This window comes from Clostridium sp. Cult3 (assembly GCF_021655115.1).
Taxonomy (GTDB): Bacteria; Bacillota; Clostridia; order Tissierellales; family Tepidimicrobiaceae; genus PPXY01.
On the sequence record NZ_PPXY01000038.1, the window covers coordinates 1 to 57,671 of the forward strand.

Annotated in this window: 55 protein-coding genes and 2 riboswitches (1 of these 57 running past the window's edge); of the genes, 46 read left to right on the forward strand and 9 right to left on the reverse strand. The window is 34.2% G+C overall.

Annotation, left to right across the window (positions count from 1 at the left end; genetic code table 11):
- Window positions 1–338: 338 nt before the first annotated feature.
- Entirely contained in the window at window positions 339–1,355 is a 1,017-nt protein-coding gene (locus C3E88_RS07620) for a pirin family protein (protein WP_236909577.1), read from the forward strand.
- Between the two features lie 225 nt (window positions 1,356–1,580).
- Complete coding sequence (locus C3E88_RS07625) at window positions 1,581–2,363, forward strand: transposase (RefSeq protein ID WP_236909578.1); 783 nt, start codon at window positions 1,581–1,583, stop codon at window positions 2,361–2,363.
- 84 nt (window positions 2,364–2,447) lie between these two features.
- Here the strand turns inward: C3E88_RS07625 and splB are convergent, their stop codons facing one another.
- Entirely contained in the window at window positions 2,448–3,485 is a 1,038-nt protein-coding gene (gene splB, locus C3E88_RS07630) for a spore photoproduct lyase (protein WP_236909631.1), read from the reverse strand.
- Between the two features lie 124 nt (window positions 3,486–3,609).
- On the opposite strand from splB, the gene C3E88_RS07635 reads away from it, so the two are divergent.
- From C3E88_RS07635 to C3E88_RS07655, 5 genes are all read left to right on the forward strand, one after another.
- On the forward strand, window positions 3,610–4,809 hold the full coding sequence (locus C3E88_RS07635) for a hypothetical protein (RefSeq protein ID WP_236909579.1): 1,200 nt from the start codon (window positions 3,610–3,612) through the stop codon (window positions 4,807–4,809).
- A gap of 69 nt (window positions 4,810–4,878) precedes the next feature.
- A complete protein-coding gene (locus C3E88_RS07640) occupies window positions 4,879–6,099 on the forward strand; it encodes a cysteine-rich CWC family protein (protein ID WP_236909580.1) in 1,221 nt (406 codons plus the stop codon).
- Window positions 6,100–6,229: 130 nt separating this feature from the next.
- On the forward strand, window positions 6,230–6,751 hold the full coding sequence (locus tag C3E88_RS07645) for a cysteine hydrolase family protein (protein ID WP_236909581.1): 522 nt from the start codon (window positions 6,230–6,232) through the stop codon (window positions 6,749–6,751).
- Window positions 6,752–6,941: 190 nt separating this feature from the next.
- Window positions 6,942–7,619 carry a peptidylprolyl isomerase gene (locus tag C3E88_RS07650; protein WP_272878499.1) on the forward strand — a complete coding sequence of 226 codons (678 nt, stop codon included), beginning with the start codon at window positions 6,942–6,944 and terminating at the stop codon, window positions 7,617–7,619.
- 17 nt (window positions 7,620–7,636) lie between these two features.
- Window positions 7,637–7,900: a hypothetical protein gene (locus tag C3E88_RS07655; RefSeq protein ID WP_236909582.1), complete on the forward strand. Its 264-nt coding sequence runs from the start codon at window positions 7,637–7,639 to the stop codon at window positions 7,898–7,900.
- Between the two features lie 27 nt (window positions 7,901–7,927).
- Here C3E88_RS07655 and C3E88_RS07660 read toward each other — a convergent pair whose 3' ends face one another.
- The 3 genes from C3E88_RS07660 to C3E88_RS07670 form a co-directional block, all read right to left on the reverse strand.
- Entirely contained in the window at window positions 7,928–9,298 is a 1,371-nt protein-coding gene (locus tag C3E88_RS07660) for a patatin-like phospholipase family protein (protein ID WP_236909583.1), read from the reverse strand.
- A gap of 277 nt (window positions 9,299–9,575) precedes the next feature.
- Window positions 9,576–10,382: an ABC transporter permease gene (locus C3E88_RS07665; RefSeq protein ID WP_236909584.1), complete on the reverse strand. Its 807-nt coding sequence runs from the start codon at window positions 10,380–10,382 to the stop codon at window positions 9,576–9,578.
- Window positions 10,375–11,154, reverse strand: coding sequence for an ABC transporter ATP-binding protein (locus tag C3E88_RS07670; RefSeq protein ID WP_236909585.1), 780 nt, complete (start codon window positions 11,152–11,154; stop codon window positions 10,375–10,377). The genes C3E88_RS07665 and C3E88_RS07670 overlap by 8 nt, the downstream gene beginning before the upstream one ends.
- Window positions 11,155–11,298: 144 nt before the next feature.
- Between C3E88_RS07670 and C3E88_RS07675 the strand changes: the two genes are divergently transcribed.
- Entirely contained in the window at window positions 11,299–11,877 is a 579-nt protein-coding gene (locus tag C3E88_RS07675; RefSeq protein WP_236909586.1) for a thymidine kinase, read from the forward strand.
- Between the two features lie 19 nt (window positions 11,878–11,896).
- A complete protein-coding gene (gene nudC, locus C3E88_RS07680; RefSeq protein WP_236909587.1) occupies window positions 11,897–12,727 on the forward strand; it encodes an NAD(+) diphosphatase in 831 nt (276 codons plus the stop codon).
- Window positions 12,728–12,797: 70 nt separating this feature from the next.
- Here nudC and C3E88_RS07685 read toward each other — a convergent pair whose 3' ends face one another.
- The 4 genes from C3E88_RS07685 to rodA all read right to left on the reverse strand — a co-directional run bounded on the left by C3E88_RS07685 (window position 12,798) and on the right by rodA (window position 15,939).
- Window positions 12,798–13,841 (reverse strand): DUF4097 domain-containing protein, encoded by a 1,044-nt coding sequence (locus tag C3E88_RS07685; protein ID WP_236909588.1) that lies wholly within the window; start codon window positions 13,839–13,841, stop codon window positions 12,798–12,800.
- Between the two features lie 12 nt (window positions 13,842–13,853).
- Window positions 13,854–14,423 (reverse strand): HAAS signaling domain-containing protein, encoded by a 570-nt coding sequence (locus C3E88_RS07690; RefSeq protein WP_236909589.1) that lies wholly within the window; start codon window positions 14,421–14,423, stop codon window positions 13,854–13,856.
- Window positions 14,416–14,736 carry a PadR family transcriptional regulator gene (locus C3E88_RS07695; protein ID WP_236909590.1) on the reverse strand — a complete coding sequence of 107 codons (321 nt, stop codon included), beginning with the start codon at window positions 14,734–14,736 and terminating at the stop codon, window positions 14,416–14,418. Before C3E88_RS07695 ends, C3E88_RS07690 begins: the two co-directional genes overlap by 8 nt.
- 96 nt (window positions 14,737–14,832) lie before the next feature.
- On the reverse strand, window positions 14,833–15,939 hold the full coding sequence (gene rodA / locus C3E88_RS07700) for a rod shape-determining protein RodA (RefSeq protein WP_236909591.1): 1,107 nt from the start codon (window positions 15,937–15,939) through the stop codon (window positions 14,833–14,835).
- A gap of 169 nt (window positions 15,940–16,108) precedes the next feature.
- Between rodA and C3E88_RS07705 the strand changes: the two genes are divergently transcribed.
- The gene (locus tag C3E88_RS07705; protein ID WP_236909592.1) at window positions 16,109–16,936 is read left to right on the forward strand and encodes a deoxyribonuclease IV; all 828 of its coding nucleotides are present in this window, start codon (window positions 16,109–16,111) and stop codon (window positions 16,934–16,936) included.
- A 5-nt stretch (window positions 16,937–16,941) separates the two neighbouring features.
- On the opposite strand, the gene C3E88_RS07710 is transcribed toward C3E88_RS07705, so the two are convergent.
- Window positions 16,942–17,655, reverse strand: coding sequence for a tRNA 2-thiocytidine biosynthesis TtcA family protein (locus C3E88_RS07710; protein WP_236909593.1), 714 nt, complete (start codon window positions 17,653–17,655; stop codon window positions 16,942–16,944).
- A gap of 90 nt (window positions 17,656–17,745) precedes the next feature.
- Between C3E88_RS07710 and queG the strand changes: the two genes are divergently transcribed.
- From queG to C3E88_RS07890, 36 genes are all read left to right on the forward strand, one after another.
- The gene (gene queG / locus C3E88_RS07715) at window positions 17,746–18,876 is read left to right on the forward strand and encodes a tRNA epoxyqueuosine(34) reductase QueG (RefSeq protein WP_236909594.1); all 1,131 of its coding nucleotides are present in this window, start codon (window positions 17,746–17,748) and stop codon (window positions 18,874–18,876) included.
- A gap of 62 nt (window positions 18,877–18,938) precedes the next feature.
- Window positions 18,939–20,126, forward strand: coding sequence for a glycine C-acetyltransferase (locus tag C3E88_RS07720; protein WP_236909595.1), 1,188 nt, complete (start codon window positions 18,939–18,941; stop codon window positions 20,124–20,126).
- 89 nt (window positions 20,127–20,215) lie between these two features.
- Window positions 20,216–20,497, forward strand: a complete 282-nt coding sequence (locus C3E88_RS07725; protein ID WP_236909596.1) for a DUF503 domain-containing protein — start codon at window positions 20,216–20,218, stop codon at window positions 20,495–20,497.
- A gap of 9 nt (window positions 20,498–20,506) precedes the next feature.
- Window positions 20,507–21,172 carry an endonuclease III gene (nth, locus tag C3E88_RS07730; protein WP_236909597.1) on the forward strand — a complete coding sequence of 222 codons (666 nt, stop codon included), beginning with the start codon at window positions 20,507–20,509 and terminating at the stop codon, window positions 21,170–21,172.
- 1 nt (window position 21,173) lies between these two features.
- Window positions 21,174–23,129: a cell division FtsA domain-containing protein gene (locus C3E88_RS07735; RefSeq protein ID WP_236909598.1), complete on the forward strand. Its 1,956-nt coding sequence runs from the start codon at window positions 21,174–21,176 to the stop codon at window positions 23,127–23,129.
- Window positions 23,130–23,199: 70 nt separating this feature from the next.
- A complete protein-coding gene (locus C3E88_RS07740; protein ID WP_236909599.1) occupies window positions 23,200–24,579 on the forward strand; it encodes a VanW family protein in 1,380 nt (459 codons plus the stop codon).
- Between the two features lie 21 nt (window positions 24,580–24,600).
- A complete protein-coding gene (locus C3E88_RS07745; protein WP_236909600.1) occupies window positions 24,601–25,272 on the forward strand; it encodes a DUF2225 domain-containing protein in 672 nt (223 codons plus the stop codon).
- Window positions 25,273–25,279: 7 nt separating this feature from the next.
- The gene (locus tag C3E88_RS07750) at window positions 25,280–25,774 is read left to right on the forward strand and encodes a methylated-DNA--[protein]-cysteine S-methyltransferase (protein ID WP_236909633.1); all 495 of its coding nucleotides are present in this window, start codon (window positions 25,280–25,282) and stop codon (window positions 25,772–25,774) included.
- 42 nt (window positions 25,775–25,816) lie between these two features.
- A riboswitch (cobalamin riboswitch) is annotated at window positions 25,817–25,997 on the forward strand.
- A 100-nt stretch (window positions 25,998–26,097) separates the two neighbouring features.
- Window positions 26,098–27,063, forward strand: coding sequence for an ABC transporter substrate-binding protein (locus tag C3E88_RS07755; RefSeq protein WP_236909601.1), 966 nt, complete (start codon window positions 26,098–26,100; stop codon window positions 27,061–27,063).
- Between the two features lie 13 nt (window positions 27,064–27,076).
- Window positions 27,077–28,126: a FecCD family ABC transporter permease gene (locus C3E88_RS07760; RefSeq protein WP_236909602.1), complete on the forward strand. Its 1,050-nt coding sequence runs from the start codon at window positions 27,077–27,079 to the stop codon at window positions 28,124–28,126.
- A gap of 12 nt (window positions 28,127–28,138) precedes the next feature.
- Window positions 28,139–28,912: an ABC transporter ATP-binding protein gene (locus tag C3E88_RS07765; protein WP_236909603.1), complete on the forward strand. Its 774-nt coding sequence runs from the start codon at window positions 28,139–28,141 to the stop codon at window positions 28,910–28,912.
- A 95-nt stretch (window positions 28,913–29,007) separates the two neighbouring features.
- Complete coding sequence (locus C3E88_RS07770; protein ID WP_236909604.1) at window positions 29,008–29,835, forward strand: Cof-type HAD-IIB family hydrolase; 828 nt, start codon at window positions 29,008–29,010, stop codon at window positions 29,833–29,835.
- 15 nt (window positions 29,836–29,850) lie between these two features.
- The gene (locus tag C3E88_RS07775) at window positions 29,851–30,318 is read left to right on the forward strand and encodes a tRNA (cytidine(34)-2'-O)-methyltransferase (RefSeq protein WP_236909605.1); all 468 of its coding nucleotides are present in this window, start codon (window positions 29,851–29,853) and stop codon (window positions 30,316–30,318) included.
- A gap of 110 nt (window positions 30,319–30,428) precedes the next feature.
- On the forward strand, window positions 30,429–32,039 hold the full coding sequence (locus C3E88_RS07780; RefSeq protein WP_236909606.1) for a Na/Pi cotransporter family protein: 1,611 nt from the start codon (window positions 30,429–30,431) through the stop codon (window positions 32,037–32,039).
- Window positions 32,040–32,152: 113 nt separating this feature from the next.
- A riboswitch (glycine riboswitch) is annotated at window positions 32,153–32,254 on the forward strand.
- A gap of 468 nt (window positions 32,255–32,722) precedes the next feature.
- The gene (gene trxB / locus C3E88_RS07785; protein ID WP_236909607.1) at window positions 32,723–33,667 is read left to right on the forward strand and encodes a thioredoxin-disulfide reductase; all 945 of its coding nucleotides are present in this window, start codon (window positions 32,723–32,725) and stop codon (window positions 33,665–33,667) included.
- 23 nt (window positions 33,668–33,690) lie between these two features.
- The gene (gene trxA / locus C3E88_RS07790) at window positions 33,691–34,008 is read left to right on the forward strand and encodes a thioredoxin TrxA (protein WP_236909608.1); all 318 of its coding nucleotides are present in this window, start codon (window positions 33,691–33,693) and stop codon (window positions 34,006–34,008) included.
- A 68-nt stretch (window positions 34,009–34,076) separates the two neighbouring features.
- Window positions 34,077–35,363, forward strand: coding sequence for a glycine/sarcosine/betaine reductase component B subunit (locus C3E88_RS07795; RefSeq protein WP_236909609.1), 1,287 nt, complete (start codon window positions 34,077–34,079; stop codon window positions 35,361–35,363).
- A gap of 40 nt (window positions 35,364–35,403) precedes the next feature.
- Window positions 35,404–35,883 (forward strand): glycine/sarcosine/betaine reductase complex selenoprotein A, encoded by a 480-nt coding sequence (gene grdA / locus C3E88_RS07800; protein WP_236909610.1) that lies wholly within the window; start codon window positions 35,404–35,406, stop codon window positions 35,881–35,883.
- 32 nt (window positions 35,884–35,915) lie between these two features.
- The gene (gene grdB, locus C3E88_RS07805) at window positions 35,916–37,226 is read left to right on the forward strand and encodes a glycine reductase complex selenoprotein B (protein ID WP_236909611.1); all 1,311 of its coding nucleotides are present in this window, start codon (window positions 35,916–35,918) and stop codon (window positions 37,224–37,226) included.
- 87 nt (window positions 37,227–37,313) lie between these two features.
- A complete protein-coding gene (grdC, locus tag C3E88_RS07810; RefSeq protein WP_236909612.1) occupies window positions 37,314–38,858 on the forward strand; it encodes a glycine/sarcosine/betaine reductase complex component C subunit beta in 1,545 nt (514 codons plus the stop codon).
- A gap of 10 nt (window positions 38,859–38,868) precedes the next feature.
- The gene (gene grdD, locus C3E88_RS07815; protein ID WP_236909613.1) at window positions 38,869–40,050 is read left to right on the forward strand and encodes a glycine/sarcosine/betaine reductase complex component C subunit alpha; all 1,182 of its coding nucleotides are present in this window, start codon (window positions 38,869–38,871) and stop codon (window positions 40,048–40,050) included.
- A 197-nt stretch (window positions 40,051–40,247) separates the two neighbouring features.
- Window positions 40,248–41,333, forward strand: coding sequence for a BMP family lipoprotein (locus C3E88_RS07820; RefSeq protein ID WP_236909614.1), 1,086 nt, complete (start codon window positions 40,248–40,250; stop codon window positions 41,331–41,333).
- 97 nt (window positions 41,334–41,430) lie between these two features.
- Complete coding sequence (locus C3E88_RS07825) at window positions 41,431–42,939, forward strand: ABC transporter ATP-binding protein (protein WP_236909634.1); 1,509 nt, start codon at window positions 41,431–41,433, stop codon at window positions 42,937–42,939.
- Complete coding sequence (locus C3E88_RS07830; RefSeq protein WP_236909615.1) at window positions 42,926–44,038, forward strand: ABC transporter permease; 1,113 nt, start codon at window positions 42,926–42,928, stop codon at window positions 44,036–44,038. Before C3E88_RS07825 ends, C3E88_RS07830 begins: the two co-directional genes overlap by 14 nt.
- A gap of 28 nt (window positions 44,039–44,066) precedes the next feature.
- A complete protein-coding gene (locus tag C3E88_RS07835) occupies window positions 44,067–44,960 on the forward strand; it encodes an ABC transporter permease (protein WP_236909635.1) in 894 nt (297 codons plus the stop codon).
- Window positions 44,961–45,104: 144 nt separating this feature from the next.
- Entirely contained in the window at window positions 45,105–46,481 is a 1,377-nt protein-coding gene (gene rpoN / locus C3E88_RS07840; protein WP_236909616.1) for an RNA polymerase factor sigma-54, read from the forward strand.
- A gap of 268 nt (window positions 46,482–46,749) precedes the next feature.
- Window positions 46,750–47,784, forward strand: coding sequence for a sugar-binding transcriptional regulator (locus tag C3E88_RS07845; RefSeq protein ID WP_236909617.1), 1,035 nt, complete (start codon window positions 46,750–46,752; stop codon window positions 47,782–47,784).
- A gap of 38 nt (window positions 47,785–47,822) precedes the next feature.
- Window positions 47,823–48,827 (forward strand): type I glyceraldehyde-3-phosphate dehydrogenase, encoded by a 1,005-nt coding sequence (gene gap, locus C3E88_RS07850; protein WP_236909618.1) that lies wholly within the window; start codon window positions 47,823–47,825, stop codon window positions 48,825–48,827.
- A 97-nt stretch (window positions 48,828–48,924) separates the two neighbouring features.
- A complete protein-coding gene (locus C3E88_RS07855; RefSeq protein WP_236909619.1) occupies window positions 48,925–50,118 on the forward strand; it encodes a phosphoglycerate kinase in 1,194 nt (397 codons plus the stop codon).
- Between the two features lie 12 nt (window positions 50,119–50,130).
- The gene (tpiA, locus tag C3E88_RS07860; protein WP_236909620.1) at window positions 50,131–50,877 is read left to right on the forward strand and encodes a triose-phosphate isomerase; all 747 of its coding nucleotides are present in this window, start codon (window positions 50,131–50,133) and stop codon (window positions 50,875–50,877) included.
- A gap of 15 nt (window positions 50,878–50,892) precedes the next feature.
- Window positions 50,893–52,422, forward strand: a complete 1,530-nt coding sequence (gene gpmI, locus C3E88_RS07865) for a 2,3-bisphosphoglycerate-independent phosphoglycerate mutase (protein WP_442870640.1) — start codon at window positions 50,893–50,895, stop codon at window positions 52,420–52,422.
- A gap of 76 nt (window positions 52,423–52,498) precedes the next feature.
- Window positions 52,499–53,791, forward strand: coding sequence for a phosphopyruvate hydratase (gene eno, locus C3E88_RS07870; RefSeq protein WP_236909622.1), 1,293 nt, complete (start codon window positions 52,499–52,501; stop codon window positions 53,789–53,791).
- Window positions 53,792–53,929: 138 nt separating this feature from the next.
- Entirely contained in the window at window positions 53,930–54,157 is a 228-nt protein-coding gene (gene secG / locus C3E88_RS07875; RefSeq protein ID WP_236909623.1) for a preprotein translocase subunit SecG, read from the forward strand.
- 20 nt (window positions 54,158–54,177) lie between these two features.
- Complete coding sequence (locus C3E88_RS07880) at window positions 54,178–56,190, forward strand: sodium-translocating pyrophosphatase (RefSeq protein ID WP_236909624.1); 2,013 nt, start codon at window positions 54,178–54,180, stop codon at window positions 56,188–56,190.
- A gap of 181 nt (window positions 56,191–56,371) precedes the next feature.
- Window positions 56,372–57,139: an alpha/beta fold hydrolase gene (locus C3E88_RS07885; RefSeq protein WP_236909625.1), complete on the forward strand. Its 768-nt coding sequence runs from the start codon at window positions 56,372–56,374 to the stop codon at window positions 57,137–57,139.
- 43 nt (window positions 57,140–57,182) lie between these two features.
- Window positions 57,183–57,671: the beginning of a UDP-N-acetylmuramoyl-tripeptide--D-alanyl-D-alanine ligase gene (locus tag C3E88_RS07890; protein ID WP_236909626.1), read on the forward strand. It continues 1,158 nt past the right edge of the window; 489 of the gene's 1,647 nt are visible here — the first part of the coding sequence; the start codon lies at window positions 57,183–57,185; the stop codon falls past the right edge of the window.

Genomic DNA, 57,671 nt, shown 5'->3' on the forward strand with positions numbered 1-57,671 from the left:
ATAACATGGCTTGGGGCACTTCTTGGAGGGATAATGGGTATACTCATGCCTTTCTTAACCATGCTTTCAGCAAGTTGATAGGGTATGTAAATTAGTATATCCTTGACATCAACTATATCTAATAAAGGAAAAAATACTTGATAAATGTCATGGGACTAATGATAGATAAAGAGCAGATCAAGACAAACGGACATTTGTTAGATACAAAGATAGATATACTTGTGAAATATCAAAATACAATCTAGACAATAGTTTAATATTATTCTTCTAATAGGGTATAAGGATATTGATAGTGGGTAACAAATTAGTTATTAAATAAAATTAGGAGGAATAATATAGTGACAAATCCAATAGTAAAAATAGAAAAATTAGATTTTATGTTTGAAACGGAGAATCCTTTCCTATTCTGTGCCCATCACAAAGATGCTTATCCAAAGGGAAATGATGAATTAGGGCCACCTGCTTCAGCTTTATTAGGGAGAAATATTGGTAATGATTTTGAAATAAAAGACGGATGGAGAATGTACCATGGCAAAAAAGTGCCTGGTTTTCCAGCTCATCCCCATAGAGGGTTTGAAACTGTAACTATTGTTTTAGAAGGTTTCGTAGATCATTCTGATTCCCATGGAGCTTATGGAAGATATGGAAATGGAGATGTACAATGGATGACTGCTGGAAGTGGCTTACAGCACTCTGAAATGTTTCCATTAGTATATAAGGATAAGGACAATCCATTACATTTGTTTCAGGTTTGGTTAAACCTCCCTAAAAAGGATAAATTCACAAAACCCTATTATAAAATGCTATGGGCAGAGGATATACCAGTTATAGAGGAGATTGATTCAAATGGTAAAAAGGCTAATATAAGGCTTATTGCAGGAAAGTATAAAGAGGTTGAAAGTTTAGATCCAGCACCTGCATCTTGGGCAAATGATGATAAAAACAATGTAAATATTTGGTTGATAAAAATGGAACCAGAAGCAGTATTTAATATACCAGCAGTGTCTAGTACTATTACTAGAAATTTATATTATTATGAAGGAGATAATATTGAAATCGGTAATACTACTATAGATTTTAATAATAGAATAAAGTTACAAGGGGACCAAGATGTAAGCATAAAAAATGGAAATGAGGAAAGCAATTTTCTTCTTCTAGAAGGAGAACCTATTGATGAACCAGTTGTAGCCCGTGGACCTTTTGTTATGAATACTATGGAAGAAATTAGAGAAGCTTATATGGATTTTCAGGAAACTGGTTTTGGTGGCTGGCCTTGGGAACGTACAGACCCAGTACATTCCAATGAAGAAACAAGATTTGCCAAATATTCTGATGGAACTTATGAAAAAAGATAAATGCACCAGGGACAGTTCCCTTCGCAGTCCAATTTTTTCCAAGCTGTTATGACTAATTATTTTATTAATATAGGATAGTTTTCTATGTAAAGGAAATTATCCTATATTATTTTTATTATTTTCGTATATTTCTGAAAATTTATTGACTATTAATAAGATATATAATATTTTATTAATAGGAATATGAGAACGAATTTAACAAAAATAAATACAGGAAGTGATAATATGGCTAGAGTAGCTAGACTTGTTAGTGATTCAGGATATTATCATGTAATGGCCAGGGGTAATAATAAGGAAATGATATTTAAAAATACTTCAGAGAAGCAGTATTATTTAGATGAATTAAAACTAGCAATAGAAGAAGGAAGTCTTATATTATTATCTTATTGTATAATGGATAATCACATCCATCTCTTAATTAATTCCGATATTGATTCAATGGCAGATGCATTTAGAAGAATTCATTTGAAATTTGCTTTAAGATATAATAAAAAATATAATCAGGTAGGCCATGTATTTCAAGGCAGATATAAAAGCGAAGTGATAAATACAGATCAATATTTACTTAGTGCTATAAGATATATACATGATAATCCTGTAAAAGCTGAAATAGTATTGAAGGCTGAAAATTACAAATGGAGTAGTTATAGGGATTATCTAAATGGTGGGAATAGTTTAGTTGATTCTAATGAAAAAGAAATGATAATGAACATGTTTGGAGGATCCATTGATCAATTTCAACGATTTCATTTAAAAGATGATATGCTGGAGTTTTTAGAGATTAAAGAGGATTTAGAAAGGGAACGAGAAATTAAGGCTAAAAAAATTTTAAAAGCCTATTGCGATAAATATAAAGTAAAAGATATAAAACAATTATGTAATAATCAGGATGCTATAGATGAGATAGTTATTGATTTATTGCAATTAAGTAAGTTATCCCATAGGAGAGTAGCTGATTTATTAGGTATAAATAGAGGAATTGTTCATAATATTGCCAAAAAAATATGATTAATTGGAAATATATGTACTGCACCAAGAACTGTCCCCGGTGCATGTACTGCACCAAGAACTGTCCCCGGTGCATTTATGCATTTATATAAAATATTCAATCTTTGCTCCTGGAAAATATTCTTCTGTTTTATTTAGAAAAAATTCCCTTAACTCATTTATTTCTTCTGGACTATAAATATATTTACCATAACCAAATTGTCCATATTTAAATTTCCTATCCTCTTCATTCATAGGAAGTTTGCTATTAGGGAAAACATTAAGTATATTGGATTTAGCCCTAAGAGTATAACGATGGGATATAAACTCAAAAGTTAAATCTTTAGGAGACCAATTTGCGGGCATGTTTTCATATAAATATTTGTCTAATAAAGCAAAAAGCTCTAAATATTCTTCTTCCCAGTTTTCAAATCTAAATATTGGAGCAATAATAAAACCTATGGGATACCCTGCCTTTAACATTTTCGATGCTGCTATTACCCTGTCTAAAAGCTGAGGCGTTTTATGTTCAAAGTCTCTAATTGCCTTTTGGCAATTTAGACTAAATCTAAATCGGGTATGACTATTATGTTCTATATTTAAAAGGCTATCTATATTTGTAAATTTAGTTACAAATCGAAATCGTCCTAAAGGCTCCTTACCAAAGAATTCTATAGTTCTTTTAAGATTTCCAGTATACTTTTCCACAGGAACAGGATCTGATGTGGCAGCACCTTCAAATACAGTTATTTCTGGTGCTCTAGTTTCAATTATATTTTTTGTTATATCTAATATTTCTTCAATATTAACATATATTCTTAAGTAAGGTTTTGGTCCTAAAGTTGTAGATAAATAGCAGTACTCACACATACCAGGACAAGAAGTAGCTAGGGGAAGTTGATAATGGGCAGAAGGTTTACAAGTTTGAAAAGTCTTACCTCTTCTAACTCCAATGACTAAGGTCTCCTTTGCTTCCCTATAGGCTTCTGTAGGAGTATCTCCAGCTATACCAACAACTCTATTATGAGAAGTGGTAGGTTTTACTGGTATATTTGATTTTTTAAAGTAATCTACCAAATTTTTACCAATAGGATAGTCTAAAGCATCAGGTTCATAGAACACCTGCTTAGGAATGAAATCCATCAATATTATCTACCTCCAAAAATAAATTTCCTGGAAAACATAATACTAATCTAATATAGTAAATATATTTGTATATATTAAAATATCCAAATAAATATGTTAAAATACTACTAGATGGTGGGATATGGAACATATTTATGAAATACTAGGAAAGGGTGGGGTTTTTATTTTGAATCCATTGAATTATGGTGACATATATAAATATCTAGAGGAAAATCACATCATGATGGATTTGGAAGAAATAGATGACTTTAAAGATCTTTCTATTATGGATGACGATTTAGAAGGGAGACAAATATTTTTAGTTGGTGAGAATCATGGAGTCTTGGCTAATGAGCAATTGAGGATGAAGTATTTAAAATACTTCAAACTCAAGACGAATTTTAAATACTATCTTTGGGAGCTGCCTTTCAGTGTTGCATTTTTTTTAAATAGATATTTGGAGACCGGAGATGAAAAAATACTTAGGGAAATCTATGAACCATTAAAGGGTACTTTTGCATGGAATAGGGAAGGTTTTAATCACTGGAAGGAGTTATACCAATTTAATACAAAATTACCCACTACAAGAAAAATAAAGATAATAGGTATAGATATAGAACATCAAATTGAAAACGCCTTTAAATATATGCTTTATGTTCTTCCTGAAATTGATGATACCAAGGATATATTAAAAAAAATAAAAAAGCTTAGCAAGGATGCAAAGGGTGAAGAAATAATAGAATTTTGTAAAGAGTTAAAAGGGGATATGGAAAAGAGGGATGGGTTTTACAAAAAACATCTTAAGGAAAATTATTATGGATTTGAAATAGTAAATGACAATCTATTATCTAGATATAGGGTTTACCATGGAAACAATTTTAATGCTATTAGGGATAAGCAAATGTATGAAAATTTCATTAGAATTCATAATAGATTACCAACAGGAAAATATTATGGACAATTAGGATTATCCCATGTATTTCAAAGGGGAACTCCTTATGTTAGATGGTTTGGTTCAGCTTTGATATCCAATGAATCCATGTTTCAAGATAAGGTTTTATCAATAGTTTATGTTTACGATAATTGCGAATATTTATATCCAACGGATTTAAGGGATTATCAAGGTGTTATGACTACTTTGGATTTAAAACTAGATATGTTAAAAAAATACGCTAAAGGTGAATGTACTCTTTTCAAGCTAAATGGCAATGATTCTCCATTTGATAAAAAACTACTATGGCCTATTGTACATAAGATACCAGAAGGAGGCGTTACTACAGATTATTTTCAATATATCATATTGATTAGGAATTCCAAAGCTTTGACATCACTGAAGAAATAAAATCGATTAGCCAATGGATAAACTAAATATAACAAAACAACTTGGATTTATTTAGGGGGGAGAATTTTAATGAAAATGTTTTTAAGCGATAATAATTCAGGAGTCCATCCAAGGATTATAGAAGCTGTAAATAACTGTAATTTTGAACATGAGTCTTCTTATGGTGAGGATAGATATACTAAACGAGCTAAAGAACTATTTAGAGAAGTATTTCAAAAAGATGTGGATGTCTATTTTGTAACCAATGGTACTGCCGCTAATGTAGTTGGTTTAAGTGGTATTTTGAACCCCTTTGAAGCTGTTATATGCGCTGATACCGCTCATATCAATGTAGATGAATGTGGAGCATTAGAAAGATTTGGGGGAAATAAGATACTATGTGTGCCCAATAGAAGGGGGAAGTTGGAAATTCATGATGTAAAAAAGTACCTTAATTCCATAGAGGATGAGCATCAAGTACAGCCAAAAGTCATATCCATATCCCAGATAACCGAGTTGGGAACAGTCTATTCTCTTGAAGAAATAAAGGAGTTAGCAGACTTTGCCCATGCCAATGATATGTTTTTACATGTAGATGGTGCCAGGATATCCAATGGAGTGGTGGCCCTTGACTCTAGCTTCAAAGAGATGATAACCGACACTGGTGTGGATTTGTTATCCTTTGGAGGTACAAAAAATGGGATGATGATAGGAGAGGCAATTGTTTCTTTTAATAAAGAAATATCTAAGAATTTCAAATATATTAGAAAACAAGGAATGCAATTAATATCTAAAATGCGTTTTGTTTCAGCTCAATTTATACCCTATTTGGAGGAAGAAATTTGGAAGGAAAATGCTATCAACTCCAACAATAAGGCAAGGTTTATAAAAGAGGAATTGGAGAAGTTTTCCCAAGTGGAGATTATCAATGAATCATTAGGCAATATATTGTTCGTTAAAATTCCAAGGAGTTGGAATGAACCCTTGCAGAGAAAATATCCTTTGTATGTAACTGATGAAAGGGAGAATATAATAAGAATAGTGACTTCCTTTGATACTACTGAGGAAGATGTAAGGGATTTTATTGATTATATTGGAGAAATTAGACAAAGTGAAACGTCATTCCATAGAATAATAGCTGAACAGGGCATATGTCCCATCTGTGGCAAGAGGAATAATTGTCAAAGGAATGAGGAAGAATGTTGGTGTTATAATATGGAAATTCCTAAATATATTTTGGAATTGGTCCCTGAGGATAAAAAAGGCAAAGCATGTATATGCAAAGCTTGTATAGAAAAGTATAGTAAATGAGGTCAAGCTATATACAATGGATTATTTAGTTTATCTATATAAGTGAATTAATAGATTATTATATTCAAGTAATTGAATATTTGTCTAATTCTCAAAATTTTAGCCATGATATTTTAAAGGAGGGATTAAGATGAAAGCATTATTGATAATCGATATGCTAGAAGATTTTATTGATGAGGAGGGGAGACTTACCACTGGACCAGCAGGGAAAAAAATAGTGGAATTTATCCAAGAAAAAACCGATGAATTTAGAAAAAAAGGTTATCCCATTATTTATATATGCGATAATCATGAAGAAGATGATAGGGAATTCGATATGTTTCCACCTCATTGTATAGCAGGTACAGAAGGCAGCCAGATTATCCAACAACTTGAGGTGAAAGATGGGGACAAGATTATTAAGAAAAGGAGATATAGTGCCTTTTATGGTACGGATTTAGATCTATATTTGAGAGAAAAAGGAATAGAGGAAATATATCTAGTAGGGGTATGTACCAATATATGTGTATTATATACTGCAGCTGATGCCAGAAATTTAGGATATAAAGTTAATGTATATAGGGATGGGGTAGCATCTTTTGATGAAGAAGCTCATGAATTTGCACTAAAGGAAATGGAAAGTACCTTAGGATGTAATATAATATTAAACTAAGCCCATCCTAAGGAATTGAAAGAAATGTCATTCTGAGCCTAAGGTGAGAAACTTGGTCTCCGTATGACATTTTTTTAAAACCCCTTATAATAATCATCAAAGTATGATAGTCTATATAGTATATCAAATATTGGAAAGGGTAATAGCATTGGGAGGACAAGGTTCAAAGATCATAGGGTCGTTATAGATAATGATAACTATATTCCTATTGACGAGATGTGAAAAAGAAAAAAATACATTGCCCTTGAAAGGAGAAGATAATATGGAATTGGAACAATTACAATTACCTGCAAAGGGAGAAGAGATAGCAGAAATAAAGATTAATTATGGGACTATCAAGGTAAGATTATTTCCAGATATAGCACCAAAGGCAGTGGAAAATTTCAAAACCCACGCAAAAGATGGATATTATGATGGGGTAACCTTTCATAGGGTTATATCAAATTTTATGATTCAAGGAGGAGATCCAGAAGGAACTGGTAGAGGTGGAGAAAGTATTTGGGGAGGACCTTTTGAAGATGAATTTGATATAAATTATCGCAATATTAGAGGTGCATTATCCATGGCTAATGCTGGCCCAAATACCAATGGCAGTCAATTTTTTATAGTTCAAGGGGATCAGGTTGACGAGGATATAATAGGGCAAATGAAAGGTTTAGGAGAAGAAAAAGGCTATCCTATAGCGGTAATTAAAGCCTATGAGGATTTGGGAGGAGCCTTTTGGTTAGATTTCAAACACACCGTATTTGGTCAGGTCTTTGAAGGTATGGATGTAGTAGATGAAATTGCAAGGGTTGAAACAGATCGCAGTGATAAGCCATTAGAACCTGTGATTATTGAAGAAGTTAGGATAGTAGAATTTAATTAATTGATTGGAGGAGAAAGATGAATATGGCAGCGGCTTATGGTTTTATTGGAATACTTTCAGTTATTCTAGGTTTAGCAAAGGAGATAATCACTATATTTTTACTAGTTAAGGGGATACAGGTAGCAAATATATACATCAAAAAGAACAGGGGAGAAAAGGTAGAAAAACCATCACAAGATGAAACAGAGGATTCTTTAGAACATGATAATAATGACAAGATGGAAACCCAATTGCGAGATAAAATAGAGAAACAAGTGGACGATGATAAAAAGAATAAGTAGCATTAGTGGAAGGGTGTATCTATTGTATTAGATATATCCTTCAGTTTTACCCATTAATTGATGCTTAGACAGATTTCCTTTATTCAAATCTAAAATCATGGAAAGATATAAAGATGCAATCATCAAATCTGGTTCGATTATCGTAGTAATTCGCTTAAGTTTGTTCCATTGAGATTTATTTTTTGTATCTTGACTAAAATAAGCTAATAGCAATTTCTTATTGTCTTTGATTTTACTTCGAAGTTTGGTTCTATAACCTTTCATCTGCTTTTCTTCTACTATATATTCTATTTTTTTTACATACTCTTCATATTCTTTACTATTACATATTTCGTAAAATGTAGTGAGTATTTTATAGTTAAAATCCTTTAGTGTATATATATTATTTTTCTCTATTTCAAATATTTCTGCTGTCATCTCAGCCATAGCACTACAGATAGCAGTATTGGTATCCATTTCTATATCCATATGGGATTCAATGATTCTGAAGAATTTATATGTAATAAATCTTTTAATAGCCTTTGGGGTATCCTTTGAAATGCCCAGATTTTTACGAATTTCACTACGTGGGATAGTGCCAATATCCGGTTCTTCGTTATTAGATATATTAGGAACTAGATAATATATTTTGCCCTTTACTATTTTGAATGCCTTCATGGTATCTAAGTAGCCTAGTTGGATATTTCTTTTTGCCTGTTTAGGACTTATCTCCAGAGTTTTACCTAGATCATGCTCGCTTTTAATTTTTATTATGTTTAAATCATCACTACACTTGGATTTTGGCACAAACCCAGATATATCTACAACTATTACATCATCTATTCCCTTCGATTCAATTAAGGATACAGGAACATTGTCGTAAAATCCTCCATCGATGTATTTTTTGTCGTCTATTTCTATGGGTTTGAATACGGGAAAACATGCACTAGCCACTAGGTAGTCTACAAACTGCCCTTTAGGGATTTCATCTTTAAATACTTGAATAGGTTTTAAATCGCTTAGTGAAAAGGTTACAAGTCCAAAATCAATATAAGAATCTCGGATTCTCTCTTCATTAATATACTCATCTAATGTGTCTTTCAAAGGAGTAAGTTCCATTTTTTCTGAGGAAAACATACTTTTAAAAATATTAAATATGTTGAAATGTTTTTCATAAACCTTCTTTTCTTGCCATTGATTTTCATCTACATCTATGATTTGTTCTACCGAAAAGTTAGTCCAAGCCAGTTCACAAAGATCCTCATCTCCTTGAACTAGCATTGCTCCATTTATTGCGCTTATGGAAGTACCAGTTACAGCTGTTATCGGTATGTCTAGGTCTTGTAACGCTTTCCAGACCCCAATTTCATAGCTTCCTTTTGCTCCGCCACCAGACAACACCAATCCATAGCCTTTCATCTTTCTCATCTCCTAAAATGATTGGATCTATCTATATAATACAATATATTTAGAATTTTTTCAAAATATTCAATATGATAGATGAAAAAAAGGTGAATTTTCATGGAATTTGAACAAAGGAAAATGTTATACAATAATCGAATAAGCACACAAACTATTAACTATAATAAAGATTGAAGTAATTTAAGAAACTGGTGACGGACTAACATATTGTATATTTATATACCCTGTAGGTTTGACCTACAGGGTATTGATATCATTTAGTGATGGCAAATTATTAGTCTTGCCATTTCATAAATTTATCTTCAAGTATAGCAATTCCTTTATACATAAGAGCTGAGATTAAAGCCAATATGAACACGCTCATCATCACTAGATCCAATCTAAACACTTGGCCACCATATACGATTAAATAGCCAATTCCTGCTTTGGATACTAAAAATTCACCTACAATTACTCCTACCCAGGATAAACCTATATTGACCTTTAATGTACTTATCATAGTCGGAATGGAGTAAGGAATAACTACCTTTTTAAGAATTTGAAACTTTGTTGCACCGAAGGTTTGTAGAAGCCTTATTTTATCATCATCCACGGATATAAAGCTGACAAACATGTTCATTATAGTAATAACGATGGATACGGTAATAGCTGTAACAATTATACCAGAGTAGCCTGCTCCTACCCATATTATTATAATTGGTGCTAATGCTGTTTTGGGTAGACTATTCAATACCACTAAATAGGGATCCAGTACCCTTGCCCAAAAATCCGACCACCAAAGGCCTATGGCTATAAGGATTCCCAATAAGGTACCTGCTATAAAGCCAACTATGGTTTCAAAAACAGAAATACCAACATGGTAAAACAGGTCTCCGTTCTTAGCATACTCTAGAAATAACTTCCATATTCCTGATGGATAACTAGTCAAAAAGGTATCTATCCAATTAAACCGTGCTGCTATCTCCCATAATATTAGAACTAATATCAAAATAGTTATTTGGGTTAACAAAATAGTGTATTTTCTTTTTTTAACTTTTTTCAAGTATTCCCTATGTTCCTTAGATATTTGGTTATTAGACATGAACATCCAGCTCCTTCCATATTTTATTAAAATAATATCTAAATTCGGGAGCTTCACGACATTTTAAAGGAGTTCTTATCCCTTCAGGACAGGTTAAATCGATTTCAATAATATCCTTGATGGTAGCAGGTCTATTAGTAAGGATTAGGATCCTATCTGAAAGGGATATGGCCTCAGCAATATCATGGGTAACTAATAGAGCTGTTTTTTTCTCCCTTTTCAAAATTATACCGATTTCATCGGCAATAGCTAGTCTTGTCTGGTAATCCAAAGCTGAAAAGGGTTCATCTAACAGCAGTAGATTTGGTTCAACTATCAATGTTCTTATGAGGGCTGCTCTTTGTCTCATTCCACCAGAAAGCTGTCTAGGATACATGTCCTTGAAATCCCCTAATCCATAGCTATCCAGTAACTTTTCAGCATGTTTGTAGGAATTTTCATCTATTTTTCCTCTCACCTCAAGACCTAATACTACATTTTGAAAAATAGTTCTCCATTCAAAAAGGTGATCCCTTTGAAACATGTATCCTACGTCTTCAGAAGGTTTTTCTACTTTTTTCCCATTAACTAGTACTTCCCCTGAAGTAGGAGTAATTAGACCAGCAATTATTGAAAGTAGAGTGGATTTACCACAACCACTAGGGCCGACAATTCCTACTATTTCACCTTCAAAAACCTTAAAATCTATATTTTCGAGGGCTTTTGTTTCACCTCCTAAAGTGTGATATATCATTCCTATATTTTTAATTTCAACTATTGTTTTTTTATCCATATCAAACTCTCCTTTAAAAGGACATATGATACTTTATAATATTCATTAGAAAATATTATGTGAATAAGGGCCACATATTTGAAAGCAATACTATAAAATAAATGATATAATAATAAAAGTTAATCAAAGAAGGGGGTTATTGCATTGCATCAATACAAAGGAAAATTAATAGTTCACACTGGCTCTATGTTCTCGGGGAAGACCTCCAGCTTGGAGAAGGATGTGAAAAGATTTAATATAGCTAAATATAAGACTGTAGCTTTTAAGCCAGCTGTGGATAGTAGGTATAAAAGAAATGAAATAGTTACCCACGATTTAACTTCCATGAGTGCCATTCTAGTTAATGATATAGATGAAATAATCGAATATGCTGATGAGTTGAAACCAGATGTAATTGCCATAGATGAGGTTCAATTTTTAGGTGGTTCTGTAAATAGGACTATTGAAGGAATAAACGGTTTTTTAGAAAGAGATTTAACCGTTGTAGTAGCGGGGCTGGACATGGATTTTACTGGCAGGCCCTTTGAAGTAGTTAAGGAGTTAATGCCCATAGCAGATTACTTGTACAAACATCATGCTGTATGTGTAAAATGTGGAACAGATGCATGGGTCAGTAATAGAAAATCTAAGGATCAGGAAAGAATTAAGATTGGAGCTTCTGACGAGTACGAGCCTTTATGTAGAAAATGTTTTTTAAAAGAGAAGGGGAATGTGATAGACTAATAAACATGAGGTGATATGTATGGATGATTATATATTATTTGAACCATCGGTTAAGCCATTACATAGGAGAAGTGATAAAGACTATTGGTTTTTGTTTAAAGATAATAAGCTATTAACTATAGAAAGTAAAAATAAAATTCAAATTCCTCGATGGGAGTATATAGAGCATTTGAATATTTCCATATACAATATTCAATATATGGGCGCCTTTTGTGGACATAACTGTTATTGTGGTGAAGTAGCTGATGATATTGGCGAAGAAAATGTTGTTTTTTTAGATTTAAAGACTTTATCTAATACTGTGGATGAAGATACGTATACACTAAGCTCTAAAGCTAATCTATTATTAAACTGGTTAAAGCTAAACCAATATTGTGGCGTATGTGGCTCTAAAATGTATAAGAAAGACAGTCCTTCAGAAAGAGCAATGGTATGCTCTAATTGTGGCAATACTACTTGGCCTAGGACTTCCCCGGCAATTATAGTGGCAGTTGTAAAGGAAGATAAGCTGTTATTAGCTCAAAATAGACAATTTCCAAACCGAATGTATAGCGTTATAGCTGGATTTGTTGAATACGGAGAAACTTTTGAAGAATGTGTAAAAAGGGAAGTGTATGAGGAAGTAGGAATTAAGGTAAAGAATATTAAATACTTTGGTTCTCAGCCTTGGCCCTATCCCAATTCTATGATGATAGGCTTTACAGCGGAATACTTAGATGGAGAGATAGAAGCAGATGGGAAGGAAATAGTCCATGCTGGCTGGTTTTCTAAAGAGGAAATACCAGGAATGTATAATAAATCCATAAGCATAGGTTCAGAGTTAATAGAATGGTTTTTGGGAAATAATTAGGTTATTAGTTTGGTCAACTATAAAACCCCTTCCTCTAGAGGAGGGGGTTTTAGTTGATTGTTCTATGATACTATTTAGAATTAATACTTATATCCCCTGAACTAGTGGTAATATTTATAGAATTTGTACCATTACCAACTTTTCCAGATAGATTGTTCTTTAATTTCCCAGTAATTGTTACTGGAAAATTTGATTCAATTTCTCCAGAGAAGGTATTGGCATCTAAATTAAAGTTAGAATTACTAGGTAATATTACCTTTACATCTCCTGAGCTGGCAGTTATGCCGACATTATTATTAAAGGTTTTATAGTCTAAATGTATATCCCCTGAGCTAGTAGTTATATTTATATCCCCTGTAAAGTTATATATCTCAATATCGCCAGAACTGGCTAAGAAGCTACTATTCTGGGATTTTATATTCTTAAGCTCCTGTTCTCCAGAAGAAGTTTCTATAGATAGATTATCTAAATTCATATCATATACTTGTATATCTCCAGAACTAGCAGTTAAATCTAAATCCATTAGTTCTAGTTTTGAAATCTTTATGTCTCCTGAAGAAGTAATAGTTCTAATATTATATTTAAAGTCCATAGGTACATATATATCAAGTTTTAGATTGGAATTATATACACTATAGGAATTGGAATTACCTTTTTTAGCAACTATATAGAGAGTGTTATTAGATTTATTTGTTTCTAGCTTAGGGATATAGCTAGACTCAACATAGCCATTATAATGGATTTTTACATCTTCTCTTTTTTCAGGTATTATATTTATATCAATAAAAGGAGTTTCTATATCGATATTTTTGATCCCTTTTATATCTTCTAATTTTTCTTCATCTATATCCTTTTTTATTAAGTTTTTAGTATTTTTACCCCATATACCTTTAAATCCTACCTTTACCTGTTCATCTCCATCTACAATATGGATACCTCCAGGGCCTATATTTACTGCTGAATTTCCATCCCTTATATCTATGCCATCAAAGGCAATATTAATTCCTTGTCTATCATAGATATTAAAACCATAGCGATTTAGAGACAAGAGTCCTACCCCAAAAGCAACCAGTGCAACGCCAACCAATATAAGTACTAATTTTTTAGTAGTCATTATTAATACCCCCTATCTTTTAATAATATCTATATTCCATCTTAAGTATTTGATGGTCCCTTGATACAGTAGTTTAGTTAAATAAAAACTACCTATCATGATCAATACCCCTAGAGCAGTCAACCCTATTCCGAAGGATATAGAGGTTATAGGATGCATCCCTACATTTATTCTATATGGCAGAAAGGGTGCTGCTATAGTACCAAAGAAGGATCCGACTCCTCCTATAATAAACCCTACTGAAATAGCGTATAAGGCGAATAACAATCCTACTATTGCGATAAAAGGGCCTAATACGATGACTAGATTAAAAAACCCTAATGCCATAGCTGCTAAAATAGCTTTGAATAGATTTCCAGGCGAAGGGTTATTTTCCGCTGTTGTTATTGTAGCTGATGCTCTGTAGGTTTTAGAGATATTCCTTGGATTTCCTAATTCCTTTGCAATCTCCTCTTCAGTTTTGCCTTTAGACAACCCTATATCAAAATGTTCCTCATAATCATATAGTATATCTTCAATTTCCTCTTCTGAAATTCCCTTTAGTCCATTGCGTAGTTGTTCCATAAATTCAATCCTATTCACTAAAATCACCCCTTATTATCTTATTTACCCCTATGGTGAAATTTTGCCATTCTTCTACTAACTCTTCATAAGCTCTTTCACCTACCTCAGTAATCCTATAGTATTTCCTAGGTGGGCCTTCTTGAGATTCTTGTAAATAGGTAGTAACATATCCTTCCTTTCTAAACCTCCTAAGAAGGGGATAGATTGTTCCTTCTGATATATTGATATATTTAGATATGTGCTCTACTAATTCATATCCATAATAGTCCCTTCTGATAAGTAATGATAAAACGCATAGCTCCAATACTCCTTTTTTAAATTGTATATTCATAGGCATCCCTTCCAATTACATTTGACTATATTATATACTATGCTATCTTTTATTGCAAGGTACTGTTTATAAAAAAATAGCTGCAGTTAAATGCAGCTAAAAATTGAGACCTTCTTTATGAACCCCTACACTTAGCGCCATTCCTATGCATATCAAATTGACTAGTTGGAAAGTTCCTCCGTAACTCATAAAAGGTAAAGGAATACCAGTTATAGGCATAAGGCCGATGGTCATCCCTATATTTTCCCAAATGTGAATTAGAAACATAGCTGCAAATCCAATTACCATTAAGGATCCAAATGTATCCTTGCTATTTCGGGCAATCATTATAAGCCTAAATAGCATGATAAAGTACAATAGAATTAGAATCAATCCACCAATCAATCCAAGTTCTTCACCAACTACAGCAAATATGAAATCTGTTTGTTTCTCTGGTAGATAGTTGTACTGGGTTTGAGTACCTTGAAACAATCCTCTACCGAATACCTTTCCTGATCCTATGGCAATTCTTGATTGCATAGCTTGATAACCCGTTCCAGAGGTGTCCCTTTCAGGATCTAAGAAAGTAAATATTCTATCCCTCTGATAGGGCTTTAGGGAAAACCATAATATAGGTAAAGATATTATACCTATTAAAAAAGCATAGCCTATATATTTCCAATCTATACCTGCGGCAAACAACATGACTACTACGAAGAAAACTACCACTACGGCTGTACCAAAGTCCGGTTGTTTAGCTATTAACAGGATAGGAATTCCAGCTAAAGCGAGTATTTTTAACACGGTTAATGGTTGATTAATTTCATTTTTATTTTTATCAATATATTTTGCTAAAAATATGATAATCCCTACCTTTGCAATTTCGGCAGGCTGAAATACAAAACCTCCAATTTTCAACCAAGAATCCGAGCCCCATTGTTCTGCGCCAATTCCAAATAATGCTACGGCTACTAATAGCCCGACGGATATCACATAAATGGGTATGTAGAATTTGCCTATAAACTGATAATCTAATAGGACAAAAAATACTATGGCTATAACACCCAATATGGTAGAAATAGCTTGTACCTTTACATGGCGATTGGTATCAAAGCTTAAGGTAGCAGATTTAATCATAACTATTCCATATATACATAATAGCAATACCGTTATAAATAGTGCCAAATCGAATCTTTTGAAGGATTTCTTTTTAAGATTAAACATAGTGTGTACTCCTTTATATAGTGTATAGAATAAATTATATCATATTTTCAAATATAAAAAACAGTAAATATAATGAAATAGAAAGAGGTTTCTCATATATTTGTATATAAATGGCTTAATGGATACTAATTATGGTATCATATATATGAATATTAGAAAGGGTGATTAGATGTATATTGGTTGTCACTTAAGTATTGCAAAGGGATATGAGAATGTGGCCAGATCTGCATTGGACATAGGAGCAAATGTATTCCAATTTTTCAGCAGAAATCCCAGGGGTTCATCTTCTAAGGCCTTAGATATGAAGGATGTAGAGAATATGAATAGGATATTAGAAACAAATGATTTTGGACCATTATTAGCTCATGCTCCCTATATTATAAACTTAGCTTCCTATAAACCAAATATATATGGAATGGCAAAGGGAATATTAAAAGAGGATTATGAAAAATTAAACAAGCTATCCATACCTTATTTTACCTTTCATCCAGGGAATCATGTGGGAAAAGGAACGGAATATGGAATTGAAAGGATTACAGGGGCTTTAAATGAGATAATCACAGGTAAAGAAACTACTATGTTACTGCTAGAGACTATGGCAGGTCAGGGTACGGAGCTAGGAAAAACTTTTCAGGAAATGAAGGGGATAATAGATAGGGTAGAGCATAATGAATTGATTGGGATCTGTTTAGATACTTGCCATGTTCATGCAGCTGGCTACGATATTGTAGATGATTTAGATGGGGTATTAGAAGAGTTTGACCAAATAATAGGATTAGATAGGCTAAAGGCTATACATTTAAATGACAATATGATGGATTTTGGCAGCAAAAAAGATAGACATGCAAAAATAGGGGAAGGTACTATTGGGCTAGAAGCAATAAAAAACATAATAAATCATCCTATCCTAAAGGATATTCCATTTTATCTAGAAACCCCTAACGAATTAGAGGGATATAAAAAAGAGATTGAATTATTAAAGGGTTTAAGGTATTAGGGAATTTACCATAAGTTTTTATAATGAGAGCTTTCAATAGCATTTATTGCTTTTTCTTCAAAGTCAGGATACCTTTTTTTAATATCCTCCATTAGCATAGTAATTTCGTTTCTTTTGTTTTTCTTATCATAGGGACAGGGATTACCAATTCCTAAGGGCAGGTTCTCATCTACCACTACCTTTTGAATGATCTCTTCCTTAACATATATTAAGGGTCTAATCAAATGAAGCTGGTGTTTATTATTATAGGAATTAGGTTTAAAAGTATGAAATTGTCCTGTATATATAATGTTTAGCAAAAAGGTATTAACTACATCGGTCATATGATGACCATAGGCTATTTTATTAAAACCTCTTTCTTTTGAAATCCTGGCAATAGTACCACGTTTCATCTTAGCACAGAGATAGCAAGGGTTTTTTCCCTTAAATATACTATCCTTAATATTTATATTTTTATACAGATAGGGGATACTTATGGAATCTAAGTAATCCTCTATTCTTGACATATCTATATTTATACCAATATCTATATGGATTCCTGTTATATTAAAATCTAAATAGGAGTTTTCTTTCAAAAGGTTTAAAACATATATTAAGAATATGCTGTCTTTTCCTCCGGAAAGACCGATTAGTATATTGTCACCATCTTTAATAAGAGCGTATTTTTCAACAGCCTTTCTAATATCATTTAAAAATAATTTATTATACCACTTTTTCACAATATCCCTCCAAAATAATTGATTATTTTATATTATATCAATTATTAGTGGTATAATATATAGGATCGGCTAATAAAAGAGGAGATAGGTATGGATTTAAAAGGATATATAGTTGATAAATCAAAAGAACTAAATATAGATATAATAGGATTTACCGATTGTGAGCCTTTATCAAGTTTAGAGGAGTATCTTATCAGTAGGAAGAACGAAGATAGACAGACGGAATTTGAAGAAGAGGATATAAAAATAAGAATAGATCCTAAACTCATATTTCCTTCCTGTAAAACCATAATATTAATAGGTCTATCCTATAACAATGAATACAATCAGCCTGTTGATTACAAAATAAAGGGGAAATTATCCAAATCTACCTGGGGGTTAGATTATCATTTAGTATTAAAGGATAGAATAGAAAAGCTTATTGAAGAAATAAAGAAAGTTAAAGATTTTAAGTACAAATACTATGTAGACACAGGTCCATTAATAGATAGGGAATTGGCATGGAAAGCTGGTATAGGCTATTATGGCAAAAACTGTTCTATTATCAATGACCGATACGGTTCCTTTATATTTATTGGTTATATATTGACTGACTTGTATATACCTATGGATTTTCAAGTTTTAGAGGGAAAATGTGGAGAATGTGATCTATGTCTTAAAGCTTGCCAAACAGGAGCCTTAGAAGGACCATATAAATTTAATCCTAAAAAGTGTGTATCCTATTTGACTCAGACAAGGGAGAAAATTCCCTACGAATTAAGGGAAAAGATGGGTATCAATATATATGGCTGTGATGCCTGCCAATTAGCTTGTCCTAAGAACAAGGGTATTAAAAAACCTAATCACCAGGAATTCTTACCTAGAATTACTAAAGGTTATATGGATATAGAGGAATTGTTATATATATCCAACAGAGAATTTAAACAGAAATATGGTTCTATGGCAGGAGCCTGGAGGGGTAAAAATATATTGAAGAGGAATGCTATTATTGCTTTAGGTAATATGAGGGACAGGGATAATTTAAAACTACTAATACCTTCATTAAAAGATCCTAGTCCTATGATTAGGGAATATGTTACTTGGTCTATATTAAATATAGATTTTGAATATGGTAGAAAGGTAGTAGAGGAACAAATGAAAAATGAGAAAGAACAATCCCTTAGATTGGAGATAAAAGAGCAAATAAATTATTTTTTAACAAGGATCGACAACAATAATTGAATTTATGTTATACTATAATAGTGAAGCATAGCCTAAATTTTACTATATAGGAGGGAATCACCGTGAGTAATGTTCATGAATTAAATTTTTTAAAGGAAAAGATCGAAGATCTTAAGAAACAAGGTGTGTATAGGAAGTTGCCAGTACTAGAAGGGGCTAACGAAGCAGAAATAATTTTAGATGGAAAAAAGGTTATTAACCTATCATCTAACAATTATCTTGGATTTGCTAATCATCCTAGATTGAAAAAAGGAGCTATAGAAGCCGTTGAAAAATACGGGGCTGGTGCAGGAGCCGTAAGGACCATCATTGGAAACATGTCTATTCACGAAGAACTAGAAGAACTATTGACCGAATTTAAAAGAGAAGAAGCTGTATTTATTTATCAATCAGGATTCAATTGTAATGCTGGAACCATACAAGCTATAACTGAAAAAGGAGATTTAATAATATCCGATGAACTAAATCATGCCTCCATAATTGACGGAACTAGGCTTAGCAAAGCCGATAGAATGATATTTAAGCACTCAGATATCGACCACCTAGAGCAAATACTTAAAGAAAATAGAGATAAATACAAAAATGTATTGATTATCACCGACGGGGTATTTAGTATGGATGGGGATATAGCTAAATTACCTGAAATAGTCGAATTAGCTGAAAAATATGAGGCTATGACGTATGTAGATGATGCTCATGGTTCAGGGGTATTAGGAGAAAGCGGAAGAGGAACAGTAGACCATTTTGGATTACATGGAAGAGTTGATTTTTCCATAGGAACTCTATCTAAAGCTATAGGAGTTGTGGGTGGCTATGTAGCAGGATCTAATACTATGTATGAATGGTTAAACCATAGAGCAAGACCAGTACTATTTAGTACAACGTTACCACCAGCAGCAGCAGGGGCTATAATAGAAGCAATTAAGATGTTGCTAGAATCTACAGAATACACTGATAGGCTATGGGATAATGCAAACTACTTCAAAGAAAAACTAGGTACCTTAGGATTTAATACAGGACATAGTGAAACACCAATTACACCGGTTATAATTGGTGATGAAGCAGAAACTATGGAATTTAGTAGGAAATTACTAGAAAAAGGCGTGTTCGTTTCAGGCATAGTATTTCCAACGGTACCAAGAGGAACTGGAAGGGTTAGATGTATGGTAACTGCTGCTCATACTAAAGAACAACTAGATAGAGCAGTAGAGATATTTGAACAAGTTGGCAAGGAAATGAACATATTATAATTAGAAAGGGGACATTGTCCCCTTTTTTTATTTGATAAAATAAGCTAAAATAGGAGATGTAGGATTAATATATTATTGAGGTGGTTTATATGATAGTGGGAATTTGTACTTTGAAACTAAAATTATATGAGTCCAATTCTTTGAAAGAAAAGAGGCATATAACTAAGAGTATTATCGGTAGGATTCAATCTCGGTTTAATGTATCCATTGCAGAGATTGGATTAAATGATAGTTGGCAGACCTCAATAATTGGATTTAGTTGTGTAACTAATGATACACAACATGCTAATCAAATAATATCTAAGGTATTAAAATTTATTGATGGGGATAGTAGAGTAGAAATAATTGATTATGATATAGAAATTATGTAGGTGATAAAAATGAAAAAAATGTTAACCAAAGTAGAAATAAAAGAGGTAATAAATAGGTTGCTGGATCTATATCCAGATGCTAAGGCTGAGTTAAACTATTCAAATTCTTTTGAACTATTGATAGCTACCATACTCTCAGCCCAGTGTACTGATGTTCAGGTAAATAAGACTACAGAAAAGCTTTTTAAAGAGTATAAGACTCCAGAGGATTATCTAACCTTAACAGAGGAGGAACTAGGGGAGAAAATTAGATCCTGTGGTTTTTACAATACCAAAAGCAAAAACATCCTATCTACCTGTGATTTACTATTGAAAGATTACGAAGGAAAAGTACCTAACACCTTAGAGGAGCTAATGACCTTACCTGGAGTAGGTAGGAAGACTGCCAATGTAGTTTTGAGCAATGCTTTTGGAGTACCGGCTATAGCGGTAGATACCCATGTTTTCAGAGTATCCAATAGAATAGGTTTAGCGGACAGTTCAAATGTACTGGACACGGAAAAGGATTTAATGGATAACATAGATAGGAATATGTGGTCAAAGGCCCACCATCTATTGATTTTTCATGGACGAAGGGTGTGTAAGGCACGAAAGCCTCTTTGTAATAAGTGCCCCTTGACAAATTATTGTTTTTATTTCAAAGAGATAGTTAGTAAGGATGGAGAGGACTGTTAGTATGAAAGAGTTGAATAATACAGCTGATGATTTGATCTTTTCATTAGATATTGGTACCAGAACCATTATTGGCATTGTTGGTAAATATACAGAAGATGAAAAACTTCATATATTGGCTTATTCCTTTAGAGAACATGACAGAAGGAATATGTATGATGGACAGATTCACAACATTGATGGAGTTACTAAAATTGTAAAGGAAATAAAAGAGGAATTAGAGGCAAGGCTGGGTATAGAACTAAGAAAGGTTTCCATAGCTGCAGCTGGTAGATCCTTAAAAACTTGTAAAGTTAGGGTAGATAAAGAAATAGATGGGTCCATGGAAATAAGCAGGAATATTGTTGAAGCTTTAGAGCTTGATGCAGTCCAAAAAGCTCAACAAAGAATAAACGAAGATGAAAATCAAAACAAGCTAAAATACTATAGTATAGATTATAGCGTCATAAACTATTATTTAGATGATAATTTTATGACTAAGTTAGAAGGACATAGAGGAGATAAAATTGGAGTGGATCTATTAGCTACTTTTCTACCACAAATGGTAATTGAAGGTCTATACACCGTTGTATCTAAGGCTGGCCTTGAGGTGGGCAATATTACCTTAGAGCCAATAGCGGCGATAAATGTGGCAATTAAGGAAGAGTTACGATTATTGAACTTGGCACTAGTAGATATTGGGGCAGGAACATCGGACATTGCCATAACGAGGGATGGTAATATTATGGCTTATGCTATGACTTCTACTGCGGGAGATGAAATAACGGAGGCTTTATCCAAAAGGTATTTATTAGATTTTAACGCTAGCGAGGAATTAAAAATAAAACTCAATTCCCAGAAAGACCATCGATTTACAGATGTTGTGGGCATCGAGTACCAGCTTACTACTGAAGAAATCCTTCAAGGCATACACGAAACTGTAAATAAAATTTCCCAAGGAATTGCAGAAAAGATTATAGAATTTAATGGGAAAACCCCTAGTGCAGTGTTTCTAATTGGTGGAAGTAGTCAGTTGCCTGGACTAAGGGAGTCTCTAGCAAAAAACTTAGGTCTTCCTAGGGAAAGGGTGTCCATTAGGGATACTAGTTTTATTGAAAATGTTGAAGGCATAGATGATAATATATGTGGTCCAGATATAGTAACACCCATAGGAATTGCTGTGGAAGGTGTTAATCAAAAGTATAGTAATTTCATGGAGATACAATTTAATGGAGAAGAGATAAGGTTATTCAATACGGACAAGGTTAAAGTGTCAGATATATTAGTATTGACAGGATATAATCCAAGGTATTTAGTTCCAAAGCTTGGAGATGCTTTTGAATATTTTGTAGATGATGAGAAGAAAATTCTTGCCGGGAAAATAGGAGAGCCAGCTAAAATATATGTAAACGGGAAAATAAGCAATTTAAACACATCTTTAAATGATGGAGATATAGTAGAAATAGTTAAAGGGACTAAAGGGGAAAAAATAATTCCATATTTATACGATTGCATATCCAAGGAAAAAATGATATTTATTAATGATGAACCTTTTAACTTGTTGAGGACTATTAAAGTAAATGGGGTAGAAATAGAGGGAAATCCTTTATTAAATGAAGGGGATAGGGTTGAAATAGTAGAAATATGCACATTAATTGAGTTGATAGAATACTTGGGTCAAGATATTCCATTAGATAGGGTACTATTAAATGGCAGAAAGGTAAAAGAGGATATAACACTGAAACCTAGGGACGAGATCTTCATAATATCAAATAAAACCATTAGACTGGTAATAAATGGGGAAGAAAATACTATTACTTATGGTAAAGAGGAATTTATATTTGTAGATCTATTTGATCACATAGATTTCGATTTGACTAAGCCAAAGGGAAATTTAGTTTTAAAGGTAAATGGAAAAGACGCAGAATATATGGCTCCCTTAAAGGATGGAGATGTAGTCCAAATATTCTGGAATAAATAGCATTACTAAAGCTTATGTTACATATTATTTAAATACATATTTTTAAATCTATTAAATTTGGAGGATAGAGATGGAAAAAACAAAGAAAAAGAAACCAATCTTATTAATTATATTAATTAGTTTGTTTGCTATTATTCTAGGATTAGGTGCCTATGGATATTATAAGGTATTGAGTACGGATCAAATCTATGAAGGAGTTAGTATTGATGAGTTTGATTTGAGTTTTATGACTAAGGAAGAAGCTTTGAAATTAATCAAGGAAAAAAGAGAGAGTGAACTAGATGATAAAAACATGGTTTTAAGCTATGAGGATAAGATATACGATATTAACGTAAGACAATTTGATTTCCATTACGCTTACAATGATGCGATAGATAAGGCCTATTCCATAGGGAGAGAGGGCAATATAATAGCAAGGATTAAGGATATTATTGACACGAAAAAAAATGGGGTAAAGATAGATTTGGATTCAAACTATAATAGGCAAAAAGTTCATGAAATTACATCGACCATTGCCCAGGAAATAGATTTGGACATGAAGGATGCCGAGTTTCATTTTAACAATGGTAATATTAATATTACTGATGAAGTCATAGGAAAAAAAGTGGATCAGGATAAGCTCATTCAGTTGATAAATGATAATATATATGATTTACACCCTATTGAAATACCCGTTGAAAAGATACATCCAACTAAGACTAGAGAACTGTTGAGTAGGATCAATGGAGTTATTGGTGAGTATTCTACATCCTTTAAAGGCAGTAGCCAAGAAAGGATTGAAAATATTAGAATATCATCAAAAGCTCTCAGCAAAAAGATTATTATGCCAGGAGAAGTGTTTTCTTTTAATGAATTTACCGGGCCAAGGGAGAAAAAATTTGGATACAAGGAAGCCAATGTAATAATAAAAGGGGAGTTTACTCCTGATGTTGGTGGGGGAGTTTGTCAAACTTCCACTACATTATATAATGCACTTTTGTTGGCAAATGTAACTATCGTAGAAAGATCTCCTCATTCTATCCCTGTAAAATATGTTAACTTTGGTCAAGATGCAGCAGTAGCTTATGGATTTTTAGATTTGAAATTTAAAAATAGTTTCGACTTTCCTCTATTTATTCACTCTAGAATTGTTGGAGATCGGGTTAACATATACGTATATGGCGATAAAAATGCTAAGGATTATAGTGTAAGAATAGAACCTAAGCTTGTAGAAACTATTAAACCGGAGGAAGAGACGGTAGAAGACACTAGTTTGGCCCCGGGAACTAAAGAACTGGTTCAACAGGGAAGAACGGGATATAAGGTCCATACCTATAAGCATATAGTCAAAAATGGGAAGGTTGTAGATACTCAACTTATTACAAAAGACTTTTACAAGCCTAGAAACTTTATCTATAGAATAGGACCTAGTGCCTATGAGGAGGAAGAGTCTGTAGAAATAGACGACTAGGAATTGACAGGAGGTATTTATTTGACAGAGATAGGTGAGTTATATGATAAAGACATTAAATGTCCTACATGTGATAAGCAGTTTAAGACTAAGAAGGTAAGACGCTCTAAATTAAGGCTAACAAAGAGGGATGAAGACTTTCTCTCCTATTATGAGAGACAAAACCCATTAAAATACAATATATATGTATGCCCTAACTGCGGATATGCTGCGTCGGAAAGTAGATTTAGCTCTTTGTCCTATGAAAATAAACAAATAATACTGGAGAAAATCACTTCTAAATGGAATAAGAGGAGCTATGGTCATGAGAGAACCGCAGAAGAAGCAATAGAAACATATAAATTAGCCCTTTACATTGGAGAACTACTGAACTATGGTAAGGTGGAGCTAGGTTTTTTATGCTTAAGTATAGCGTGGTTATATAGGATAGAGGAAGTTCAAGAGGAAGAAGTGAGATTTTTAGGACTAGCTAGGGATTTATTCGAAGAGGGCTATTATAAAGAATCCTTAGTGAATGTAAACATAGATGAACTAAGACTAGGGTATTTAGTTGGGGAACTCAATAGGAGGTTAGGTAATAAAGAAGAGGCCTTGAAATGGTTTAATACTGTACTATCTAATCCAGATTTAAAATATAATCCTATGATAGATAAAATGACTAGGGAACAATGGCGATTAACAAGGGAAGGGTAGTTTGGAAATGGAAATAAAATATTATGATTTTGAAACCTCTATAGGGAATATGTATCTGTTTTTTTCTTCTAAGGGCATAGTATACCTTTCTTTGCCCAAGGAAGAGGAGGAAGATATAGTAAGCCAAGTAAAAAAGTATGGAGTCCTGCAAAGGGTATGCGCTGAGGAATATAAATTTCACAATCAAATAATAGGATACTTAAAAGGTCAATTGAAATATTTTAATTTGGAATTGGATTTGAGAGGTACTGAATTTCAAAGAAAGGTATGGAATGAGCTGTTAAACATTCCTTATGGAGAAACTAGGACTTATAAAGAAATGGCTAAAGAAGTGGGTTCTCCAAGAGGATTTAGAGCTGTGGGTGGAGCGTTGAATAAAAATCCCATACCAATTATAGTCCCATGTCATCGGGTCATCGGATCTAATGGTGAATTGACAGGCTTTGCTGGTGGAGTAAGGCTGAAAAGGAGATTGTTGGAATTGGAAGCTTCTAATGCTTGAAAAAAACCTAATAATTTGATATTATCTCTTTAGCAACAATTAAATAATTCTAAAGATATAGGAGTTCTTTTTAATAGGACAAAGGGAAAGTGGTGTAAATCCACTGCAGCCCCCGCTACTGTAAATGGGTACGAAACCAACGATATACCACTGGGAAACTGGGAAGGTGTTGGGAGTAGGTTGAACCATAAGCCAGGATACCTACCTATATATAAATAAAGCCTCGGAGGGAGGGATGAGTGGATTTGGATTTCCCTATCCTTTTGTGTATAAAAAAGGCATAGGGATTTTTGTATTTTACCATGATAATAGGAGGAGATGTAATGAATAATATAAGAAGGAATAGGATTGCTATAATACTGATAGTGCTAACTTTAGTTATGGTTTTATCCGTAGGTTGTACACCTAAAAATCAGGATGTAGAAAAGCCTGAAGATAATGATATTGAAAATATAGGAACTCTAGTAGAATATCCCTTGGAAATAGAGGATCAATTTGGCAACAAAGTGGTATTTGAAGAAGCACCAGAAAAAATAGTATCTTTAGCTCCAAGTAATACGGAGATACTGTTTAGCTTAGGTCTAGGGGACAATGTAGTAGGGGTAACATCTTTCTGTGACTACCCAGAAGAAGCAGGTACTAAGGAACAAGTGGGAGGTTTTCAAGAAATAAATATAGAAAGAATAATAGAGTTGGAAACGGATATGGTATTTCAATATGGCCCTGGAGATGAAAATATCAATAATAGTTTAAAGGAAGCGGGGATAAAAGTTATATCCTATGAACCGGAGACTATTGATGAGGTCATAGATTTAATAAATACAATAGGCAAGATAACTGGTAAAACTTTAGAAGCCGAAGAGATAACCAAGGATATGATGGATAGAAGAGATGCTATTGTAGAAAAAATTAAGGATGCAGAAAAGGTAAGAGTATTTTATGAAATTTGGCATGATCCACTAACGGCGGCAGGACCAGGTTCTTTTATGGATGAATTGATGGCTTTAGCCGGTGGAGATAATATAGCCAAAGATGCTGATAGTCCTTATCCTCAGTTTGACGTGGAAAAATTAATTGAAATGGATCCGGAAGTATACTTATCTGCTGATGACATGGAGGAGAGAACTCCTGAGTCAATTAAACAAAGACCAGGATATGAAAGTATTACTGCGATTAAAAATGATAAAATCTATCCATTAGAGCCCAATATAGTATCAAGGCCGGGGCCTAGAATAGTGGATGCTCTGGAATTAGTGGCTAAGGCTATTCATCCTGAATTGTTTAAGTAGAGCAGGGATATATATGATAAAAAACAGGGATAGCAACTCCCATAAGACTATAATACTTATACTTACGCTAGCTCTTGTCTTTTCCATAGGACTTTTTGCTACCATTGGAACAGCAGATGTTAGCATATTGGATACTTTTAGAATAATTGGTTCAAAATTGCCCATAATAAACAAATATATAGATCTATCTCAGATATCAGATGCTTACAGGACCATTATCTGGTCAATACGACTACCCAGAGTATTGTTGGGGGTTTTGGTTGGCGCCAGTTTATCTACAGCTGGCGCAGCCTTCCAAGGTATGCTTAGGAACCCAATGGCGGACCCTTATATATTAGGCATATCTTCTGGAGCTGCATTAGGTGCTAGTATATCCATTGTGTTTAATTTAGATGTACAAATATTAGGTTTTTCTACTATAGCCGTATTTGCATTTATAGGGGGCTTAGCAACTGTATTTATTGTTTATAATATTGCTAAGGTGAAACAAAAAGTGCCTATAACTACCCTTCTACTATCAGGAGTCGCAGTGGGACAATTTTTAACTGCAATTATGTCTTTTTTAATGGTCACATATAGTAAAGATATGAACAAGATAATATACTGGACCCTAGGAAGTTTAGCAGGGAAGGGATGGGAGCCGTTGATGAGGATTTCCATACCTATAGTTTTGTCTATAATAGCTATGAATTTTTTTGCCAGGGATTTAAACATAATGTTAACAGGGGAAGAATCTGCCCATAGTCTAGGGGTAGAAGTAGAAAAGACTAAGCTATTACTATTGATCTTAGGTACCTTCATGACCTCTATGGTAGTTTCTATAAGTGGTATAATAGGATTTGTAGGACTTATCATACCTCATATAGTTAGAATAATAGTTGGTCCAGACCATAGAATACTACTACCTGCTTCAGGCTTTATAGGTGGAATATTTATGATATTTGCCGACACTATAGCAAGAACTATTATCTCTCCTATGGAAATACCCGTAGGGATAATAACTGCAATGTTTGGAGGTCCGTTTTTTATATATCTATTACGTAAAAGAAAAAAGTCCATATAGTAGGTGATCAATATGTATGCCTTGGAGATAGAAAATTTAAATTTTGGATATGGAACAAAAAACATACTTAAGAATGTAAGCTTTCAGGTAGAAGAAGGGGAGTTTATTAGTATAATAGGACCAAATGGTTCAGGTAAGTCTACCCTTTTAAAGCTATTGAATAATATTTATGAACCTAAATCTGGCACAATATTAATACAAGGTAGGGAGATTCAAGATTATAAGGGAAAAGAATTGGCTAGAAAGGTGGCTTTAGTGCCTCAAAATACCGTTATAGATTATGAATTTTCTGTAGAAGATGTAGTATTAATGGGAAGATATCCCTATTTAGGAAGATTTGAAAAGGAAGGCCCTGAAGATTATAGCATAGTCGATGAAGCTTTGAAACTAACCAATACCTTCTATTTGAAAAAAAGGAGTATAAATGAGATAAGTGGTGGAGAACGACAAAGAGTTGTTGTTGCAAAGACCTTAGCACAAAAACCAGATATAATATTATTAGATGAGCCTACCAGCCATTTGGATATAAACCATCAAATAGAGATATTAAGGCTTTTAAAAAGATTAAACCGAAAGCATGGCACTACTATTATACTGGTAATACATGATATTAATTTAGCCAATAGATATTCAGACAGAATTTTATTGTTAGACAAAGGGCAAGTATTAGGAATAGGTAAACCGTCTCAGGTGGTAAATAGCTATAATATAGAGAAAGCATATAATTTAAAGGTAGTAGTTGAAAAAAACAAAATTACAGATAGCATTCAGATAACCCCATTGTAAACTTCATTTTACTTCCAAATAAAATGAAGTTTTTTTATTGACTATTTTATTTTTTATGATATGCTATTTTTGTTAAACTCAAGAGGAGGATGTATATGAAATATAGATTAATTGCTATAGATATGGATGGAACTTTGCTAAATAGTGAAAATAAAGTTTCTAGGAGAAACATGGAAACTTTGCACAAAGCTATAGAAGCAGGGGTATATATAGTCCTATCTACAGGTAGAATACTCAGATCTGCTCTTTATTTTTCTAAAGCTATGGATTTGAAAAATCCTATAATTGCATGTAATGGAGCAGTAGTATCATGTGGTGATGAAAGGGATATTATATATGAAAATGCTCTGGAGAGGGCGGCAGCTAAAGAACTGATGGAATTAGCAGAAGAAAATGATATGTATTATCATTTTTATGACATAAATACATTCTATACTCGTATAGTTAATGAAGAGATGGCAAAGTGTTATAAGTCTTACGAAGATAATTCGGAAAAGCAACAGATTAATTTTCAGATATTAGAAGATCCTATGAAGGTATTAGAAAGGGATAATGCTCAAATATATAAATTTGTATTTATAGAAGAGGATAGAAATAAACTTGCACATTTTAGAGATAGATTAAAATCTATAGATGGAATCAATATTTCAAGTTCTTGGTATAATAATGTTGAAGTAATGAATACAGGAGTATCAAAAGGTGAAGGGTTAAAACAACTATGCAAAACATTAGATATAGATAGGACTGAAGTTGTAGCCATTGGGGATAATGAAAATGATATACCCATGTTTCAAATGGCTGGGCTAGCTGTTGCTATGGAAAATGGAGATGAAATAATAAGGGAACACTCCCATGTAATCACTGATACTAATGACCAGGATGGAGTAGCAAAAGCTATAGAAAAATATGTATTAAATCTATAGAAAGAAGGAACACTTATGGGACTGAATATAGTGTTGGTAGAACCAGAGATACCTCAAAATACAGGAAACATTGTTAGAACATGCTCATTAACCAATACAACTCTCCATTTGGTAAAGCCCTTAGGTTTTTCAGTAGAGGATAAATATTTGAAAAGGGCTGGGCTAGACTATTGGCATCTAGTGGAGATCCATTATTATGATAGTTTTGATGAGCTTAAGGAGAAATATTTCCATGAGAATTTTTATTATGCAACTACCAAGGGAAGAAAAATCTATACCGATATTGATTATATAGATGAATGCTTTATTGTATTTGGCAAAGAAACCAAAGGATTATCTGATGAAATACTAAATAAGAGTTGGGAAAAAACTATAAAGATTCCAATGAAAGAAGGTATTAAAAGATCACTAAATTTAGCTAATTCAGTTAATATAATACTATTTGAGGCCTTAAGACAACTAAAATTTCCATACTTAGAATAAATTTTACAAAGATTTAACAATCAAGCCTCGAAAATTATATTAATATAAAGTTAGACTCATACAAAATATATACCCATATAAAACTATAAATATGAATTAGGAGGGTACAAATGGATATAGCATTGCCGGTTTTGGGAGGGCTAGGACTTTTTCTTTATGGAATGAATTTAATGGGTATGGGATTGCAGAAAGCTGCTGGTGAAAAGTTAAAGAGGTTAATAGAGATATTAACTAACAATAGGCTTATGGGAGTAATCGTAGGAGCCCTAGTTACTATGGTAGTACAAAGTAGTAGTGCTACTACGGTTATGGTAATAGGATTTGTAAATGCTGGACTTATGAATTTAACACAAGCTGTTGGAGTAATAATGGGAGCCAATTTAGGGACTACCGTAACAGCTCAGCTTATTGCATTTAATCTTACGGATTTGGCACCATTAGCAGTGGCTATTGGGGTCGGAGCATGGATTGCTACATCTAAGAAGAGAGCTAAAAACTTAGCGGAGATATTCATTGGATTTGGTATACTGTTTATTGGCATGGATATGATGAGCAGTGGATTGAAACCATTGGCAGGTAGTCCAGTATTTAAAAATATCATTATTAGTTTAAACGATCCGTTTTTAGGCATATTGGTTGGTCTAGGCTTAACTACTATTGTACAAAGTAGTAGTGCTTCTATCGGTTTATTGCAAGCCTTGGCTTCTCAAGGACTTATAAGCTTAAATATCGCTTTTCCAATACTGTTTGGGGACAATATTGGTACCACGACTACAGCTCTAATATCTAGTGTAGGTACAAATAAAACAGCAAAAAGAGCAGCAATTATACACTTTTTATTTAACTTAATAGGTACTATTATCTTTATGACTATACTCAGAAGGCCAATAGAGGCAATAGTTTTAAGGGTTTCCCCTGGTGATATACAAAGACAAATTGCCAATGCCCATACATTATTTAATTTAATAAATGTAATAGTTCAATTGCCTTTTGCTGGATTATTAGTTAAGGCAGCAAACAAACTAGTCCCTGGGGATGAAGAAGAAGTCGGTGTTGGAGTAAAATACTTAGATCCAAGAATTATTGAAACTCCATCTATTGCTCTTGGGCAAGTGACTAAAGAGGTATTGAGAATGGGTAAAATAGTAGAGGACAATTTAGCGCTAGCTTCTAAGGCTTTTAAAAACAAGGATGAAAAAATGACCTCAGAAGTATTTTCACAGGAAAAAGTTATAAACAGGCTGGAGAGAGATATAATAGAGTACTTAGTAGAACTATCCAATGCTCCTTTGACAGATGAACAGCATACTCAGGTAAATGTATTGATAAATGTAGTAAATGACATTGAAAGGGTAGGAGATCACTCGGACAATATAGCGGAACTCTCTCAATCAGCCATAGATGAAAGATTATTTTTTAGTGATGAAGCCATAGAAGAGTTTGACAATATATCTGGCAAAAGTCGAGAAGTATTCAAAAAGACCTTAGAAGCTTTGGCAGATATAGATTTTGATAAAGCTAGAGAGGTATTAAAATTAGAAGAGGAAATAGACGATTTAGAACGAGAATATAGAACAAATCATATAGATAGATTAAATAAATTGCTTTGCCAACCAAGTTCCGGGGTAGTCTTTTTAGATCTACTTAGCAATTTGGAGAGGATTTCTGACCATTCCTCTAATATATCTCTTTATGTTTTAGATCAGCTTAAAGAGCAATGATTTTATTAAAAATATAAAATAAATTAATAAAAGGTCTTGTCATAATTAGTTTTATATATTATAATATAGCTGCAATGTGAAAAATATATCAATAAAAATTAATTACATTTCGGATGATAAGTGCGGGAGAGACCATATGTTGGCGCCGAAGGAATAAGTTGTATAGTTTGCCATTATGCAACGATGATCTCAGGCAAAAGGACCGTGCTTAGACGAAACTCTGAAAAGCGAAAGCACCGAAGGAGCAATCCATTTGTATGGGGAAACTCTCAGGTTATTAGAACAGAGTAGAAGGCATTAATATGTTTCTTCTATTCTGTTTTTGTTATGCGCAAATTATGCGCAAAAAGGTGAAGGATATATCAAATATTGGATTTTGGTATATGTGTTTTTAAATTTATATTTATGGGTATTATATTATTGTATGAGGAACTTTAGAAAGTAGAACTTGTAATAACATCAAAACTTTATTATTATTATGGTAGGGTGATTTTACAACAACCATAATAATCTCATCTTAAGAATAGAAGAAAGCATACATAGTCAAAGATGCAACTTATCAATTGAATTATGTTTCAAACCAAATTTATTTATATGTAAGAGAATATTATGGATAAATTTATGGAAAATATAACTTTAAAAGGTTGTCAAAACCATAATCATATCCAAAAGGAGGAAGAACTATGTCAGAAATCTATGATGTTGTCATTATAGGCGAAGGACCTGCAGGATTAGCAGCAGGGCTATATGCATCAAGGGCCAGACTTAAAACTCTAATGATTGAAAAAGAAAAGGCTGGAGGACAAATCGTATCAACAGCTGAAGTGGCTAACTATCCAGGGTCTGTTGAAAATGCTACAGGACCTAGTTTAATAGCTAGGATGGTTGACCAAACAGAGGAGTTTGGAGCAGAAAGAGTGCTAGATACTATTGTAGATGTAGAATTAGAAGGAAAAATCAAAGTACTAAAGGGAGAAAAGGCAGAATATCAAGCTAAAACTGTAATTATAGCTACAGGTGCAAATCCAAGACCAATAGGTTGTCCTGGAGAAAAAGAATTGACAGGTAGGGGAGTATCCTATTGTGCTACATGTGATGCTGCTTTCTTTGAGGACATGGAAGTATATGTAGTAGGTGGAGGAGACACTGCTGTAGAAGAAGGTATGTATTTGACTAAATTTGCAAGAAAGGTTACTATAATTCATAGGAGAGATGAATTAAGAGCTGCAAAATCAATCCAAGAGAAAGCTTTCAAAAACGACAAAATGCATTTCATGTGGGATTCAGTAGTTGAAGAGATAAAAGGTGATGGAATAGTTGAGTCCATGGTAGTTAAAAACGTTAAAACTGGAGAACTAACAGAAGTAGTTGCAGACGAAGATGATGGAACTTTTGGAGTGTTCCCATTCATAGGATTTATTCCAGCTACAGGATTGTTTGAAGGAAAGATGGATTTGGAAAATGGATACATTCCAACAGATGCAGATATGAAGACTAACATTCCAGGAGTATTTGCAGCGGGAGATGTTAGGGTAAAATCCCTAAGACAAGTAGTAACAGCCACGGCTGATGGAGCTATTGCCGCAGTTCAAGCTGAAAAATACATCAATGAAGTATTTGATGTTTAAAATAAATTTTAGGAGGGATAATTATGGTAGAGTTAGATAAGAAAAATTTTGAAGAAGAAGTATTAAATGCAGAAGGTCCTGTGTTGGTGGATTATTGGGGACCAACTTGTGAACCATGCAAGGCATTGATGCCACATGTTCATAAATTAGAAGAAACATATGGTGAAAAAGTTAAATTCTGCTCACTAGATATTACTAAAGCAAGAAGACTAGCAATAAAACAAAAAGTAATGGGATTGCCAGCAATAATCATATACAAAGATGGAGAAGAAGTAGAAAGATTAGCAGAATCTGAAGCTACAGCAGCTGCTGTAGAAGAAATGGTTAAGAAGTATGCATAATTGATTTTAATTCTGGGCTTTGCCCAGAATTAAAATAGATGGTTTCAAGAATAAGGGGAGGTGAATTTATGCGTCTGGAATTAGGCCATGTGCTTATAAAAGATGTTCAATTTGGTGATGAAACTAAAATTGACAATGGGGTGCTTTATGTAAACAAAGAAGAGTTAATAGCTTTGATTAAAGAAGATGAGCACCTTAAAGAAGTAGACGTAGAAATTGCAAAACCTGGTGAAAGTGTAAGGATCACTCCTGTAAAGGATGTTATTGAACCAAGGGTTAAGGTTGAGGGCCCAGGAGGAATTTTCCCAGGAGTATTATCTAAAGTTGATACTGTTGGTACTGGAAAGACCAATGTATTAAAAGGATGTGCAGTAGTTACTACAGGTAAGATTGTAGGGTTTCAGGAAGGTATCATAGATATGACTGGACCTGGAGCAGAATATACTCCATTCTCAAAATTAAACAACATAGTTTTAACATGTGAACCACAAGATGATTTGAAGCAACATAATCATGAAAAAGCTGTTAGGTTTGCAGGATTCAAAGCAGCTGCTTATTTAGCAGAAGCTGCAAAAGAATTAACTCCTGACAATGTGGAAGTGTATGAAACTCCAACATTATTTGAAGGAGCAAAGGAATATCCTGAATTACCAAGGGTAGCTTATGTTCAAATGCTTCAATCTCAAGGTTTACTTCATGATACTTATGTATATGGAGTAGATGCAAAACAAATAGTTCCTACTATAATATATCCAACAGAGATAATGGATGGAGCTATAATAAGTGGTAACTGTGTATCTGCTTGTGATAAGAATACAACTTATCATCATCTAAACAACCCAGTTGTTAAAGATCTATACGCAAAACACGGAAAAGAACTAAATTTCGTAGGAGTTATTATTACTAACGAAAACGTGTATTTAGCAGATAAAGAAAGATCTTCTAACTGGACAGCTAAACTAGCTGAGTATTTAGACTTAGATGGAGTTGTAATATCTCAAGAAGGTTTTGGTAACCCAGATACTGACCTTATAATGAACTGTAAGAAGATTGAGCAAAAAGGTATAAAAACTGTTATAATAACTGACGAATATGCAGGAAGAGACGGTGCCAGCCAATCTTTAGCTGATGCTGATCCACTTGCAGATGCAGTTGTAACAGGTGGAAATGCTAACGAAGTTATTGAATTACCACCAATGGATAAAATAATTGGTCATGTAAACTTCGTAGATATAATAGCTGGAGGATTTGATGGAAGCTTACATGAAGATGGTTCCATTACAGTAGAACTTCAAGCTATTACAGGTGCGACAAATGAATTAGGCTTTAACAAAATGTCCGCTAAAGGATATTAATAATACTATTAAAATATCTAAAAAGAAAGGAAGTGTAGTGATGTCAATATTTGATGCTAACAAGAAAGTTATCATAATTGGCGATAGAGACGGTATTCCAGGACCAGCCATGGAAGAATGTGTTAAGACTACAGACGCTGAAGTAGTATTCTCATCTACTGAGTGTTTTGTCTGAACGGCTGCAGGAGCTATGGACTTAGAAAATCAAAAGAGGGTTAAAGACTTAACAGAAAAATACGGTGCAGAAAACATGATCGTATTAATAGGTGGAGCTGAAGCTGAAGCAGCTGGATTAGCAGCTGAAACAGTTACAGCAGGAGACCCAACTTTTGCAGGTCCATTAGCAGGAGTCCAGTTAGGACTTAGAGTTTATCATGCAGTAGAACCAGAATTCAAAGAATCAGTAGATGCAGGCGTTTATGATGAACAAATAGGTATGATGGAAATGGTTCTAGATGTTGATGAAATCATAGAAGAAGTAAAAGGTATAAGAGAAGAATTTGGTAAATTCAACGATTAATTCCCTAGAAAAAAAGGAGAGGGGGGAATCAAATGGGGAAAATTAAAGTAGTCCATTATATAAATCAGTTCTTTGCAGGAATTGGTGGAGAAGAAAAAGCAGACTACAAACCAGAAATTAGAGAAGAAATTGTCGGTCCAGGTATGGCTTTAAATGCAGGATTTAAAGGTGAAGCAGAAATAGTTGCTACAATTATATGTGGTGACAGTTACTTTAACGAAAATGTAGAAGAAGCAAAGGCTGAAATTCTAAAAATGGTAAAGCAATATAACCCAGATCTATTTGTAGCAGGCCCAGCCTTTAACGCAGGTAGATATGGTGTTGCATGTGGTACAATTGCAGATGCAGTACAATCTGAGTTAGGTATTCCTGTTATGACAGGAATGTATGTAGAAAACCCTGGAGCAGATATGTACAAAAAAAGTGTATATATAGTATCCACTAGAAACTCTGCTGCTGGGATGAGAGATGCAGTTAAGAAGATGGCACCTTTAGCATTAAAGATTGCAAAAGGTGAAGAAATAGGATCCCCAGAGGAAGAACACTATATTCCAAGAGGAATCAGAAAGAATTACTTTACTGAAAAGAGAGGCTCTGAAAGAGCAGTTGATATGTTACTTAAGAAGCTTAAAGGTGACGAATTTGTTACTGAATTCCCAATGCCAGACTTTGATAGAGTAGATCCAAATCCGGCAGTTAAAGATATTACTAAGGCTACAATAGCTATAGTAACATCTGGTGGAGCAGTACCAAAGGGAAATCCAGATCATATCGAATCCTCATCTGCTTCTAAATATGGTAAATACGATATAGAAGGAATTGATGATTTAAACTCAGAAAATGGTGAAACAGCCCATGGTGGATATGACCCTGTATATGCTAATGAAGATTTAGATAGGGTTATTCCAGTGGATGTACTTCGAGATCTAGAAAAAGAAGGCAAAATAGGAAAACTTCACAGATACTATTATAGTACTGTAGGTAATGGTACAGCAGTTGCAAGTGCTAAGAAGTTTGCAGAAGAAATTGGCAAGGAATTAGTGGCTGATGGTGTAGATGCAGTTATACTAACTTCAACCTGAGGTACTTGTACACGTTGCGGTGCAACAATGGTAAAAGAAATAGAACGAGCAGGATTACCTGTAGTTCATATGTGTACAGTAGTTCCAATTTCCTTAACAGTAGGTGCAAATAGAATAGTACCAACGATTGCTATACCTCACCCACTAGGAAATCCAAACCTAGAGCCTGAAGAGGAAAAAGCTTTAAGAAGAAAATTAGTAGAAAAAGCTTTAGTTGCATTAACAACTGAAGTTGACGATCAAACGGTATTTGAAGATTAAGTTTAAAACTTTAAATGGGTGATTTTTATCACCCATTTAAAGATTAAAGATAAAAAAGTTTTACATAAACATTATGGAGGTGGATTTATGAATTATCCTGTAGTAAAAGGTACTAGTTATATATTAGTACATGCTGAAGATATGGTTATTCACAATGGAACAACCCAGTCTACAGAAAGAACTATCAATCCAGATTCAGACTATTTAAAGAAGTTACCAAACCATTTACGTAGCTTTGACGAGGCAGTAAACTATATGCCTAATCAAGTGTATATTGGGAATATGACTCCAGAAGAATTAGGAGAGCACGCTCAACCTTGGTATGACAAACCATTAGAAGATGCATCTAGATATGGCAAATATGGTGAGATCATGCCTGAAGATGAATTTATTGGACTAATGAAAATTGTTGATGCTTTCGATTTAGTAAAATTAACAAAAGAGTTTACAGAAGAAGTTAAAACTAAGCTAGAAGCTCACCCTCTAATTAAGGATAGGGATGATCTAATTTCAAGGCTTAAAACTGGTGATGATTTAGCAGATATTGAAAAATTAATCAATGAACAAGGAGCAGAGGCTATTTATACCGATGGAAAAATTGTTGGTTGTGTAAAAAGAGCCCATGATGTAGATGAAAATTTAAATGCTCATGTATTATTTGAAAACCTTGTTTGTAAAGCTTCTGGAGTATTAGCAGGTTTAAATCTAGTAGCTAAAAACGATATAAATCCAGAAGATGTAGATTATATAATTGAATGTTCAGAAGAAGCTTGCGGCGATATGAATCAAAGAGGTGGAGGAAACTTTGCTAAATCCATAGCTGAAATGGTTGGATTTAAAAATGCAACTGGTTCAGATACAAGAGGATTCTGTGCAGCACCAACTCACTCTTTAATAATAGCATCTTCACTAGTGCAATCGGGAACATTTAAAAATGTAGTAGTTATCTCTGGTGGTTCAACAGCTAAACTTGGTATGAATGGTAAGAATCACGTGGAAAAAGACATGCCAATTCTTGAAGACGTAGTAGGCGGATTTGCTGTATTGATAAGTGAAAATGATGGAATAAATCCAGTACTAAGAACGGATTTAGTAGGAAGACATACTGTTGGAACTGGTTCATCACCACAAGCTGTAATGAGTGCTTTAGTAACTACTCCATTAGAAAAAGGAGATCTAAAGATTACCGATATAGATAAATACTCAGTAGAAATGCAAAATCCAGATGTTACAAAACCAGCTGGAGCTGGAGACGTACCAAATGCAAACTATAAGATGATTGGTGCATTGGGCGTAATGAGAAAAGATCTGGAAAGAGCTCAAATGATGGACTTCATTAAAGAACATGGTATGGAAGGTTGGGCACCAACTCAAGGTCATATTCCATCTGGAGTACCATATTTAGGATTTGCTAGAGCAGATATATTAGAAGGTAAGATGAAGAATGCCATGATAGTAGGTAAAGGAAGTTTATTCTTAGGAAGAATGACGAATCTATTTGACGGTGTTTCTATTGTAGTAGAAAAGAATCCAGGAAAAACAGATGAGGAAAAAGGTGTATCAGAAGAAGAAGTTAGGACACTTGTAGCTGAAGCTATGAGAGATTTTGCTTCTCATCTACTTCAGGATTAGAGGTGATAAAATGGCAGAAAATAATGTTAAAAAGATGATTGGAAAAGTTTTTAATGATATAGCTGATGCTATGGAAACAGGCCAATTTGGTGAAAAAGTAAGAGTAGGAATAACTACTTTAGGCTCCGAACATGGAATAGATAATCTAGTAAAGGGAGCAGAATTAGCTCAAAAAAGGGATCCTTCTATTGAAGTAGTATTAATTGGACCAAAACATGATACTAAATTGACTCAAGTAATAGCAGAAACAGAAGAAGAAGGATATAAAAAGATGGAAGAACTGCTTGACAATGGGGAAATAGGCGCATGCGTTACAATGCATTATAGTTTTCCTATAGGCGTTTCCACAGTAGGGAGAGTCGTAACACCAGGAAAGGGTAAAGAAATGATAATTGCAACGACTACTGGTACTACTTCTCCTCATAGAGTTGAAGCTATGGTCAAAAACGGTATAAGCGGGATTATTACCGCTAAAGCTATGGGAATTGAAAACCCAACAGTAGGTATATTGAATGTAGATGGAGCTAGGCAAGTTGAAAGAGCTTTCAGTGAATTAAGTGACAATGGATATAAAATCAATTTAACTGAATCTATGAGAGCAGATGGCGGTAGTGTCATGAGAGGTAATGACTTATTAGCAGGAGTACCTGATGTGATGGTAACAGATACATTAACAGGGAATATATTGATGAAGGTATTTTCTTCTTATACTACCGGTGGAAGTTATGAGTCTCTAGGTTATGGATATGGTCCTGGAATTGGTGAAGATTATGACAGATTGATTTTGATTTTATCGAGAGCATCGGGAATACCAGTAGTAGCTAATGCTATTAGCTATGGGGCAGATTTAATAAGGGGCAATGTGAAAACTATAGCTAAAGAAGAATTCAAGAAGGCTAACAAAGCAGGTTTAAAGGATATATTAAAAGGGTTAACAAAGGATACTAGGAAAGCAGAAGATGATGAAGAAGTAGAAGCTCCACCTGCAGAAACCGTTACAGGTACAATTTCTGGTATAGATATAATGGAATTGGAAGATGCAGTAAAGGTATTATGGAAAGAAGGTATATATGCTGAATCAGGAATGGGATGTACTGGTCCTATTGTAATGGTTAATGAAGAAAAATTAGATAAGGCTATAGAAATATTATCTAAGGCAGGATATGTTTCTCAAGAATCAGATCCTTGCTAAAATACTCCAAGACTCCAAGTAATCTTGGAGTGTTTTTTTTATAGATTTTATACATTGTAAAATCATGTAAAGTATTATATAATAATGATGTTGGTAATTTAATGGAATTTTGATTATCAACAACAAGAAAGACATATGTTTATATGTCTAAGTTTCAATTTAAAAAGTTATAACAATTAAGAAAGGGGAGTTTTAAATTGAAGAAAAGATTATTGGCATTTCTATTAATTGCAGTACTAGCTTTTGGTATAGTAGGATGCGGTAATAAAGGTGAAACACCAGAAGAACCAGAAGATAGCATTGGAACAGAAGACGAAGCACCAGAAGAAACACCTGAATCAGATATTAAAGTTGCTATGGTAACAGATGAAGGTGGAGTTCATGACCAATCCTTTAACCAATCAGCATGGGAAGGTCTAGAAGAAGCTGAAAAGGATTTAGGGGTAAAAGTATCCTATGTAGAGTCTCAACAAGATGCTGATTTTGCACCAAACTTCGAAACCCTATTGGACGCAGAAAATGACTTGATTTGGGGTATAGGATTTAAATTAAGCGATGCTTTATTGGATGCAGCAACAAACAATACTGATCAATTATATGCAATAATTGACTTCGCTTATGAAGATACTCCAGACAATGTGGTAGGGGTAGTATTCAAAGCTGAACAACCATCATTCTTAGTAGGATATATAGCAGGAAAGATGACAGAGACTAACAAAGTTGGCTTTGTTGGAGGTATAGCAGGAGACGTTATATGGGGATTTGACTATGGATTCCAAGCGGGAGTTCAATATGCAGCTAAGGAATTAGGCAAAGAAATAGAAATACTTAATCAATATGCTGAATCCTTCTCAGACGTATCTAAAGGTAAAGCGATTGCAACTCAGATGTATCAACAAGGTGCTGACATAATATTCCACGCTTCCGGAGATACAGGAAATGGAGTTATAGAAGCAGCAAAAGAACAAGATAAATGGGCTATCGGTGTAGATAGAGACCAAAACTACTTAGCACCAGACAATGTACTAACATCAGCTATGAAACGTGTTGACGTTGGAGTTTATAATGTAGTTAAAGAGTTAGTAGATGGCAATTTCCCAGGAGGACAAACTGTAGTATATGGTTTAGAAGAAGGAGCAGTTGGTATAGCGCCAACTTCTGATCAGCATGTACCAGCAGAAATCCTTGAAGAAGTTGAAGGCATAGAAAAGAAGATAATAGATGGTGAAATAGAAGTACCATTTAATGAAGAAACCTTTGAAGAATTCATGAAAACATTATAATAGAATAAAATTAGCAGCTCAGGCGTAGGTCTGAGCTGCTAAATCTTAGATAGGAGGGGCCCTATTGAGTATTGATTTTGATGCGAAAGTCATAGAGATGAAAAATATTACCAAAAAATTTGGTGACTTTGTTGCAAATGATAGTATTGATCTAACAGTTCACAAAGGTGAAATCCATGCATTATTAGGGGAAAATGGGGCTGGAAAGACTACATTAATGAACGTACTATATGGATTATATGAGCCAACCTTTGGGGAAATATACTTAAATGGAAAGAAAATTGATATTACAAACCCAAGCATTGCTATAGAAAATGGCATAGGGATGGTGCACCAACATTTTATGCTAATAGAAACTTTCACCGTTGTAGAAAATATAATGTTAGGTATGGAAACTACACAAAAAATGGGAGTTTTAGATGTAAGAAGAGCCACTAAAGAAGTAGAACAATTATCTCAGAAGTATGGCCTTCATGTAGATCCTAATGCTAAAATACACGATATATCTGTAGGAATGCAACAAAGAGTAGAGATATTAAAGGCTCTATATAGAGGAGCCGATATATTGATATTAGACGAGCCTACTGCTGTGTTAACACCTCAAGAGATAGACGAGTTGATGCAGATAATGAGAAGCTTAGCAAGCCAAGGGAAAACTATTATAATAATTACACATAAACTAAAAGAGATCAAGCAGGTAGCGGATTTTTGTACTGTCATTAGGCGAGGCAAGAAAATTGATACGGTTAAAGTAAAAGATGTGACAGAAGAGGACTTAGCATCCATGATGGTAGGAAGACAAGTAAGCTTCGAAGTTGATAAAGGCGAAGCTGATATAGGCGATGTAGTGTTTAAAGTTGATAATTTAGTAATCAAGGATAATAGGAAATTAAAGGCTGTAGACGGATTATCCTTAGAATTGCATAGAGGGGAAATACTAGGAATTGCAGGAGTAGATGGAAATGGGCAATCGGAATTTATTGAAGGAGTCACGGGATTAAGACCTATTGAAAGCGGTACAGTAAACTTAAATGGCAAGGATGTAACTAATCTAAGTCCAAAGGAAATAATAGAAAGTGGCATGAGTACAATTCCGGAAGATAGACAAAAAAGAGGTTTAGTATTAGATTTTACAGTTGCAGAAAATATGATATTAGAAAATTATCATAAGGAACCTTTTTCTACTAAAGGCAGGTTGAATCATAAAGAAATATCAGATTACTCAAAAGAACTAATAGATAAATTTGATGTTAGGCCAAGAAATGAAAAACATATTGCTGGAGAACTATCAGGAGGTAATCAACAAAAGGTTATACTAGCTAGGGAGATATCTAATGACCCTGATGTATTAATAGCAGCTCAACCTACAAGGGGACTAGATGTAGGAGCCATAGAATATGTCCATAGATATCTAGTAGAACAGAGGGATAATGGCAAAGCAGTTTTATTGATTTCCTTTGAATTAGATGAAATTATGAATGTATCGGATAGAATAGCAGTTATATTTAATGGGAAGATCGTAGATGTAATAGATGCCAAAATAGCTGATGAAAGAACCCTAGGTTATCTAATGGCTGGAGGAGGTACAATTGATGAAGCGAAATAGATTTATTGTTATAGGAATATCCATATTGTTTGGATTGATTATTGGGGCTATAGTATTGCTAATAGCTGGATTTAATCCCTTAGAGGCCTATGGCATTATGATAAAGGGGGTTTTCGGAAGCCCTAAGTATATATCCTGGACTATTATCAGATCTACGCCATTAATATTAACTGGTATATCTGTAGCCTTTGCATTTAGAACGGGACTTTTCAATATAGGGGCGGAAGGCCAGTTTATTATAGGTAGTTTAGTAGCAACATTAGTTGGCTATTTTGTAAAGCTTCCTCCAATTATTCATCCTATAGTAGCTCTATTAGCAGGGGCATTAGCAGGCGCCCTATGGGCTGGTTTTGCTGGTTTGTTGAAATCAAAATTTGGTATTAATGAGGTAATTACCACTATTATGTTAAATTGGATTGCATTATATTTTAGCAATTTCATGGTATTTACTAAAGCATTTAAAAGACCGAATAAAGAAGCTTCACACAGGATATTGGAATCTGCTAGTATAAATGTACTGGGTAAATGGAAGACTTCTGAAGCTGGAAAAGCCTTTTTGGCAGAACATAGTTTCTGGAAGGATTTTCTGAATCCACCAGTAAACTATGGTTTTATAATTGCTATTTTGGCGGCTATACTTATATGGTATATATTAAAACATACTACTTTAGGCTACCAGCTTAGAGCAGTAGGATTTAATAAAGATGCTGCTGAATATGGTGGTATAGATGTTAAGAAGAATATAGTAGTATCCATGATGATAGCAGGTGCTTTATCAGGACTTGCAGGGGCTACTCAAGTACTAGGAGTATCTAGGGAAACCGCTATATTGGCTATTATGGAAGGTTATGGATTTGATGGGATAGCAGTATCTTTAATTGCTGGAAATAATCCCTTAGGCTGTATACCTGCAGCCTTACTATTTGGAGCTTTAAAATATGGCGGTAGCAAACTTCAACCTAATATAGGAGCGCCTTTCGAGGTAATAAATATAATCATAGGCATTATCGTATTCTTTATTGCAATGCCAAAACTAGTTGAAATAATTACCTCCTATAAAGGTAAGAAAAGGGGTGGAGAAGTTGAAAGTTCTAAATGATTTAGGAATAATAATAGGAATTAGCCTAATGTATGCAGCGCCGTTGATGTATACTTCCCTGGGAGGGGTAATATCTGAAAGTGCTGGAGTAGTAAATATAGGATTGGAAGGCATGATGACTATCGGTGCATTTACAGGAGCAACAGTAGCATATTTTACCCGAAACCCTTGGTTAGGATTTTTAGCTGCTGGATTAGCTGGTGGTGGACTGGCATTATTACATGCCATAGCCTGTGTAACTTTTACTGCAGATCATGTAGTGTCTGGTATTGCTATGAACTTTATCGGGCCAGGGTTAGCGCTATATTTATGTAAGATATTCTTTGACGGGGCTGCTATGACGTTACCTTTGGATCTGGATCACAAGATTCCAAGACCTCTTAATGGAGTTTTTTCTACAGATTCCTTTTGGAATTCAGTATTAAACCAATATGCTACGGTATATATTGCATTTTTACTAGTATTATTAGTTTGGTTTATGTTATATAAAACCAAATTGGGATTAAGAATAAGATCTGTAGGGGAACATCCAAGGGCAGCAGATACTCTGGGAGTAAACGTATATGGAATTAAATACTTAGCAGTTGTTTTATCAGGTATACTTGCAGGATTTGGTGGAGCGGCCTTAAGCATTGCTGTAGTATCTAACTACAGAGAGTCGTTAATATCGGGACAAGGATTTATTGCATTGGCAGCTATGATATTTGGCAACTGGAAACCTCAAGGGGCTATGTGGGGTTGTTTACTATTTGGAGTAGCACAAGGTTTAGTAGTATATTTAGGAGGTACTAGCTTAAAGGTATCATCTCAAATACTAGCTATGATACCATATGTTATTACCTTAATTGTACTAATGGCTTTTGTAGGAGAAGCGACAGGTCCTGCAGCTAATGGTTTACCCTATGAAAAAAATCAAGGCTAATGGAAAAGTCTTTGGTCTTTAAAGGCCAAAGACTTTTTTGTCGAATAATAAATGATTTTGTATTTATTAAAGATTTTGGTATAATATTATTGATAGGTCCATAGATATCTATTAATATTATCAATAATGGTGGGAGTGAGCCTAATGAAATTAGGATATGACTTAACCCTTGAACAAGCTCAAAAATTGGTGATGACACCAGAATTAAGACAAGCTATTCAACTACTTCAGTTTACCAGTCTAGAATTAAATGAGTATTTGGAAGAGCAAATAAAAGAAAACCCCCTATTGGAATTAGAAAACTCAGTAGAGGATTATGAAAACATAGATGACTATGCCAATAAGAGGGAAGAAATTGATTGGAAAGAATATATTGGGAAAGATGACGATATAAGCTATAGACCTCAAAAAGATAAGAACACCAAAGAATATAGTTTTGAAAATTTTGTTAGTTATTCTACTTCTCTGAGGGAAAACCTATTATTTCAACTAAACGTATTGGACATGAGCCAAGAGGATAGAAAAATCGGTGAAATCCTAATAGAAAGCATTGATGAAAATGGATACTTGATGACATCAGTAGAACAAGTGGCTAAGGATTTAAGCATATCCCCTGGGAAGATTGAAAACGTTTTATCTATTATTCAAAGTTTTGAGCCCTTGGGAGTTGGTGCAAGGGATCTTAAAGAATGCTTGTTGCTTCAGATTAAGGAAGATAACCCTAAAAACCCTCAAGCTGAAAAAATAATTAGGTATTATCTAGAAGATATAGCCTATAATCGTTTATCCAAAATAGCCAAAGAACTAGATCTGGACATAGCACAAGTTCAGGAGATATGCGACTATATAAAGACTTTAGAGCCAAAACCTGGACGATGTTTTAGTAGTGGAGATCAAGTAAAATATATTACTCCCGATGCTACCATCGAGTATATTGATGGTGAATATATTATTTTGCTAAACGATATAACGGGACCTAGACTTAATATAAATAACTTCTACAAGGAACTGATGCGTAAGGAAAAGGATAAAAATGCTACTGAATATCTAACAGAGAGATTAAACTCTGCTATGTGGATTATTAAAAGCATTGAACAGAGAAGGATGACCATTTATAAGGTAGTAGAATCCATACTAAAATTTCAAAGGGATTTTTTTGAAATTGGAGAAAGGGGTTTAAAGCCACTTACATTAAGTGAGGTAGCCGATGATATTGAAATGCATGAATCAACGGTAAGTAGAGCTACTAATGGGAAGTATGTTCAAACTCCTAGAGGTTTATATGAACTTAAATTCTTTTTCTCTAGTGGATTGTCTACTAATAGTGGAGAGATGTCTTCTACAAGTATTAAATCCATAATTAAGGATTTAATAGATAAGGAGAATCCGAAAAAACCTTATAGTGATCAGAAAATATCTGATATTTTAAAAGATAGAGGTATTAGTATTTCTCGAAGAACTGTTGCAAAGTATAGGGACGAACTGCAGATCCCCTCCTCTACTGTGAGAAGAAGATATTAAACAGCTTAAGATAGACAATTCATAAGGGGTCTAGGGTTGGCATAAAAACCAACTCTAGCTTTAATTTTGTTAAATTCTTTTATATTATTCTTGAAAATAATCCTTATATAGTTTATAATGAAAATTAAGGTAGAAATTATTCCTTAATTTTTTTTGTTGCTTGCGGGACGAAAACCACACATAGTGGACAGATTGTGTCCCTTTAAGATTAAAATTTGTTATTTTCCATATACTATTACATGATGAATTTATAGAAGGTGGGTCCAATATGGATTTAATTGAACTTGAAAAAAAAGTAGTTCCCGAGATATTTGACATTATTGAAATGAGATACAATATTTTAAGGACTATATATTACAATCAACCTATTGGAAGAAGGGGACTGGCCTACGAATTGAATATAGGTGAGAGGACCATTAGAACAGAAGTAAGTATTCTTAAGGAATATGGGTTATTGAATATAGAAAGTATGGGTATGTATGTAACAGAAGAGGGGAAAAATGTAATCAAGGAACTGGGGAAGGTAATGCATAGGATTAAAGGTATTTCTGATTTGGAAAAGGCTCTTGAAGAACTGCTAAAGGTCGACAAAGTGTTAATAACTCCAGGTAATTCTGATGATAATGGTTTAGTACTAAAGGACATGGGTAAGACTACTTCTATATACTTAAAAAAGCTAATAGATAAAAATTATATAATAGGGGTTACAGGTGGTACCACCATGGCCCATGTAGCAGAGGAAATGCCTGTAGGAAAGGTTGCAGACGATGTATTGATTACCCCAGCAAGGGGTGGCTTGGGCAAAGATGTAGAAACTCAATCCAATAGTATAGCTGCAAAATTGGCTAAAAAGCTAGATGCTAATTATAGGCTATTACATATACCCGATAATATAGACAAAGCAACATTAGACGCCATACTAAATATATCAGATATAAAAGAGGTAATTAAACTGATAGATGATATGAATTTATTGGTATTTGGCATAGGTAGAGCGGATACAATGGCAGAAAGAAGACAGTTACCAAAGGAAAGAATAGAGGGTTTAATTCATAGGGGAGCTGTAGCAGAAGCTTTTGGACATTATTTTGATATAGATGGGAATGAAATCTGGGAGTCCTTGACGGTAGGATTGTCTTTGGAGGCTTTTCAAAATATAGACAATGTTATTGGAGTTGCTGGAGGGGAAGGAAAAGCTGAGGCCATAATGGCTATAGCATCATTGAGAAAGAACATGACTATTATTACTGATGAAGGAGCTGCAAGAAAGATCCTTAAAATTGCCAAAAAAGCTACTAAGTAGCTTTAAATATAAAATTATATTATTAAGGAGGAATACTTATGACAATGAAAGTTGGATTAAGTGGTTTTGGTAGAATAGGAAGAGATGTTTTAAGAATTTACTTTGAAAATGATGTAGATGAATTTGAAATAGTAGCATTAAATGCATCGGGTGATTTGAATACTTTAGCTCATCTATTCAAATATGACTCCCTTTATGGGAAGTTTAATGGAACTATTGAAGTAGTAGAAGACGGATTTGTAATTAACGGTAAGAAGATTAAAAGAGTAGATCACAGAAATCCAGCAGAAATTCCATGGAAGGACTTGGGAGTTGAGCTGGTAATTGACTCAACAGGAGCTTTTAGAGATAGAGAAGGATTGTCAAAACATATAGAAGCAGGGGCGAAAAAGGTTATTCTAACTGCACCTGCAAAGAATGAAGATGTTACTATAGTAATGGGTGTTAATGATGATCAATATGATCCAGAAAACCATCACATTATATCAAATGCATCTTGTACAACCAACTGCCTTGCTCCAGTGGCAAAGGTGATATTAGATAACTTTGGAATCAAAAAAGGCCTTATGACTACTGTTCACGCTTATACTAATGACCAGCAAATACTAGATAAAAGACACAAGGATTTAAGAAGGGCAAGAGCAGCAGCTGAATCTATCATACCAACAACTACAGGAGCTGCTAAAGCAGTAGCTTTAGTTATACCGGAATTAAAGGGTAAGTTAAATGGATTTGCTATGAGGGTTCCAACTCCTACTGTTTCAGTAGTAGATGTGGTATTTGAAGTAGAAAAAACTACAACAGCTGAAGAAGTAAACAAAGCATTAAAGGCAGCTAGTGAAGGTCCAATGAAGGGCGTATTAGGGTATTCAGAGGAACCATTGGTATCCATAGACTATAGGGGAGATTCTCATTCCTCCATCGTAGATGGGCTATCAACTATGGTAATAGACAATATGGTAAAGGTAGTTTCCTGGTACGACAACGAATGGGGATATTCTGAAAGAGTAGTTGATTTAGCTGCTATGGTGGCAAATAAATAGTTAAGATTAGGGGCGACCTTTGGTCGCCCAAAAAGACTTTAAGGATAAGTTGGGTAATTTTGAATTGTAAACTATATTTTCCTGAGAGGTGATATAAATGTTAAAAAAGATGACATTGGAAGATTTACAAGTACAAGGTAAAAATGTATTAGTTAGATGTGACTTCAATGTTCCTATGGATGATGATAGAAATATTACTGACGATAGAAGAATAGTAAGTTCTTTACCAACAATTGAGTACTTAATAGAAAATGGAGCTAAAATCATATTGATGTCCCATTTAGGAAGACCCAAAGGGGAAGCAAATCCTAAATATAGCTTAGCTCCAGTAGCTGAAAGACTATCAGAACTGTTAAATAAAGAAGTAACATTTGCAAAAGATGATAGGGTAGTTAGTGATAATGTCAAAGGAATAGTTTCTAAAATGAAAGACGGAGATGTAATTCTTTTAGAGAATACTAGATTTAGAAAAGAAGAAGAAAAAAATGACGAAAATTTTGCTAAAGAACTAGCTTCCTTGGGAGAATTGTATATAAACGACGCTTTTGGTACATCTCATAGAGCTCATACATCTAATGTAGGTATTTCCAGGAGGTTGCCCTCGGCAGTAGGTTATTTAGTAGAGAAGGAGATATCCGTTATGGGGAAAGCCTTGGAGAACCCTGAGAAGCCTTTTGTAGCCATATTAGGTGGTGCTAAGGTATCGGATAAGATAGGAGTTATAGAAAATCTTCTAAACAAGGTAGATACAATATTGATTGGTGGAGGAATGGCCTATACCTTCTTGAAGGCTCAAGGTTATGAAATAGGAACTTCTATATTAGAAGACGATAAGGTAGGTTTAGCCAATCAACTACTTACAGAAGCAGATGAAAAGGGAGTAAAGCTTTTACTGCCTATAGATATTGTAGTAGCTAAGGAGTTCAAAAACGATACGGAGTTTAAAACAGTTAAGATAGATAGTATTCCACAGGATATGATGGGAATGGATATGGGAGAAGAAACCATAAAACTATTTTCAGAAGAGATAAAAAAAGCCAAGACAATTGTTTGGAATGGACCTATGGGAGTATTTGAAATGGAAAATTTCAAAAAAGGTACTGACGCTATAGCTAAAGCAATGGCGGAAGCTGATGCTACAACTATAGTTGGTGGTGGAGATAGTGCTTCTGCTGTAGAAAAGGCAGGTTTTGGAGAAAAGATGACCCATATATCTACAGGTGGAGGAGCATCCTTAGAATTCTTAGAGGGAAAGGAATTACCAGGAATTGCAGCTATTAGTGATAAATAAAGGAGGATATTAATGCGGAAGCCAATAATTGCAGGGAATTGGAAGATGAACAATACCTTATCTCAATCCCTTAAATTGATAGATGATATTAAAAAACATAATCTAAACGAAGATGTAGAGGCTGTAGTATGTGTACCCTTTATAAATCTCAACGAGGTGAAGAAAGCCTTAGAAGGAACAAATATAAGGCTAGGTGCCCAGAACATGCATTGGGAAGACAGTGGGGCTTATACTGGTGAAATATCTCCTTTAATGCTGAAGGAGATAGGAATAGATTATTGTATAATTGGCCATTCAGAGAGAAGACAATATTTTAGTGAAACTGATGAAACTGTAAACAATAAAATTAAATCTGCATTAAAACATGGCATTAGACCTATAGTATGCGTTGGAGAAACTCTAGAACAAAGGGAAAAGTCCATAGAAAAGGAAATCGTAAAGGATCAAGTATTGAATGCTTTTGAAGATATTGAAGGAGAACAGTTAAAAGATATAGTTATCGCCTATGAACCTATTTGGGCTATAGGTACAGGCAAAACTGCATCTAGCGATGATGCTAATGAGATGTGTGGCTTTATTAGGGAGATAATAGTCGATAAATATGGTCAAGAAGCAGAGAACAACATTAGAATCCAATATGGAGGAAGCGTGAAACCAGATACTATAAGGGATTTGATGGATAAGGAAGAAATAGATGGAGCATTAGTTGGAGGTGCAAGCCTTAATGCTTCGGATTTTGTAAAACTAATTAACTATTAGATGGAGGATATAGATATGACCAAACCAGTAATGTTGATAGTATTAGATGGCTGGGGACTTGGAAAAGAATATGAAGGCAATGTTATACATCTAGCGAATACTCCAAACTTTGATAGACTTATGAAGGATTATCCTAATACAAAACTAGAGGCCAGTGGTTTAGCAGTAGGTTTACCAGAAGGACAAATGGGAAATTCAGAAGTTGGTCATTTAAATATAGGCTCGGGAAGGATAGTATATCAAGAATTGACTAAGATAACTAAATCCATAAAAGAAGGAGATTTTTTCAACAAAGAAGAATTTTTACAGGCCGTAGACAATGTTAAAGATAACAACTCTAAACTTCACATAATGGGCTTGGTATCTGATGGAGGGGTTCACTCTCATAACACCCACCTATATGGGCTATTGGAACTATGTAAAAGACAAGGATTAGAAGACGTGTATGTTCATGCTTTTTTAGATGGTAGAGATGTACCACCTACTATTGGTAAACAACATTTAAAAGAACTTGAACAAAAAATAGCTGAAATTGGAGTAGGGCGTATTGCAACGGTATCTGGAAGATATTATGCAATGGATAGAGACAATAGATGGGAAAGGACAAAGCTTGCCTATGATGCTATGGTTTTAGGCAGTGGAAAGATGGATTCATCTCCCACAGAGGCAGTGCAAAAATCTTACGATGAAGGTATAAATGATGAATTTATTATACCAACAGTAATTACAGAGAACAATAGACCTATAGCTACCATAGATAGTGGAGATTCTATAATATTCTTTAACTTTAGACCTGATAGAGCTAGGCAGATAACTAGATCTATAGTAGATGAGGACTTCCATGGTTTTGAAAGAGGAAAAAAGGTAGATACCTTCTTCGTTACTATGACGGAATATGATAAGACCATAAAAAATGTCCATGTGGTCTTTAAACCAGAAAAACCGGAAAATACATTGGGAGAGTATATAGGTAATATAGGCCTTAATCAACTGAGAATTGCCGAAACGGAAAAATACGCTCATGTAACCTTTTTCTTTAATGGTGGAAGGGAAGAACCATATGAAAATGAAGATAGGGTATTAGTTCCCTCACCTAAAGTAGCTACCTACGATCTAAAACCAGAGATGAGTGCCATAGAAGTAAAGGAAGAGGTATTAAATAGACTGAATATGGATAAATATCATTTAATAATCCTAAACTTTGCAAACCCAGATATGGTAGGTCACACAGGAGTAGTAGAAGCGGCAGTAAAGGCAGTGGAAACAGTGGATGCATGCCTAGGGGAAATAATAGATTTGCTTCTAGAAAAGGGTGGTAAGGCCTTAATAACTGCAGATCATGGTAATGCTGAGATGTTAATAGATGAAAAAGACAACAGTCCTATAACAGCCCATACCACAAATAAGGTTCCGTTAATCATGGTTGGAGAAGATGCTAGATTAAGAGAAGGAATATTGGCTGATTTGGCACCTACATTATTAGATATGATGGGACTAGAAAAACCAGAGGAAATGACTGGCAAAAGCCTTATAATTGATAATTAAAAATAATAATAAATATATAATTGTAGAGTAATTGTGAAATATGAATTGTTAATTGAATAAAGAGGAGGAAAAGAATATGAGTTTGATAACAGATATATATGCTAGAGAAGTACTAGATTCCAGAGGTAATCCAACAGTGGAAGTAGAAGTTTGGACAGAGTTGGATGCTCATGGTAGAGCTCTGGTACCATCTGGAGCAAGTACAGGAGCCTTTGAAGCGGTAGAATTGAGAGATGGGGACAAGGAAAGATATTTAGGTAAAGGAGTTATGAATGCAGTAGATAATGTCAATAATATAATTGCAGAAGAAATAATTGGAATGGATGTATATGATCAAGTTGGCATAGATATGACCCTTATAGAATTAGATGGAACAGAAAACAAAGGAAAACTTGGAGCTAATGCTATCCTTGGGGTATCTTTAGCAGTAGCTAGAGCAGCAGCTGATGAATTGGGAATGCCTCTATTTAACTATATTGGTGGAGTAAATGCCAAGGTATTACCTGTTCCTATGATGAATATTCTTAATGGTGGAGAACATGCAGATAACAATGTAGACATTCAAGAATTTATGGTAATGCCTGTAGGAGCAGCTAATTTTAAAGAAGCTTTGAGAATGGGGGCTGAGGTATTTCATAGCTTAAAGGCCGTATTAAAATCAAAAGGCTTAAATACTGCTGTTGGCGATGAAGGTGGTTTTGCACCAAATTTATCTAGCAATGAAGAAGCTCTAAAAACCATAGTTGAAGCTATAGAAAAAGCTGGATATAAACCAGGAGAAGATGTGTATTTAGCATTAGACGTAGCTGCTACGGAAATGTATGATGAAGATAAGAAAGTATACAAACTAGAAGGAGAAAACAGAGAGCTAACGGTAGATGAGATGATAGATTACTATGTAGATATAGTAGAAAAATACCCAATCATATCTATAGAAGATGGCTTAGCTGAAGATGATTGGGAGGGTTGGAAGAAACTAACTGAAAAGCTAGGAGATAGAATTCAATTAGTAGGAGACGACCTATTTGTTACCAATACTAAACGTTTAGAAAAAGGAATCGATTTAGGAGTATCCAACTCAGTATTAGTCAAGTTAAATCAAATAGGAACATTAACTGAAACGTTAAACACTATAGAAATGGCAAAGGTTCATGGCTATACAGCAGTAGTGTCCCATAGATCTGGGGAAACAGAAGATACTACTATAGCAGACCTGGTAGTAGCAACAAATGCAGGACAGATAAAAACTGGGGCGCCATCAAGAACTGATAGAGTAGCCAAATATAATCAACTACTTAGAATTGAAGATTTCTTAGGAACTACTAGTGAATATAGAGGAAGGAAAGCATTTTATAATATAAAGAAATAGTAAGGCTAGCCTTACTATTTCTTTTATTAATCTTTGTCGGCATTATAGCTATTGATTTTATAGTGTCTCTGTGTTAAAATAGTCATGTTTATGGTATGATAAAATATATTTTCCCATTCCAATGTAGGAGGTGTAAAGATGACGATTTTATTTTCAGCTTTAATTCTTATATCTAGTATTTTATTGATCGTAACGGTATTGTTTCAAGAGAGTAAATCAGAAGGTCTTGGAGCCATTAGTGGTGGTGCTGAAAAAATATGGGGTAAAACAGGGGCTAGAACTATGGAAGCAACCCTTAAGAAAGCAACCACAGTTTCAGCAATTGTGTTTATGATATCTGCAATAGTACTTGCAGCAATTCAATAAGAACGAGGAGGTATGTTAATATGGGTTTTGCAGTAATAGCTGCGCCAATAGTTGGCATAATTGCCTTACTATTTGCTTTTTATAAAGCCAGTTCCATTGAGAAAGTGAGTCCTGGCAACGAAAGAATGAAGGAAATAGCGTCTTTTATAGAAGAAGGGGCTATGGCATTTTTAAGAAGAGAATACAGAGCCTTGTCTATATTTGTTATTGCTCTTTTTATCATATTGATAATAGCAATAAATTGGCAGACGGCAGTATCTTTCCTATTAGGAGCTATATTCTCAATATTTGCTGGTTATTTTGGCATGAAAGTAGCTACAAAAGCTAATGTGAGAACTGCTAATGCAGCTAAAGAAAAAGGTATGAATAGTGCTTTAAACGTAGCTTTTTCTGGCGGAGCAGTAATGGGTATGAGTGTTGTTGGGTTAGGAATAATAGGTGTATCTGTGTTATACATACTATTTGAAGAGCCATCAATCATTACAGGTTTTGGTTTAGGAGCTTCATCTATTGCGTTATTTGCTAGGGTAGGTGGGGGAATATATACTAAGGCAGCTGACGTAGGCGCTGACCTAGTAGGTAAAGTAGAAGCAGGAATACCTGAAGATGACCCAAGAAACCCTGCGGTAATAGCCGACAATGTTGGAGACAATGTTGGAGACGTAGCAGGGATGGGAGCAGATTTATTCGAATCCTATGTTGGAGCTATAATATCCGCTATTACATTGGGATTAGTTGCTTATGGCGATGGTGGAGTTAAGTTTGCATTAGCACTATCATCAGTAGGAATATTAGCATCCATAATAGGAGTTTATTTCGTAAGAGGGGATAAGGATCCACAAAAGGCATTAAATAATGGAACTTTAGTTTCATCCGCCATAACGGTGGTATTTGCATTTATTCTAAGTAGAAGAATTTTAGATTCAAATAAACCCTTTATAGCTATTTTAGCAGGGTTAGCAGTAGGACTAATTATTGCAAGAATTACTGAATACTATACATCAGCAGATCATGCACCAGTAAAGAGGATTGCTAGTGAGTCAGAAACGGGAGCTAGTACTAATATCATTGGAGGTCTATCTGTGGGCATGATGTCTACTGGCGGACCAATTATAGTAATAGCCATTGGTATATTGATTGCTTTCTACGTATCTGGAGGTTTAACAGATCCAGCCTCAGGATTATATGGTATAGCATTAGCAGCTGTAGGAATGCTTTCAACAGCAGGTATGACTATTGCAGTAGATGCTTATGGTCCAATTGCTGACAACGCTGGTGGAATTGCAGAGATGTGTGATTTGCCAGAAGAAGTAAGGGATATTACAGACAAACTGGATTCCGTAGGAAACACAACAGCTGCAGTAGGTAAAGGATTTGCAATAGGTTCAGCAGCTTTGACAGCTTTAGCACTATTTGCATCTTATACTCAGGCAGTACATTTAAGTGGAATAAACCTAACAGAGCCAGCAGTAATTGCAGGTTTGTTTATAGGTGGAATGTTACCATTCCTATTCTCAGCTATGACTATGGAAGCAGTTGGAAAAGCTGCTTTTAGCATGATAGAAGAAGTAAGAAGACAATTTAGGGAAATCCCAGGAATAATGGAAGGTAAAGCAACACCGGAATATAGCACTTGTGTTGATATAAGTACAAAAGCCGCTTTAAGGGAAATGGTAGTACCAGGCATATTAGCAGTAGTTGTACCTATATTAATAGGATTACTTTTAGGAGCAGAAGCTTTAGGAGGACTTATTGCAGGTGCTCTAATTACAGGCGTATTAATGGCTATATTTATGGCCAATGCCGGAGGAGCTTGGGATAATGCTAAAAAGTATATAGAAGAAGGAAATCATGGTGGTAAGGGCAGTGAAGCCCATAAAGCTGCAGTAGTTGGAGATACGGTAGGAGATCCATTTAAGGATACCTCGGGGCCATCTTTGAACATATTAATAAAGCTAATGACCATAGTATCCTTAGTATTTGCAGAGCTTTTCCTAAATTACGGTGGAGTATTATTCAACTTATTTAAATAATATAAAAATCCCTCCTAATGGAGGGTTTTTTATATGGTATAATTTATAATTAGATATTATTAGTAAAAACTATTGGATTTGTTATATTCCTATAGGGACAGATAATAATATTATAGTAGGGCAGGTTTTGAAACTTGTATAAGGATATATATTTTGTTTTAAATAAAGGAAGGTATAGAATATGAAAATAACCATTGAAGATATAGAGCTGAATTATATTTGTGAAGGGGAAGGTCTAGATGTGTTGGTTCTCCATGGCTGGGGAGCTAATATAGAAACTGTTTTACCTATAGTAAATCTTTTAAAATCTGATTTTAAAGTATATGCCCTAGATTTACCTGGTTTTGGTAGTAGTGCTGAACCAAAGGAAGTATATGGCTCTTGTGATTATGCAAAAGTGGTTAAACAATTTATCGATCAGATGGAAATGGAGAAAGTCATCTTAATAGGTCATTCCTTTGGAGGTAAAGTCTCCATATGGTTAGGAAATCTTTATCCTGAAATAGTAGATAAAATTGTGCTCTTAGATAGTGCAGGATTAATTCCAAGGAGAGGATTAAAGTATTATATTAAGGTATATTGCTTTAAGGCCTTAAAAGCCATATATAAAGGACTATTTTTCTGGATAGATGACGATAAGAAGATGAAGAGATTTTATAAAAAGTTTGGTTCAACAGATTACAAAGATGCTGATGGTATAATGAGAAGGATATTGGTCAAAGTAGTAAACGAAGATTTAAGACCCCTACTGAAAGATATAAAGGCTCCTACACTATTGATATGGGGAGATAGGGATACAGCAACTCCACTTTATATGGGTAAGATCATGGAAGAAGAAATCCCCGATAGTGGATTGGTAGTATTAGAAGGGGCAGGTCACTATTCATACTTAGACGATTTTAATAGATTTTCAATAATACTAAGGGCTTTTTTATTGCCAAACCAATAGATAAACAAATATAATGTAGATAGGGATTGCGGAGGTGAAGTAGTTGATAAAGCTAGTAATCTCATTATTAGCTCTCGTCTGGGCATATCTTATAATTGCTAGATCTAAGTACTTCTTACATATGATTCAGTTGGAAGGATACAAAGATAAAGAATATAGAAAGTGGCTTAAAGAAAGCAATAGGGCATATAATGATAGATTAAAAAAGGCCATGAAATATATTTTGGGAATAACCATAGCCTATATAATCATTGTGGCTTTGATTGGAAAACAAGGAAATTTTAAAAGGATTATAATATATGCTTATTATATAATTTGGACTTTTTACATGATGTCAACTAAAACTAAGGATGATGAAGCAAAAAAGCCTTTAGTATTTACCAAAAGGGCTAAAAGGCTTTATGCAGCAAATTTTGTAATAAATATAATCATACTATTAATCATCTGTACGATATATACAAAAAATATTAGTGATACAATATTATACTCCCCAGTACTGTTTTTATTGGGAACTATACTATATTATTTTCAA

Bases quoted from the DNA above. Each gene is read 5' to 3' on its own strand.
- C3E88_RS07625 (WP_236909578.1), top strand. From the start codon at position 1,581: ATGGCTAGAGTAGCTAGACTTGTTAGTGATTCAGGATATTATCATGTA.
- splB (WP_236909631.1), bottom strand. From the start codon at position 3,485: ATGGATTTCATTCCTAAGCAGGTGTTCTATGAACCTGATGCTTTAGAC.
- C3E88_RS07635 (WP_236909579.1), top strand. From the start codon at position 3,610: ATGGAACATATTTATGAAATACTAGGAAAGGGTGGGGTTTTTATTTTG.
- C3E88_RS07640 (WP_236909580.1), top strand. From the start codon at position 4,879: ATGAAAATGTTTTTAAGCGATAATAATTCAGGAGTCCATCCAAGGATT.
- C3E88_RS07645 (WP_236909581.1), top strand. From the start codon at position 6,230: ATGAAAGCATTATTGATAATCGATATGCTAGAAGATTTTATTGATGAG.
- C3E88_RS07650 (WP_272878499.1), top strand. From the start codon at position 6,942: ATGATAACTATATTCCTATTGACGAGATGTGAAAAAGAAAAAAATACA.
- C3E88_RS07655 (WP_236909582.1), top strand. From the start codon at position 7,637: ATGAATATGGCAGCGGCTTATGGTTTTATTGGAATACTTTCAGTTATT.
- C3E88_RS07660 (WP_236909583.1), bottom strand. From the start codon at position 9,298: ATGAAAGGCTATGGATTGGTGTTGTCTGGTGGCGGAGCAAAAGGAAGC.
- C3E88_RS07665 (WP_236909584.1), bottom strand. From the start codon at position 10,382: ATGTCTAATAACCAAATATCTAAGGAACATAGGGAATACTTGAAAAAA.
- C3E88_RS07670 (WP_236909585.1), bottom strand. From the start codon at position 11,154: ATGGATAAAAAAACAATAGTTGAAATTAAAAATATAGGAATGATATAT.
- nudC (WP_236909587.1), top strand. From the start codon at position 11,897: ATGGATGATTATATATTATTTGAACCATCGGTTAAGCCATTACATAGG.
- C3E88_RS07685 (WP_236909588.1), bottom strand. From the start codon at position 13,841: ATGACTACTAAAAAATTAGTACTTATATTGGTTGGCGTTGCACTGGTT.
- C3E88_RS07695 (WP_236909590.1), bottom strand. From the start codon at position 14,736: ATGAATATACAATTTAAAAAAGGAGTATTGGAGCTATGCGTTTTATCA.
- rodA (WP_236909591.1), bottom strand. From the start codon at position 15,939: ATGTTTAATCTTAAAAAGAAATCCTTCAAAAGATTCGATTTGGCACTA.
- C3E88_RS07705 (WP_236909592.1), top strand. From the start codon at position 16,109: ATGTATATTGGTTGTCACTTAAGTATTGCAAAGGGATATGAGAATGTG.
- queG (WP_236909594.1), top strand. From the start codon at position 17,746: ATGGATTTAAAAGGATATATAGTTGATAAATCAAAAGAACTAAATATA.
- C3E88_RS07725 (WP_236909596.1), top strand. From the start codon at position 20,216: ATGATAGTGGGAATTTGTACTTTGAAACTAAAATTATATGAGTCCAAT.
- nth (WP_236909597.1), top strand. From the start codon at position 20,507: ATGAAAAAAATGTTAACCAAAGTAGAAATAAAAGAGGTAATAAATAGG.
- C3E88_RS07735 (WP_236909598.1), top strand. From the start codon at position 21,174: ATGAAAGAGTTGAATAATACAGCTGATGATTTGATCTTTTCATTAGAT.
- C3E88_RS07740 (WP_236909599.1), top strand. From the start codon at position 23,200: ATGGAAAAAACAAAGAAAAAGAAACCAATCTTATTAATTATATTAATT.
- C3E88_RS07750 (WP_236909633.1), top strand. From the start codon at position 25,280: ATGGAAATAAAATATTATGATTTTGAAACCTCTATAGGGAATATGTAT.
- C3E88_RS07755 (WP_236909601.1), top strand. From the start codon at position 26,098: ATGAATAATATAAGAAGGAATAGGATTGCTATAATACTGATAGTGCTA.
- C3E88_RS07760 (WP_236909602.1), top strand. From the start codon at position 27,077: ATGATAAAAAACAGGGATAGCAACTCCCATAAGACTATAATACTTATA.
- C3E88_RS07765 (WP_236909603.1), top strand. From the start codon at position 28,139: ATGTATGCCTTGGAGATAGAAAATTTAAATTTTGGATATGGAACAAAA.
- C3E88_RS07770 (WP_236909604.1), top strand. From the start codon at position 29,008: ATGAAATATAGATTAATTGCTATAGATATGGATGGAACTTTGCTAAAT.
- C3E88_RS07775 (WP_236909605.1), top strand. From the start codon at position 29,851: ATGGGACTGAATATAGTGTTGGTAGAACCAGAGATACCTCAAAATACA.
- C3E88_RS07780 (WP_236909606.1), top strand. From the start codon at position 30,429: ATGGATATAGCATTGCCGGTTTTGGGAGGGCTAGGACTTTTTCTTTAT.
- trxB (WP_236909607.1), top strand. From the start codon at position 32,723: ATGTCAGAAATCTATGATGTTGTCATTATAGGCGAAGGACCTGCAGGA.
- trxA (WP_236909608.1), top strand. From the start codon at position 33,691: ATGGTAGAGTTAGATAAGAAAAATTTTGAAGAAGAAGTATTAAATGCA.
- C3E88_RS07795 (WP_236909609.1), top strand. From the start codon at position 34,077: ATGCGTCTGGAATTAGGCCATGTGCTTATAAAAGATGTTCAATTTGGT.
- grdC (WP_236909612.1), top strand. From the start codon at position 37,314: ATGAATTATCCTGTAGTAAAAGGTACTAGTTATATATTAGTACATGCT.
- grdD (WP_236909613.1), top strand. From the start codon at position 38,869: ATGGCAGAAAATAATGTTAAAAAGATGATTGGAAAAGTTTTTAATGAT.
- C3E88_RS07825 (WP_236909634.1), top strand. From the start codon at position 41,431: ATGAAAAATATTACCAAAAAATTTGGTGACTTTGTTGCAAATGATAGT.
- C3E88_RS07830 (WP_236909615.1), top strand. From the start codon at position 42,926: ATGAAGCGAAATAGATTTATTGTTATAGGAATATCCATATTGTTTGGA.
- C3E88_RS07835 (WP_236909635.1), top strand. From the start codon at position 44,067: ATGTATGCAGCGCCGTTGATGTATACTTCCCTGGGAGGGGTAATATCT.
- rpoN (WP_236909616.1), top strand. From the start codon at position 45,105: ATGAAATTAGGATATGACTTAACCCTTGAACAAGCTCAAAAATTGGTG.
- C3E88_RS07845 (WP_236909617.1), top strand. From the start codon at position 46,750: ATGGATTTAATTGAACTTGAAAAAAAAGTAGTTCCCGAGATATTTGAC.
- gap (WP_236909618.1), top strand. From the start codon at position 47,823: ATGACAATGAAAGTTGGATTAAGTGGTTTTGGTAGAATAGGAAGAGAT.
- C3E88_RS07855 (WP_236909619.1), top strand. From the start codon at position 48,925: ATGTTAAAAAAGATGACATTGGAAGATTTACAAGTACAAGGTAAAAAT.
- tpiA (WP_236909620.1), top strand. From the start codon at position 50,131: ATGCGGAAGCCAATAATTGCAGGGAATTGGAAGATGAACAATACCTTA.
- gpmI (WP_442870640.1), top strand. From the start codon at position 50,893: ATGACCAAACCAGTAATGTTGATAGTATTAGATGGCTGGGGACTTGGA.
- eno (WP_236909622.1), top strand. From the start codon at position 52,499: ATGAGTTTGATAACAGATATATATGCTAGAGAAGTACTAGATTCCAGA.
- secG (WP_236909623.1), top strand. From the start codon at position 53,930: ATGACGATTTTATTTTCAGCTTTAATTCTTATATCTAGTATTTTATTG.
- C3E88_RS07880 (WP_236909624.1), top strand. From the start codon at position 54,178: ATGGGTTTTGCAGTAATAGCTGCGCCAATAGTTGGCATAATTGCCTTA.
- C3E88_RS07885 (WP_236909625.1), top strand. From the start codon at position 56,372: ATGAAAATAACCATTGAAGATATAGAGCTGAATTATATTTGTGAAGGG.